General features: G+C 50.6%; 43 protein-coding genes and 1 tRNA gene. 30 read left to right on the top strand and 14 right to left on the bottom strand.

Going from position 1 to position 46,778, the window contains the following annotated elements; all coding sequences use genetic code 11:
• Positions 1–374: 374 nt before the first annotated feature.
• From Psfp_RS21265 to Psfp_RS04660, 3 genes are read left to right on the top strand one after another with little or no spacing between them, the layout of a single operon-like run.
• A complete protein-coding gene (locus tag Psfp_RS21265) occupies positions 375–566 on the top strand; it encodes a hypothetical protein (protein ID WP_153189497.1) in 192 nt (63 codons plus the stop codon).
• Between the two features lie 55 nt (positions 567–621).
• Positions 622–1,500 carry a DUF488 domain-containing protein gene (locus Psfp_RS04665; RefSeq protein ID WP_134217389.1) on the top strand — a complete coding sequence of 293 codons (879 nt, stop codon included), beginning with the start codon at positions 622–624 and terminating at the stop codon, positions 1,498–1,500.
• On the top strand, positions 1,497–2,336 hold the full coding sequence (locus Psfp_RS04660; protein WP_134217388.1) for a hypothetical protein: 840 nt from the start codon (positions 1,497–1,499) through the stop codon (positions 2,334–2,336). Before Psfp_RS04665 ends, Psfp_RS04660 begins: the two co-directional genes overlap by 4 nt.
• A gap of 382 nt (positions 2,337–2,718) precedes the next feature.
• Here the strand turns inward: Psfp_RS04660 and Psfp_RS04655 are convergent, their stop codons facing one another.
• The 3 genes from Psfp_RS04655 to Psfp_RS04645 all read right to left on the bottom strand — a co-directional run bounded on the left by Psfp_RS04655 (position 2,719) and on the right by Psfp_RS04645 (position 5,838).
• Positions 2,719–3,432 (bottom strand): PHP domain-containing protein, encoded by a 714-nt coding sequence (locus Psfp_RS04655; protein ID WP_134217387.1) that lies wholly within the window; start codon positions 3,430–3,432, stop codon positions 2,719–2,721.
• A 426-nt stretch (positions 3,433–3,858) separates the two neighbouring features.
• Positions 3,859–4,371, bottom strand: coding sequence for an NUDIX hydrolase (locus Psfp_RS04650; RefSeq protein WP_134217386.1), 513 nt, complete (start codon positions 4,369–4,371; stop codon positions 3,859–3,861).
• 36 nt (positions 4,372–4,407) lie between these two features.
• Complete coding sequence (locus tag Psfp_RS04645) at positions 4,408–5,838, bottom strand: NAD-dependent malic enzyme (RefSeq protein WP_134217385.1); 1,431 nt, start codon at positions 5,836–5,838, stop codon at positions 4,408–4,410.
• Between the two features lie 244 nt (positions 5,839–6,082).
• On the opposite strand from Psfp_RS04645, the gene Psfp_RS04640 reads away from it, so the two are divergent.
• From Psfp_RS04640 to Psfp_RS04615, 7 genes are all read left to right on the top strand, one after another.
• Positions 6,083–6,160, top strand: a tRNA-Pro gene (locus Psfp_RS04640).
• 141 nt (positions 6,161–6,301) lie between these two features.
• The gene (locus tag Psfp_RS04635) at positions 6,302–6,490 is read left to right on the top strand and encodes a ferredoxin (protein WP_134217384.1); all 189 of its coding nucleotides are present in this window, start codon (positions 6,302–6,304) and stop codon (positions 6,488–6,490) included.
• Between the two features lie 89 nt (positions 6,491–6,579).
• Positions 6,580–6,759 carry a hypothetical protein gene (locus tag Psfp_RS21495; RefSeq protein ID WP_192895268.1) on the top strand — a complete coding sequence of 60 codons (180 nt, stop codon included), beginning with the start codon at positions 6,580–6,582 and terminating at the stop codon, positions 6,757–6,759.
• Between the two features lie 219 nt (positions 6,760–6,978).
• Positions 6,979–7,359 (top strand): adenosylmethionine decarboxylase, encoded by a 381-nt coding sequence (gene speD / locus Psfp_RS04630; protein WP_134217383.1) that lies wholly within the window; start codon positions 6,979–6,981, stop codon positions 7,357–7,359.
• 182 nt (positions 7,360–7,541) lie between these two features.
• Positions 7,542–8,318, top strand: a complete 777-nt coding sequence (locus Psfp_RS04625) for a polyprenyl synthetase family protein (RefSeq protein ID WP_134217382.1) — start codon at positions 7,542–7,544, stop codon at positions 8,316–8,318.
• Between the two features lie 24 nt (positions 8,319–8,342).
• Positions 8,343–9,062 carry a demethylmenaquinone methyltransferase gene (locus tag Psfp_RS04620; protein ID WP_134217381.1) on the top strand — a complete coding sequence of 240 codons (720 nt, stop codon included), beginning with the start codon at positions 8,343–8,345 and terminating at the stop codon, positions 9,060–9,062.
• 72 nt (positions 9,063–9,134) lie between these two features.
• The gene (locus tag Psfp_RS04615) at positions 9,135–9,983 is read left to right on the top strand and encodes a menaquinone biosynthesis protein (protein WP_134217380.1); all 849 of its coding nucleotides are present in this window, start codon (positions 9,135–9,137) and stop codon (positions 9,981–9,983) included.
• Positions 9,984–10,098: 115 nt separating this feature from the next.
• Here the strand turns inward: Psfp_RS04615 and Psfp_RS21490 are convergent, their stop codons facing one another.
• From Psfp_RS21490 to purL, 4 genes are all read right to left on the bottom strand, one after another.
• Positions 10,099–10,242 (bottom strand): hypothetical protein, encoded by a 144-nt coding sequence (locus tag Psfp_RS21490; protein WP_192895267.1) that lies wholly within the window; start codon positions 10,240–10,242, stop codon positions 10,099–10,101.
• A gap of 31 nt (positions 10,243–10,273) precedes the next feature.
• On the bottom strand, positions 10,274–11,212 hold the full coding sequence (locus tag Psfp_RS04610; RefSeq protein WP_134217379.1) for a peptidoglycan-binding protein: 939 nt from the start codon (positions 11,210–11,212) through the stop codon (positions 10,274–10,276).
• A 415-nt stretch (positions 11,213–11,627) separates the two neighbouring features.
• Positions 11,628–12,410 (bottom strand): phosphoribosylformylglycinamidine synthase I, encoded by a 783-nt coding sequence (purQ, locus tag Psfp_RS04605; protein WP_134217378.1) that lies wholly within the window; start codon positions 12,408–12,410, stop codon positions 11,628–11,630.
• On the bottom strand, positions 12,410–15,244 hold the full coding sequence (gene purL, locus Psfp_RS04600) for a phosphoribosylformylglycinamidine synthase subunit PurL (RefSeq protein WP_134217377.1): 2,835 nt from the start codon (positions 15,242–15,244) through the stop codon (positions 12,410–12,412). The genes purQ and purL overlap by 1 nt, the downstream gene beginning before the upstream one ends.
• A 336-nt stretch (positions 15,245–15,580) precedes the next feature.
• On the opposite strand from purL, the gene selA reads away from it, so the two are divergent.
• The 3 genes from selA to Psfp_RS04585 all read left to right on the top strand — a co-directional run bounded on the left by selA (position 15,581) and on the right by Psfp_RS04585 (position 20,464).
• Complete coding sequence (gene selA / locus Psfp_RS04595; RefSeq protein WP_134217376.1) at positions 15,581–16,990, top strand: L-seryl-tRNA(Sec) selenium transferase; 1,410 nt, start codon at positions 15,581–15,583, stop codon at positions 16,988–16,990.
• A gap of 123 nt (positions 16,991–17,113) precedes the next feature.
• Positions 17,114–19,036, top strand: coding sequence for a selenocysteine-specific translation elongation factor (gene selB / locus Psfp_RS04590; protein WP_134217375.1), 1,923 nt, complete (start codon positions 17,114–17,116; stop codon positions 19,034–19,036).
• Between the two features lie 285 nt (positions 19,037–19,321).
• A complete protein-coding gene (locus Psfp_RS04585; protein WP_192895266.1) occupies positions 19,322–20,464 on the top strand; it encodes a geranylgeranyl reductase family protein in 1,143 nt (380 codons plus the stop codon).
• Positions 20,465–20,668: 204 nt separating this feature from the next.
• On the opposite strand, the gene Psfp_RS04580 is transcribed toward Psfp_RS04585, so the two are convergent.
• Genes Psfp_RS04580 through Psfp_RS04570 form a run of 3 tightly spaced genes read right to left on the bottom strand, consistent with a single transcriptional unit; the run spans position 20,669 to position 21,978 of the window.
• Positions 20,669–20,875: a hypothetical protein gene (locus tag Psfp_RS04580; protein WP_134217373.1), complete on the bottom strand. Its 207-nt coding sequence runs from the start codon at positions 20,873–20,875 to the stop codon at positions 20,669–20,671.
• Positions 20,850–21,635: an ImmA/IrrE family metallo-endopeptidase gene (locus tag Psfp_RS04575; protein WP_134217372.1), complete on the bottom strand. Its 786-nt coding sequence runs from the start codon at positions 21,633–21,635 to the stop codon at positions 20,850–20,852. The genes Psfp_RS04580 and Psfp_RS04575 overlap by 26 nt, the downstream gene beginning before the upstream one ends.
• Position 21,636: 1 nt before the next feature.
• Positions 21,637–21,978: a helix-turn-helix transcriptional regulator gene (locus tag Psfp_RS04570; protein WP_134217371.1), complete on the bottom strand. Its 342-nt coding sequence runs from the start codon at positions 21,976–21,978 to the stop codon at positions 21,637–21,639.
• A gap of 215 nt (positions 21,979–22,193) precedes the next feature.
• Here Psfp_RS04570 and Psfp_RS22145 point away from each other — a divergent pair, with 215 nt between their 5' ends.
• The 4 genes from Psfp_RS22145 (at position 22,194) to Psfp_RS04545 (ending at position 25,090) form a co-directional block, all read left to right on the top strand.
• The gene (locus tag Psfp_RS22145; protein ID WP_243120484.1) at positions 22,194–22,412 is read left to right on the top strand and encodes a DNA cytosine methyltransferase; all 219 of its coding nucleotides are present in this window, start codon (positions 22,194–22,196) and stop codon (positions 22,410–22,412) included.
• Positions 22,385–22,798 carry a DUF4928 family protein gene (locus Psfp_RS04555; protein WP_134217370.1) on the top strand — a complete coding sequence of 138 codons (414 nt, stop codon included), beginning with the start codon at positions 22,385–22,387 and terminating at the stop codon, positions 22,796–22,798. Before Psfp_RS22145 ends, Psfp_RS04555 begins: the two co-directional genes overlap by 28 nt.
• A gap of 34 nt (positions 22,799–22,832) precedes the next feature.
• The gene (locus Psfp_RS04550) at positions 22,833–24,086 is read left to right on the top strand and encodes a diaminopimelate decarboxylase (RefSeq protein ID WP_134217369.1); all 1,254 of its coding nucleotides are present in this window, start codon (positions 22,833–22,835) and stop codon (positions 24,084–24,086) included.
• A gap of 239 nt (positions 24,087–24,325) precedes the next feature.
• The gene (locus Psfp_RS04545; RefSeq protein ID WP_134217368.1) at positions 24,326–25,090 is read left to right on the top strand and encodes a glucose 1-dehydrogenase; all 765 of its coding nucleotides are present in this window, start codon (positions 24,326–24,328) and stop codon (positions 25,088–25,090) included.
• 244 nt (positions 25,091–25,334) lie between these two features.
• Here Psfp_RS04545 and Psfp_RS04540 read toward each other — a convergent pair whose 3' ends face one another.
• Together Psfp_RS04540 and Psfp_RS04535 are read right to left on the bottom strand one after the other, a co-directional pair.
• The gene (locus Psfp_RS04540; protein ID WP_153189496.1) at positions 25,335–26,258 is read right to left on the bottom strand and encodes a prenyltransferase; all 924 of its coding nucleotides are present in this window, start codon (positions 26,256–26,258) and stop codon (positions 25,335–25,337) included.
• Between the two features lie 41 nt (positions 26,259–26,299).
• Positions 26,300–27,316, bottom strand: a complete 1,017-nt coding sequence (locus Psfp_RS04535) for a polyprenyl synthetase family protein (protein ID WP_134217366.1) — start codon at positions 27,314–27,316, stop codon at positions 26,300–26,302.
• A gap of 114 nt (positions 27,317–27,430) precedes the next feature.
• Here Psfp_RS04535 and cwlD point away from each other — a divergent pair, with 114 nt between their 5' ends.
• Positions 27,431–28,192, top strand: coding sequence for an N-acetylmuramoyl-L-alanine amidase CwlD (cwlD, locus tag Psfp_RS04530; RefSeq protein WP_243120483.1), 762 nt, complete (start codon positions 27,431–27,433; stop codon positions 28,190–28,192).
• Here cwlD and Psfp_RS04525 read toward each other — a convergent pair.
• Positions 28,189–28,650 (bottom strand): arginine decarboxylase, pyruvoyl-dependent, encoded by a 462-nt coding sequence (locus Psfp_RS04525; RefSeq protein WP_134217365.1) that lies wholly within the window; start codon positions 28,648–28,650, stop codon positions 28,189–28,191. The two genes, cwlD and Psfp_RS04525, sit on opposite strands and share 4 nt — an antisense overlap.
• Positions 28,651–28,889: 239 nt before the next feature.
• On the opposite strand from Psfp_RS04525, the gene Psfp_RS04520 reads away from it, so the two are divergent.
• Positions 28,890–29,831, top strand: a complete 942-nt coding sequence (locus Psfp_RS04520) for a methyltransferase (RefSeq protein WP_134217364.1) — start codon at positions 28,890–28,892, stop codon at positions 29,829–29,831.
• Positions 29,832–29,913: 82 nt separating this feature from the next.
• Positions 29,914–30,111 (top strand): hypothetical protein, encoded by a 198-nt coding sequence (locus tag Psfp_RS04515; protein WP_134217363.1) that lies wholly within the window; start codon positions 29,914–29,916, stop codon positions 30,109–30,111.
• A 72-nt stretch (positions 30,112–30,183) separates the two neighbouring features.
• Here Psfp_RS04515 and Psfp_RS04510 read toward each other — a convergent pair whose 3' ends face one another.
• Positions 30,184–30,375 (bottom strand): hypothetical protein, encoded by a 192-nt coding sequence (locus Psfp_RS04510; RefSeq protein WP_134217362.1) that lies wholly within the window; start codon positions 30,373–30,375, stop codon positions 30,184–30,186.
• Positions 30,376–30,555: 180 nt separating this feature from the next.
• On the opposite strand from Psfp_RS04510, the gene Psfp_RS04505 reads away from it, so the two are divergent.
• From Psfp_RS04505 to Psfp_RS04460, 10 genes are all read left to right on the top strand, one after another.
• Positions 30,556–31,035: a DUF456 domain-containing protein gene (locus Psfp_RS04505; protein ID WP_134217361.1), complete on the top strand. Its 480-nt coding sequence runs from the start codon at positions 30,556–30,558 to the stop codon at positions 31,033–31,035.
• 585 nt (positions 31,036–31,620) lie between these two features.
• A complete protein-coding gene (locus Psfp_RS22005) occupies positions 31,621–32,859 on the top strand; it encodes an Ig-like domain-containing protein (protein WP_243120482.1) in 1,239 nt (412 codons plus the stop codon).
• A 6-nt stretch (positions 32,860–32,865) separates the two neighbouring features.
• Positions 32,866–33,537 carry a MotA/TolQ/ExbB proton channel family protein gene (locus Psfp_RS04495; RefSeq protein ID WP_243120481.1) on the top strand — a complete coding sequence of 224 codons (672 nt, stop codon included), beginning with the start codon at positions 32,866–32,868 and terminating at the stop codon, positions 33,535–33,537.
• On the top strand, positions 33,509–33,811 hold the full coding sequence (locus tag Psfp_RS04490; protein WP_243120480.1) for a DUF2149 domain-containing protein: 303 nt from the start codon (positions 33,509–33,511) through the stop codon (positions 33,809–33,811). The genes Psfp_RS04495 and Psfp_RS04490 overlap by 29 nt, the downstream gene beginning before the upstream one ends.
• Before the next feature lie 281 nt (positions 33,812–34,092).
• Entirely contained in the window at positions 34,093–36,093 is a 2,001-nt protein-coding gene (locus tag Psfp_RS04485) for an S-layer homology domain-containing protein (RefSeq protein ID WP_190239073.1), read from the top strand.
• Positions 36,094–36,225: 132 nt separating this feature from the next.
• Complete coding sequence (locus Psfp_RS04480; protein WP_134217358.1) at positions 36,226–36,759, top strand: molybdopterin-dependent oxidoreductase; 534 nt, start codon at positions 36,226–36,228, stop codon at positions 36,757–36,759.
• Between the two features lie 19 nt (positions 36,760–36,778).
• Positions 36,779–37,897: a molybdopterin-dependent oxidoreductase gene (locus tag Psfp_RS04475; protein ID WP_134217357.1), complete on the top strand. Its 1,119-nt coding sequence runs from the start codon at positions 36,779–36,781 to the stop codon at positions 37,895–37,897.
• 53 nt (positions 37,898–37,950) lie between these two features.
• Positions 37,951–39,429 (top strand): alkaline phosphatase family protein, encoded by a 1,479-nt coding sequence (locus tag Psfp_RS04470; RefSeq protein WP_134217356.1) that lies wholly within the window; start codon positions 37,951–37,953, stop codon positions 39,427–39,429.
• A gap of 404 nt (positions 39,430–39,833) precedes the next feature.
• A complete protein-coding gene (locus Psfp_RS04465) occupies positions 39,834–43,169 on the top strand; it encodes a hemoblobin-interacting domain-containing protein (RefSeq protein ID WP_134217355.1) in 3,336 nt (1,111 codons plus the stop codon).
• A 400-nt stretch (positions 43,170–43,569) separates the two neighbouring features.
• The gene (locus tag Psfp_RS04460) at positions 43,570–46,677 is read left to right on the top strand and encodes a hypothetical protein (RefSeq protein ID WP_134217354.1); all 3,108 of its coding nucleotides are present in this window, start codon (positions 43,570–43,572) and stop codon (positions 46,675–46,677) included.
• Positions 46,678–46,778 lie beyond the last annotated feature (101 nt).

Raw genomic sequence — 46,778 nt, 5'->3', positions numbered from 1 at the left:
GGCATTTTGCATCACTTTTGGGAGAAGTGACTGAGGTTTATCAGGAGCCGGATACGAGGCCCGTAAGTCCGGTTCTGTGAGAGGGATAACGCCGCAGAAAATTACTGCGGCGCTACCCTACTCGATTATAGAGGAGAGTGGGATTCGAACGGGCGGAAAAAGAAAACCCGACCGATGGGAGGGTTTTCCCGCCCCGGCGTGATAGCGAGCCGGAGGCGAAGCGGAGCGAATCCCACTCTCTCCGCCATCAATTTAGGTGAATATAGATGCCATGCGGTCAAAGCCGCATCGGGGGTTTTTACCCTCAATTTTTTGTCTCTCAGTTTCATAGATGACATTGGGCCTTTTTGGAGGTGCAGCATAGCTTAAAATTTTTGAGATTATGTCTTGACAACGGGGGGCACTACAATTGCCGTACGGTAAGCGGATGGAACAAAAAGAACGAAGGCAAACCATGGGAATATGCGATTGTGGCCGATAAAACCATTTATTTCAATTCAATCTTTAGATACTTGATTGACATGCGCTCACCGCTTGAGATTTTGATTGACGAGGCGGAACAATGACTAGTAGTATAAGAATAGAAGTTTGCTATATTTTAGAAGGAGGAGGTGTGACGGAATGAGCGCTATTAACAGCCAGCCAACGTACAAAAGGCAAAGATTCCTGTTGGCGTTTATCCGCCAGCTTAAAGGTGGTGTAACATCCACCGACCTGCAGAAGTTGGTATTCCTTCACACAATGTCGGGAAATTCTGATTTTTATGAGTTTATTCCATATAAGTACGGCTCGTATTCTTTCCAGCTTGCGGAGGATTTGGATATTCTTTGCAGAGACGGGTATTTGTCTATTGAATACACACCGGAGAGCACACGGATTAAAGCTGTCGGGGAGTATCCACAAGAAACTCATTTTCGAATAGCAACAGAGCGTGGCAACGCTCTTATACGCAAAGCATACCGTGAGTATCCGTACTACGCAATTAACAGCGAAATTATAGGAAGACTTTTCCGCAAAGAGGAATTAGAGCAATTTAATAACGTAAAACAAACCTATATCAAAACAGAACAAGTCTTGTTCACGATAGGCTATGAAGGTAAAAGTATTGAAGCATTTATTAATACTCTGATTCAAAATGACATTCGTCTGTTGTGCGATGTTCGCAAAAACCCACTAAGCCGCAAGTTCGGGTTTTCTAAAGGCAAGCTCGAACACATTACGGAAACAGTAGGTATTAAATATGTTCATATCCCAGACCTTGGGATTGAATCCGATAAACGCAGTTCGCTCGAAACGGTCGAGGACTATGAATGCCTGTTTAGCGATTATGCAGAGACGCTTCCGAACTTGGCACCGTTGCTTGAACGGGTCTATTCACTATTATGCACTAATGTACGCATAGCCCTGATGTGCTATGAACGTGAGCCGGAGATGTGTCATCGGCACGTTATTCGAGACTATATCGCAAATACACATACTATTAGGAGTGTGGATTTATGATGCCGGAGAGGAAGCGAATCTACATTGTTGTCAAGACATACCCAACAATCTCAAAAGAATACTCGGAGCTTGTCTGTACAGCAGGCGTCCTTGAGGATGGTTCGTGGATTCGCCTTTATCCAGTTCCGTTTAGAAAGCTTGATATTGACCATAAATACCCGAAATACACATGGATTGAGATTGAGGCAACGCGTAACACAAATGATTTTCGCCCAGAAACATACCGTCCTAACCTATCTACCATTTCGGTCGAGTCGAGACCTACTAAAGCCGATTGGGACGAAAGGCGCAGAATTATTTTCAAGAACAAAAAGGTTTACACGAATCTACAAGAGTTAATCGACAAAGCAAAATCAGATGGGACTTCGCTTGCTATATTTAAGCCAACGAAGGTGCTTGATTTTATTGCCGAGGAAGTCGAGCGCGACTGGGATCAAAATAAGCTGGCAATCTTGAAAGGGTTGTCACAACAGTTGAATCTGTTCCAAACCCCAGAGGAGATTGCGGAAGAATTCAAGGTTGTTCCCAAAGTCCCTTACAAGTTTTCCTACAAATTAGAAGACGATGCAGGTAAACAATCCACAATGATGATTGAAGACTGGGAGATAGGGATGCTGTACTTTAACTGTCTGAAAACGGCCAAGGGTGATGAAGGCGTGGCCATATCCAAGGTTAAGGAGAAATATTTTGACTACTTTATCACGCGCGATCTTCATTTCTTTCTCGGCACCACAAAGCAATTTCATAACGTTGCTCCCAACCCATTCATCATAGTTGGTGCATTTTACCCGCCGATGCCGTTGCCGAATCAGCAAATGAGTCTATTCGATATATAAAAAACATTTCCATAAGAAAAATAAAAATATTTTATTGACTTATTTCCACAAACTGATAAAAACTATGAAACGTCACTGACCTATTCCCACGTACGGGAAAGCCCATAAAAACTATCATTGACGTATTTCCTATGACGAATATATGTAAAATTATACCCAAGACATCAATCTGGCGGACTCGTTCCACGTTGAGTGCGTGGTCTTGATGATAAATGTAAAAAATAAATAAGCGCCTGAAAAACTTGATGAAAACAAAGTACAGGCATCTATATCCACCTAACTTGCCAGGATTTATTAGGGTTTTGGGATTTTCCCAAAACCCTGTTTTGTAAATCAAACTGCAACAAAATATGCATTCATGCCAGGATTAACCCTGGTTTTTTTATGATTTCTTTCCTATATATTCTTTGATTCTTAACGCTGAGGTATTTAGAATAGGTTCATCATTTATACCTGTCATGTTAATTAACTCCATTGCATACTGGCATTGTCCGACCGTATCACAAAAATGTGAATCGCTGTTTATTGATAATAAGGCATTGTGCTTTTTAATCTCTTTGGCAAAAATAGTGCAATTTGGCGCACTGCCACTGCGACTCAGGCAAAATGAATTGTTATTAATCTCCAGGGCCTTCTTCGCATGGCAGGCTGCAATAACGACCTTTTCAATGTCCACCGGGAAAACCGGATTGCCCGGATGGGTTATAATATGAACAAAAGGATTATGAATGGCTGCGATCATAGCAGCTGTGTTCTCTTCAACAGAACTTCCTGAATAACCGCACTCCTCATGAAATCCCGCCAGCACCAGATCGAGTTTGGCTAACAAACCTTCAGGCATATCCAGGTTCCCAGCAGTGTCAATAATGTTGGCCTCGACTCCGCGCAGGACCTCGACTCCTTCAATAACCCTGGGTAAACCAAGCAGTTGTCTGAAATAATACAAATGTGGCCCTCCCGGCATATTGAGACCGTGATCAGTAATTCCTATAATTTTTATCCCACGCTTGGCCGCCACTCCAGCTATCTCTTTAACAGTGCTGAAACCGTGTCCACTGGCAATAGTGTGTAAATGCAGGTCGCCTTCCAAGAACATTGATATTTTCCTCCACCTGTTGTGTTCTTTTTTGCTGGACATACATATCGCTGATACGGCGTCAGTATGGCGCCGGCGCCGGCGGTTTCAAATAACCTTTAAACTGCCGGCAGCAGAAAGGTTATTTCTGAAAAAAGCTCGTACCTGATTTATAATATTTCCTAAAATATTGTCTTTATTTTGAGTATATCTTTGAGATGTTAAATCGGATCAAGTTGTTTATTAAATTCCGGTTAAACAAGCCATCTGGAATTATTTCAATGCATCAAACAGAGGAATTGTTAACATATGGGGCAGGAGCCGTTTTATAATAGAAAGTATTGTATTCCTGGTCGTACTAATAAGGATAAAAAAGAAATAAGTTAGGTACCGGTACCTAACTTATTTGCGTATAGCATTTCTTTGGGGTCATGTGCGAATGAATGGTTATTTTTTATTTTTACTACAGACATCCTTTAGCTCTTCGATAACTTTAGCATCGGTAGGAAAGGCCAGCGGCGGCAAATCGTCCAAAGCAAAATAGCCTACCTGATCCAGGTCAGCTTGCGCCATCAATTCGCCTCCAGTAACTTCAGCCTTAAACCAGATCCCGACCGTGTGGGTTTCCGGGTTGTGAAAGTTTGACTGGACAGAGAATACCCCCTTGAGCCTGATGTCAAGATTGGTCTCTTCTTTATACTCCCGTACGATCGCTTCGCAGACGTCTTCGTCGTACTCTACATAACCGCAGGGAATGCACCAGAGTCCCCGGTAGCTTCCATTGCGCCGGCCCAGCAGGATTTGCCCGCGGTCGTTGGCAACCACTGCGGCGACACCTACCACCGGGTTTTCATACAAGATATATGAGCACACGGAGCAGGTGAGCCTCTGTCGCTCACCTTGCTCCTTATAGTTTAGCCGGCCCCCGCATTTGGGGCAGTAAAAGAAGCGTTGTTTCATGCTCGTCACCCGTAACACTTTTTAAGTTACATTATGCTATAGTAGGGAATCAAATTCCTTTTCTTTGCCGTTCAGAATACTCCTGGATACTCCGGTTTGTTCAGCCGCCTTTTCAACGGCCTTGGCTACGGTTGGCGCCACGACATCGTTAAAAATAGATGGTATGATGTTATCCGCGGTAAGTTGCTCGTCTTTGACGATGCCGGCCAGGGCATAGGCGGCGGCCAGGCACATTTCATCATTGATGGTTCTGGCGTGACAGTTCAGCGCTCCCCGGAAAAGCCCCGGAAAGGCGAGGGCGTTGTTGATCTGGTTGGGGTAATCGGACCTGCCCGTGGCAATGACACCAGCGATATCGAAGATTTCCTCCGGCTCAACTTCCGGATCGGGGTTAGCCAGGGCAAAAACAACCGGCCTTTCAGCCATCTTCATAATATCATCACGATTGAGTAACCGTGGCGCCGACACCCCCACAAAGACGTCTGCGCCCGTCAGCACTTCTTTTGGTGACCCGTGCCGGCATTCCTCGTTAGTGTTTTCAGCAATCCATTTCTTGGAATTTACGGTGGGCATGTTGTCCCTGGCGATAGCTCCTTTTCGATCACAGACTATAATATGTTTTACACCTGCTTTTTGCAACAATCTGGTAATGGCCACCCCGGCCGCGCCGGCTCCGCTGATCACCACTTGTACATCTTGTATGTTTTTATTCACAACCTTTAAAGCGTTTAGGAGGCCTGCCAGGGTAACGATGGCGGTGCCGTGCTGGTCGTCGTGGAACACAGGTATATCCAGCATGTTTGCCAGTTTTTCTTCGATTTCAAAACACTTGGGAGCTGCGATATCTTCCAGGTTGATGCCGCCGAAAGAAGGGGCGATGGCTGCAACAGCTTCAATAATTTGCTCGGGTTCATGTACGTCAAGGCATAAAGGGAAGGCGTTGATATTGGCAAAGCGCTTGAATAAAACAGCTTTACCTTCCATCACCGGGAGGGCGGCAGCCGGTCCGAGATTGCCCAGGCCAAGGATAGCCGAACCATCTGTGACAATAGCTACCGAATTGCCTTTCATGGTTAGTTTGTAAACCATGTCCGGGTCCTGCGCGATAGCTTCCGAAACACCGGCTACACCCGGTGTATAAACAAGCGCGAGGTCTTCCCAGTTTTGAATGGGTCTTGTAGAGGATACTTCAATTTTGCCCCCCAGGTGTTTCATAACGACCCGGTCTGCCACGTGGATAATTTCCACATCAGGGAGCGCGTCCAGGGCTCCGATAATGTCACCGAGGTGGCGCCTGTCACGCAGGCGGATCATAAGGTCCCTGATGATATACGATGGGGAAGCCGATACTAATTCTATTGCTCCCAAGCTGCCTTTTTCCTTGGCAACAATCGTTAGGACTCTGGCCAAAGTCCCCGGCTGGTTGTTGAGCCTTAACCGGATGTTGATATTGAGGGGCATTGACATGATTAAACCTCCATTAGATCAGTATAATGTATACAATATTCATATTTCATATTTTAGCACGGAAATGCATTCATGCAATACTTGTCGAATTTTGTTTATAAAAACCACGACATTAAAGTTTACACTTATACCGTCAATCCATTCATGCCGGATATGCATTTGTGGTAAGAGAAAAAATTTAGCACGGCTGTTTTCTTGACTTTCAGCAAACAAACAGGTACAATTGTTAATGCGAATAAGACATCGGGGCGTAGCTCAGTTTGGCTAGAGCGCTACCTTGGGGTGGTAGAGGCCGCACGTTCAAGTCGTGTCGCTCCGACCATTTTATAAAAACCCATGAGTCCTTGTTTTACGGGACGCATGGGTTTTTACTTATTGGGGACAAATATAAATAATCCTTTACATAATTTATACCTTTTGTGCCAAACTATATCTGCTCTAAATTTTACAGGAGGTGTTAACAATGCAAGTTGAGGTAGACCAGGAATTGTGCATAAGCTGTGGAGTTTGCGTTGATCTTTGTCCTGATGTCTTTGGCTGGAATGAAAATGAAAAAGCTCACAGCACTGTGGACGAGGTGCCGGCTGAATTTGAAGAAGTAGCGCAAGAGGCCATTGATAGCTGCCCGACCAGTGCTATTTCAGGAGATTGACGTTGGAAATAGATGAGTTTAGCGCTGCACCGGGTACAGTATAATAGCCCTGCCGGTAAACGGTTGAACGGTGGTACGCTATAAGGCCCTTGAAGGCCGGGTGGAATTCAGGGGCCTTTATCAATATGATATCCTTTGACACCTTTCTAACTCTGGATCCGTATATTGTTTATAACTGTACCCCGCTGACGTCGCTGTTTCATGATAACTCTTATGGTATTGTGATTTTGACGGGTACTACGGAAGGTGGTGAAGTCTTCGCCGTATAGGTGTCTAAAGGAATACGGCAAAAACGCAAATTTAGAGTTTTTATGAGCATTACCGGCTTGTTTTTACACAAATTGTGTTGTGGTTACAGATACTAAAATTTTATTGACAAGATAAGATAATATGCTAAAATTGAATTTGATTGGAATTGACCAATCCTTTGAGTTTAAACGGGGGGTTTGTTAATTCCAAAAATATTGTCCAAAAGGGGAGGCAGATAAATGAAACATTTGGGCCGCCATGTATTGGCTGAGATTTGTGGATGCGACTTCGACATCCTTAACGACATCAACAGGGTTGAAGAAATCATGGTTAACGCTGCGCTGGAAGCAGGCGCCGAAGTCAGAGAATGTGTATTTCACAAATTCAGTCCTCAAGGGGTTAGCGGTGTGGTAGTAATTTCAGAATCGCACCTGGCTATCCATACCTGGCCGGAACTGGGCTATGCGGCAGTAGACGTATTCACCTGCGGTGAAAAAGTAAATCCCTGGGACGCATGCAACTACCTTACCGACCACTTTAATGCCAAACAAACTACCGCCAAAGAAATGAAGCGGGGCATGATGCCGGAAGTTTACCTTGGGGAAGCCGTAAATCTATAGGAGGGATATTTATTAGTACCAACAGAAAATTGGGTTAGCGGGCCTTGCAGCTAAAAAAGATGCAGGGCTCGTTAATTTTTTTAAACAATATACCCCGGTAAACAGTAAAAATTACAGTTCAGGAGGAAATTGTGAGACAATAACGAATATATACATAGGTAGAAAAGGGGGAGCCATGCCAAATGTTAAGCCACATTATCGAGCAGATAGAGAGGGAGCTGACCTGGGTAAAAAGTCTGATTGAAGATCATCTGAAGATAAAAGCGGGATACCTGGGATCCTTCGCCAACCTGGAGCTGTCTCCTGTTAATCAGAATATAAGACCGGCACTGGTTATACTGTCTTCACGGATTTATGGAAATGTTACTGAGAAGACGGTGGTTCTCGCCAGTGTCTTTCAGTTTATATATATGGCTGCGAATGTCCAACGCGGTGTTTCCGAGTCCGACACGGAAACCTTTGGAATACCCGAAGACCCGAGTATCGGCTCGCAGTTCCCGGTACTGGTAGGTGATTACCTGTACGGAAAATTCTTTAGCCTTTTGTCTGAAGCGGGTATGCTGACTTTATTAAGCCCGATAGCGGAAATTATCTGCAATATGCACGAAGGCGGGATCATGAAGCAGAAGCTCAAGTCGCAGACTTCCCCCACCAGGGCTTTACGTGACGCAATTCAAAAGGAATCAGCCGAGCTGTTTGGCGGGTGCTGTTCTCTGAGCGCACAACTGGCCGGCGCGCCTGTAGTCGACCAGAAAACTATGAGGCGTTTTGGGAAAAGCCTTGGTATGGCTTATGGCCTCCTGGAGGAGGGTATGAAAGCGGAACATGCAGCGCCTTATCTTCTTGAGGCCAAAGAGGCGCTGCACCTTATTCCTTGCAAGCCGGAAAGGTTATGGCTTGAAAAACTGGTATGCAATTTATCCGGCCAGGGGTTGGCTGCCTGCCGGATGGTAATCTAGGTAACTGGTGAAGAAGGGTGTTAAATGCAGTTTGCGCATGACCGCGATAAAGAAAGATACGTCCACGAGGTTTTCTCGTCTATTGCCCACAGGTATGACCTGCTCAATACAACCTTGTCTTTCAACCGTGATAAATATTGGAGAAAGTTCACGGTCCGTCATTCCGGGCTCCAGCCAGGCAGCGCGGGGCTGGATGTCTGTTGCGGCACCGGTATGCTGGCGCTCGAACAGGCCAGGGTGGTAGGCATGAACGGGCGAGTGGTGGGCCTTGACTTCTGTGAGAATATGCTGCAGAAGGCAGTTGACAACATCAAGCGCACCCCTTACCAGGGGGTGATTGAGTTGGTGAAAGGGAACGCCATGCAGCTGCCGTTTGAGGACAATACTTTTGACTGTGCCACTATTGGCTTTGCCCTGCGCAATGTGCCGGATATCCTTAAAACGATTAAGGAGATGCGCAGGGTGGTCAAACCAGGCGGGAAAGTCCTCTCCCTGGAACTGGCTAAACCAGGCGCGCCCGTTTTCAAACAGCTATATTATTTATATTTCAATCACCTGGTGCCCCTGCTGGGAAGGATGGGGGTAGGCCAGAATGGTCCGTATAGCTGGCTTCCCACCTCACTGAAAAATTTCCCCCACCAGTCGGAAGTCTGCGAGCTTTTCCAAAAAGCCGGCCTGGCTGACGTTTACTATCACGAACTTACCGGTGGAATTGTTGCTGTACATATTGGTATTAAACGATAAATGCATAACTATATTACATAAAGACATCCTTGATCGGGACGCCATTAATAATGTTGTTGAGGGGGGTTTATAGTGTCCAGACTTCGCATAGGGCAGGTGGATTACCTGAACTGTCTGCCGGTCTACCATGCCCTGGAAGAGGGTCTCCTGTCCCTGGATGCCGAATTGGTCAAAGGAGCGCCGACCTGTTTAAACAAGCTTTTTTTGCAGGGGGATCTGGATGTGACCCCGATATCCTCAATAGAATACGCTCGCAACATGGACTACTGCCTTATTCTGCCAGGCCTGTCTATCAGCGCCAAGGGCCGGGTATCCAACACCCTTTTTTTTAGTAAACTTCCGGTTACGGAACTTGAAGGCCGGAATGTCAGCCTCGCTGAAACATCCGCCGCCTCAGTAGTTCTGTTAAAAGTATTGTTCGACCACTACTACCATGTGGACGTACAGTTTGAGACATTGTCCCCTGAACTTGACCATATGATGGCATGGTCGGACGGGGCGCTGCTGACCGGGGATGACGCTATGCTGGCCTACCAGCGGGTGAAAGAAGAACACCTGCCCTATCATGTGACCGATCTTGGCGAGGTTTGGCAGGAATTCACCGGGGAAAAAATGGTATACGCTTTATGGGTGGTCCGGAGCTCAGACTCCAATGACCGTTCTGACAAAATAGCTAAGATCAGCAATATTCTTCTGGAATCAAAGATCATGGGACTCAATCGGATGCCTGCTATAATTGCCCAAGCCAGAAAACAAACCGGCCTGCCGCTGCCCGTTATTGAGGATTATTTTGCAACAATCAGCTACGATTTTGACGAAAGCTGCCGCCGGGCACTGCTTGTTTATTACGATTACGCTTACAAGAGCGGTTTGATTGATGAAAGGGCCAAGCTGCACGTATGGGGAGAATCCGTTGAATAAATGATCACCCGGTCAAGCCTGCCGGGCTATTGTCGCAACCTTGCGTGCCAGGCGCAGCGCGCTATCTTTAAGGTCGGCGTAGCTTGTTTCACCGGTAAGGGTTCGGCACATCAGTTCAGCGATAGCGGGGTGTTTTTCCATCAGGCTGTAACAGATCCGGTGTTTTATTAAGATTGGTCTTATGATCCACGAGGTAAGCCAGGGTTGAACCGGCCGGGCCGGCGCCGGCGATAATTATATCGTATTTGATCCCTAGCACCCCCTAAGAGCATGCAGCAAGGCGCTGGTTATTAAAGCCCCAGCAAATTATAAACTTCGTCATCCACTACGTTCATCCCTTTCAGGCCGTTGTCCTGCCTTAATTTTTTCACTGCCTTTTCAGTGCCTTCTCCCCAAAAGCCGTCGGGGTTCCATTTCAGGTAACCCAGCCTTTTTAAAGAGCGCTGGACCTCCAGGACATCCGGCCCTCTACTGCCAAGCCCGAGGACGGAGGGCGGGGCGCCGGGCGCTCCGAAAGGTGTCCCGACGATGGTTACTGCTGTACCTACGGTTACACTGGGGAATATTTCCTCCACATGTGCATTATGCATACGGATACAGCCGTGGCTGGCAAAGCTCCCGATGCTGCCGGGCACGTTGGTGCCGTGGATACCGTAGTTTCCGTAAGGGATATTAAGCCCAAGCCACCGTGTACCCATAGCGTCAGGCGGATTCATGGACTTTGAGACGATTTCCCAGTTGCCAACCGGGGTAGGGGTTTCATATTTGCCCATGGCAACCGGATACTGCCGGACCGGCTCCGTCCCGTCAAAAATGGTCAGGATGAGCCTGTCCATATCAATGATAACGCTGACTTTCTCGGGAACAGCAGGCATTTTTGACTTAAAAAGCTTCTGATCGGTAGCGGCAACCAGTGCCTGGAGGGTAACATGGTCAACCGTACCATTGGGGTGCAGATCGAGGTTCTCCTGGGCTGAGGCCACAGCCCGTGACGTTTCGTCGTTATAGACACTGTTAATAGCACCTTTGTAGTAGCCAAGCGCTTTAAGCCTTTCCTGAAGTTCGGCCACATCACGTCCTGAAATATTGGGCTCTTTTAAAAAAAGTACGCGACCTTGCTCGGGATTGAGCGGGCAGGCCAAGTTCTGCAAGGCCTCAGACGTTGAGGTCAGCGCAAAACAGAAAAAAACAAATGCAAACGTTGCGGCTCCCAGGCGAGAATAATTCAAGCTGCTTCAAACCTCCCAAGATAAGCTTCCCGGTCGTGTGCCGGGTGACATGTTTTTTTATATTGTTTTACGGCCGCCGGTATTTAATGCAGGGTAGTTCCACACGCCGCCGCGTATCATGAAAATATGTAGGCGCCATTTCAATCGCACAACGGCGCTTCAGCGCCGCACTTGGGCGTCTAATGCAATTTTTGGGCGAATGATTCGCACCTATAGGGGATACGCCTGTTTGTATTTTCAGGGTGGAAAAAAAAAGTGCAGTTGTCGGCACTTTTAAGATGTTAGTCAGTCAGTTACAAAAACGGGCTTTGGTTGGCAGTATTCATCATCATACAGGTTTAAAAAAACGGGATCTATAAGACTCGCCGCTTTGCAGCGAGTCTTATAGATCCCGGTGGCATGCGCTTGGTATTGATTACATCTGTTTAGAATAATCGACCGCGTTTTTAAAAATAGCCAGGCCGTGCGGGATGGTGTCCGACAGCATCCTGCGCCAGTTGGGGTGCTGGGTTTTTTCCACAAACCTTTCCGGGTGAGGCATCATCCCCATAATCCTCCCCGTGGTATCACAGACACCGGCAATTGCGTTCAGAGAGCCGTTGGGGTTATGCGGGTACAGCACCGTGGGCCTTCCGTCGGGACCGGCGTAGCGGAAGACAACCTGGCCCCGGTTTTCTATACCCTGGAGTGTGGCCGGGTCTGTATAAAACTTACCTTCGCCGTGGGCGACCTGTACGCTGATGATGGAACCTTCCAGGCTGCGGGTGAAGACACAATGACTGCGCTCTACCAGCAGGTTAACCCAGCGGCATTCAAAATGACTGTTTTCATTGGCCATCAGGGTAGCGTTTATTTCGCCAAGATGACGCTCCGGCAGGAGCCCGGTGCGCACCAGTACCTGGAAACCATTGCAAATCCCAAGGACCAGCTTGCCGGCCGCTACAAACTCCTCCAATTGTTCTTTCAAGAAGGAGGCCAGTTCCACCGCCAGGATTTTACCTGAGTGGACGTCGTCACCATAGGAAAAACCACCGGGCAATGCGAGAATCTGATAGGAAGCCAGCTTTTCTTCACCGCTTCTGATCTGATTGACATGGACCATGCGGCATTCGGCTCCTGCCTTGTTAAAGGCGTAAAAAGTTTCTTCGTCGCAGTTGATCCCGTCGGTCCTCAGTATGCAAACACGGGGTTTCAGCATTAATGGAATACCTCCTTCATCGGCCGCTGCCAGGCTTCCTTTAACTCATCCAGGTTGAGGGTGAACAGCGTTTTTCCATACTGCTCTGCGGTGAGCAGTCCTCCCGCGGTTGTCTTGCCGATGACGCTGCAAGGTACCCCGCTAAAGATATCCGCCAGGTCCGCATCTGCAGGCAGCTCGGCCAGGAAGCAGCCTGCCGTCTCATTGAAAAGGAATTGCTCAGGATTTTCGTCCGCAGGTATTGTGATTGAAGCGCCTGTAGCGCCACCGAAGCACATTTCGGCCAGAGCCGCGCCCAGACCTCCTTCACTGATATCATGACAGGCCAATAGTTTGCCGGAGTCTATGGCCGCGTAGACGGCTTCAAAGACCTTCATCAGGTTGTCAGGGTCGAGCTTCGGCAGGTTTTGCCCAATGGCGCCCTGCAGGTCGTAATAAACGGAGCCTGCCATTTCGGACGTGTTGCGGCAACCCACCAGTACGATTTGATTGCCTGCTCCTTTAAAATCTGCCGACACGGTTCGTGAAACATCAGGTATTCGTCCAAATACGGAAACACAGAGGACCGGCGGAATTTTAATGACTGTTCCGTCTTGGCCCCGGTAAGTGCTGGAAAGGCTGTCTTTTCCCGATATGAAAGGCATGCCCGTGGCGCGGACGAAGTCGACGCAGGCATCAACCGACATGTCAAGTGCGCCTAAAGCGTCCTCGTCCGGGAAAGGCCAGATAAAGTTATCGATCAAGACCATTTCTCTTGGGTTGGCGCCGGACGAAACGGCGTTGGAGACAGCTTCCGCAGCCGCCCAGAGACTGCCGTGGTAAGGGTCGATCATATTTAAAACAGGGTTTAAGCCATGTGAGATAACCATGCCGTAAGGTTTCCCCAGCAGAGGGGTGAGGATGGCGGCGTCATTTGGTCCGTCCCCATTCGCCCCGGCAAACGGCGGAAGTGCGCTGGTCCCCTGAACACCATGGTCGTACAGCCTGATAATTGGTTCTTTGGAACAAACATTCAAGTGCCCCATGACGCGGGCAAACAGCCTGGACCAGTTACGCGTTTCCCGCAGTGTGGGTTCGGGGTGTTCCGGCCGCTGCCAGGCAGCCGTCATAAACCGCTGGGGCAGCCCGTCGTGCAGAAACTCCATCTCCAGGTCCATTACGGTCAAGCCTTCATAAGTGGCGCAAAAGCGCTTGTCCCCTGTGAATTCACCCAGGACGGTGGCTTCAACGTTGTAACCCCGGCAGATTTCCAGCAGTTGCTCAAGGTGCGCTGGAGCAACTGCCAGCACCATCCTTTCCTGGCTCTCCGAAAGCAGGATTTCCCACGGCGCCAGACCAGGGTATTTCAACGGCGCCCGGTCCAGGGCTATGTTGACCCCGATTTCCGAGCCCATTTCTCCTACAGCCGAAGCAAATCCGCCGGCGCCGCAGTCGGTGATGGCCCGGAGCAGTCCTTTGTCCCTGGCGGCCAGGATGGCGTCAAACATTCGCTTTTCTTCAATCGGGTGGCCAATCTGGACAGCGCTGGCGTTGACGTCAATAGTCCGGTCGGTCATCTCGCCGCTGGAAAAAGTAGCTCCGTGGATGCCGTCACGCCCGGTGCGCCCGCCAAGAGTAAGGACCAGGTCGCCCGCTTCCGGCTGGCGTTTCCGGCTGGAACCTGCCGGAAGGATACCGTAAGCGCCCACGATTACGGTGGGTTTGGCCCGGAAATCAGGGTGAAAATGGACCGACCCGTTGTTGGTCGGGATACCCATCCGGTTGCCGTAGTCTTTGACTCCTGTAACAACCCGCCGCAACAGGTAGTGGGGGTGAAGGCAGCCGGGCGGTATATCTTCGCCGGGGGTTCCCGGCGGCGCGAAACAGAACATGTTGGTGGAGGCCAGCACTTTCGCTCCCAAACCGGTTCCGACAATATCCCGGAAGACGCCGCCGCTGCCGGTCATAGCGCCGCCGTAAGGCTCGATGGCAGAAGGGGAGTTGTGAGTCTCAACCTTGCCGCAAATTGCCGTACCCTCATAAAACTCCATGACCCCGGAGTTGTCAACAAAAGCTGAAAGTACCAATGGGTGTTTGCTCCGGGCTGTAGCGTCTTTTAATCGTTTCAGCAGAGGGGGTTTTTCTTGCCCGTCCATTGAGATTTTGGCCCTGAAGGTTTTATGCACGCAGTGCTCCGACCAGGTTTGGGCAATAATCTCTATTTCACAGTCGGTGGGGTCTCTTTGCAGACCGGCAAAATATTTTTGAACTACCTTCATTTCCTCGAGGTTTAAAAAGAGCTTGTCCCGGCTTAAGGTAAGCAGTTCCTCGTCGCTCATCCGGCGGATGGGGATAACCCCGGTCGGGCCGGGAACTCCTTTGATAACCAGGGTTTGAGGTTTTTCCCTGACCACGTACTCGATGGTGGCATTTACCAGCAGGCTGTTTAAGATGCGCTCAATATCCGCGCCGGATATGTCACGGCCGTAAAAGCCGTATTCCCAGCTTGAATCGGCGGCAATTAGTCCGGTTATGCCGAGGTCTGAGGCCGACTTGAGTATTGATGCCGCTTCCGGGTTCATAACTCCAGGTTTATAGGCAACCTCAAGCACGACCGCCGCATCTTCAATGACAGGGCCGTTAACCCGGTAAGTCTGAAACACATCCTCGGCCAGGAGTTTCCCGGCCAGGTAGGCGGCTTCTTTTTCAGAAATCCCTTCAAAACGGAATACCCGGGCAGTCCGGACCTTCTCAACGCTCTGGATACCCAGAGCCCGGTTTATCTCATACAGGCTTTCATCGCCCTTGCTGTCCGGAAGTCCCGGTTTAGCTATGACACGCACCTCTTGGATCATTGTTTTAACCTCCCATCAAATATGGCAGCAGACACGGTGCGGTTTGTCGGCTCAATCATGCATATGACAAATATATGACAACGGTCCTGTTTTTTCCTGCCACAGCGGAAAATAAATAAAACCGCTGTTACACGCGGTTCACTTGCTTCATGGTTCATACCATAATAATTATACAAATCCGTTGACCTATTTGCAAATGTTATTAATGCCCTCAAAAAACGGGGTTTATGGAGTCTTTATGCCCTAATACTTGCTTTTGCTCCCATACTGCCATATAATTTTAAAATAGTCTAAAAATAGTATTGAATAAATAACTGTACTATTTTAGGAGGACCTATGCGGAATCAATTACTCAGACTTTTGCCGTCAGTTGACGAGGTTCTGAGGTGTGACCAGATGAACGAAGCCTTGGCCTCATATCCCCGCAGCGTTGTAGTTGACGCTATCAGGGAAGCTCTTGCTGCAGAAAGGATGGCAATTCTCTCGGAGGACACATTGGTTGCCGGGGAAGGTGGAAAGCCCGCCTGTCTGGAGCGGGTTGTTTTAAAAACCATAGCCGCGGCAACACGTTCGGTTCGTCCCAACCTGCGCCGGGTCATTAACGCGACAGGTGTTGTCCTTCATACCAACCTGGGGAGGGCGCCCCTGGCTGAGCAAGCCAGGCATGCCGTCAGCGATGTGGTGGCCAATTACTCAAACCTGGAATTGGACCTGGAGACCGGGCGGAGAGGCTCCAGGTATGCCCCTCTGGAGAAATTGCTGACAACCCTTACCGGGGCCGAGGCGGCTTTGGTCGTTAACAATAACGCGGCCGCTGTGCTGTTGGCGCTGAGCACTATGGCGCGCGGGCAGGAGGTTATTGTGTCCAGAGGCCAGTTGGTGGAAATAGGCGGTTCTTTCCGGATACCGGAAGTAATGGCGCAAAGCGGCGCCCGCCTGATCGAGGTCGGCGCCACTAACAAGACCTATCCTGATGACTACCGCCGGGCAATCAGTCAAGACACCGCGCTGCTGCTGCACGTACATACCAGCAATTACCGTATAGTCGGCTTTACCAGGGAGACTACGGTCGGTGAACTGGTTGAGTTAGGCCGGGAGTTTAAGCTCCCGGTGGTATCCGATCTGGGCAGCGGATTTCTTATTGACTTGAGTCGCTATGGTTTGCCCTGGGAACCTACAGTGCAGGCGACGGTCGGCGCCGGGACAGACATTGTGACCTTCAGCGGGGACAAGCTTCTCGGTGGAGCTCAAGCCGGTATTATCATAGGAAAACGTGTCTATATCGATAAAATGAAGAAGAACCCTCTAACGAGGGCGATTCGTATCGACAAAATGACGGTTGCGGCGCTTGAAGCTACCTTAAGGCTTTACCTGGACGAAGAACAGGCTCTTGGCGGAATCCCTACTCTCAAGATGTTGACCGTACCTCTGGAGCAATTGCGGCAAAAAGCTTCGCAACTGGCAGTCTTCTTGCGTGAGGTTGCGGGAAGCCGGGCTCGGGTGGAACTGGAGGAGGGTTTGTCGGCGGTGGGTGGCGGGGCCATGCCCACAGCAGCCCTCCCAACCGCTGTTGTGGTGGTACAGCCGGGAAAAAGCTCAGCAGGTGAACTGCAGGAGGCGCTGCGGCGAGGTGAGCCGGCCGTGATGGGGCGGGTACAGGAAGATAAACTTCTCCTTGATGTCCGCACCATTGCAGACGGGGAGTTTCAACTGCTGGCCGGCGCGTTTGCCAAAGCGCTTCAATAGAAAAAGGTGAAAGATAGCACGATATGGTTCAGAATTATATTCACAGTTTTGCGGAGTCAATTATAAACCTCAGTTTGGATAATATGAACCCGGTCTTTTCAATTTAGCAAGGATGTGCTTATTTTGAAACACCTTATTATCGGTACCGCAGGCCATGTTGACCACGGTAAGACGGCCCTGGTCCGGGCTTTAACCGGGATCGACACCGACCGCCTGAAAGAAGAAAAAGAACGGGGCATCTCTATTGAACTTGGCTTTGCCTCCCTGCAATTGCCGGGAGGGCGCAGGGCCGGCATTGTCGATGTACCAGGTCATGAACGGTTCATTAAGAACATGCTGGCAGGAGCCGGAGGCTTCGACCTGGTCCTGCTGGTGATTGCCGCCGATGAGGGAGTAATGCCCCAAACGCGTGAGCACCTGGATATCCTTCAGCTGCTGCAGGTCCAAAAAGGAATTGTGGTACTGACCAAGACCGACCTGGTGGAAGATGATTGGCTGGAACTGGTGGAGGAGGAGGCGCGCGACTTTTTAAAAGGCACCGTTTTAGAGGACGCCCCCGTGTTGAAAGTTTCGGCGGTAACCGGGCAGGGCATCCGGGACTTGCTGGAAAAAATCGACCAGTTGGCCGGGCAGACTGTCTCCAGGGTAAGCAGCGGATCGCCCAGGTTGCCGGTGGACCGTGTTTTTACCATCACCGGCTTCGGCACGGTGGTAACCGGCACGCTGGTAGCAGGTGTGCTCCGCGTTGGCGACTCCGTTGAAATCCAGCCCCAGGGTCTCGTTTCAAGGGTCCGTTCCCTCCAGGTGCACGGGGAGAAGGTAGAAGTGGCGGAAGCCGGTCAAAGGGTGGCCGTCAACCTGGCCGGACTGGAGTTGGAGCAGGTTGAGCGGGGCAGCGTAGTGGCGGGGGTAAAAACCTTGACCCCCGCCAACCGTGTAGATATCCACCTGTTGTTATTGGACAGCGCGGCGCGGCCCCTGAAAAACAGGACGAGGGTGCGTTTTTACCTGGGTACCAGTGAAACCCTCGGCAGGGTGGTACTCCTGGACCGCGAAGAAATGGAACCGGGAACGCTTGCTTATGCGCAAGTGGAGTTGGAAGAACAGTTGGTCGCGGCCAAGGGTGACCGTTTTGTGATCCGCTCCTATTCCCCCATGGAAACCATCGGGGGAGGGACCGTGATAGACCCGCTCCCCAGGCGCAAGCATAAACGTTTCCGCAGTGAGGTGCTAAGCGCCCTGGCAACGCGTGAGCGGGGGACCCCGGCTGAACTGGTGGACCAGTTTCTAACTGCCGGCAGTGGGTTGCATATCCCCGGCGAAATTGCAACTGGTACGGGTTTAAAGGATGAAGAGATAGTCGAGGCAGCCAGCGAGCTGGTCAAAGAGGGCAGGGCCAAAATGATCAGTGGTGACGGTAAAACATACTATGTTTCATCAGTTATTTATCAGCGCTGGTCCGCTGCCCTAGCCCAGCTGCTTGAGACATACCACCGCGACTTTCCCCTCCGTGAGGGCTATCCAAGGGAAGACCTTCGTTCCCGAAAATTTCAGGTTTTAAACAGCAGGGTATTCCAGATGCTGTTGCTGGAAATGGAAAAGGACGGGTTGCTCCGTGTGACACCGCAAGCGGTAGCGCTGCAGGGTTTTGCAGCAGGTCCTTCCCCGCAGCAGGAAAAATTAATCAGCCGGATTAAACATGAACTGGAAGAGTTCGCCTTCCTCCCCCCCTCATGGAATGGCCTCAGCCGCAGCGCCGGCCTGGACGAAGTTTTTGCAGCCGAACTGCTGCAGTACATGTTAAGGACAGGGGACCTGGTTAAGATTGCCGAAGAACTCTATTTTTTAAAGGATGTTTTAGCCAGCGCCCGCCAGAAAGTGAGCCAGAGTCTCAGGGACAAGGGAGAAATAACGGTAGCGGAGGTACGGGACCTATTACAGACTTCCCGGAAGTTTGCTTTGCCGCTCCTGGAATATTTCGACCGTGAGAAATTAACCCGGCGCGTCGGAGACAAGCGCTTGCCGGGACGGGCCCTGGAAAATTAATGATGTTGCAGACAAAGGCTCATCATGCTTTTATCGCCGCGCCACGTATCATGAAAATACCAGCCGATGCAGGCGCGATTTTAATCGCACACGGCGCGCCAGCGCCGAACTTTTGTGGCTAGTGTGACATGGTGCGAATGAATTCGCACCTGCATTTTTTAGCGTTCTGTGTGTATTTTCAAAGGAGTTTGTTCTCACCGGCTCTGCAGCAAGAGAGCCGGTGGTTTTTTTATCCCTCTTTGTGGAATAATACCTTCGACAATTGGCTAAGGGGGTATGGCTGGCATGAGGTATGACGTAATTGTTGTCGGAGCGGGACCGGCCGGGGCTGTGGCGGCAAGGGACTGCGCCGGGGCGGGATTGGAAACCATGATCCTGGAAAAAGAATACCATCCTCGCCCGAAAACCTGTGCCGGGGGCATCACCGCAGCTGCCATGGGCCTCTTGGGCGCTGCGCTTCCTCCTGAAATAGTTGAGGCGAGGTGTTCTTCTTTCAGGGGGTTTTATGGTGACAGGGTGATGGAGATCGACCTGGAACAGGACTTTATGGTATTGGTGTCACGAGAGATATTTGACCAGTGGTTGATCAGCCTGGCACAGTCAGCTGGAGCTGAGTTAAAACAGGGTGAGCGCGTCACCGCTGTTGCTGCAGGTGAGCGAGAAGTGACAGTCAGCACTACCAAAGGCGTCTACAGCGGGCTTCTGGTAATAGGCGCGGACGGTGTTAACAGCACGGTGGCCAAAACGGTACGAAAACCTTTTAACAAAAAGGACCTGGCTTTTTGTGTTTGCGCCGATGTGGCCAGGGGTGAGGAAGAAGGCGGCTGGCGGGAGGCTATTGAAATTCATTACGGGCAGTTGCCCATGGGCTACAGTTGGGTTTTTCCCAAAAGGGGTCGCCTGTCTGCTGGAATGGGTTCCTGGTTGGCCAACGCGTCCGGTCTTAAAGAAGCTTTCTCGAATTTTCTGAAAGGCAGAGGAATTTTGGAAGAACAGAGGAGCAAGGGGGGCCTTATTCCCCTGGGTGGAATCGCCCGCCCCACCGTCAGTGACAGAGTGATCCTGGCGGGAGACGCTGCCGGCTATACCGATCCGTTTACCGGAGAGGGCATCCGTTATGCTGTTGCCTCAGGACGGCTGGCTGCCGCGACAGCGGCCTCACTTATTTCCAGGGGGGCGCCGTTGACCAGGCTGCATCTCGGAGTGTATGAGCGAAACTGCTATCAACAGTTTGGGTCGGACCTCAAGGCCGCCTTATTTATTGCCAGGATGTTTCAATACTTTCCCAAAGCGTTATTAGGCATGTACTTCAGCTGCCGGGAGCCCTTTGAACAATCACTCCAAATCTTGCTCGGACAAACCGGTTACCGGCAGTTTTACCGCTGGCTGCTCTGGCATACCCCGGGAATGCTGAGACGCTGCATATAAAGCTGAGAGTCCTATATAGGCGTTACATATTGAGAAATCAAGCTTTCTGGTGTCGGAGGGCTGACTTTACTTTATCCAACCAGCACTGGCATGAATAGGTTTTACATCAGAGATTTTAAAGGATATCCCTTTTAACTGAAAACCTCTAAAATTCTTTGTTCAGCTCTCTTCATTAATCTTTTAAATGGAACTCCAATAGGTCGGTCAACTACTTGATTGACTGCATTGTGTATTGTCTCCAATTGTTTGGGTGGTATAGCTTTCAACTTCACTGATAACCACGGCAGGTACGTAAAGATACTCAAACACATCACCCAATATATTGAGATACCCGGCTTTACAAAGCTTTATCAGAACATCGGCATCACTAATGGCGGCGGTTATTTTAGTCAATGCCGTAATTATACTCAATACCTATATCCTCAGGTCTTTTATCCCAAGGATTTAATAAGGATTCAATTTTTTTATAACTAACCAGACCGTTCGCATAGTTGTAGTTTGCCGCCTCGATAAAAGCTTTGGGTAACTCTTTCTGGGTTGGCTTTATTAATTCTGCAGAGCATATATAATTAAAATATTTTGTTAATAATTCCTCATTTTCAGGTTTGCTGAGTTTCTTCAGTTTGCCAAAAACAGGTCCGGTTATAAGTTTTAATTTTAGTAACCTGTAGAGCATAGCGGTAAAGCTTACCCTAAAAGTGCACGCCATAGTTATTACGTGTATGGGCAAAATACGTACAATTTTACCGAATCGGTTCCAGGTGGCCCGTACCGTTTCTTCCGGCATTAAAAACTCGCCGGCAAAAAAGTCAGCCATCAGTTCTGCCGGGTCGCTTGATTCCGACAGTGGGTTGCAGGCAATAACCTGAAGGTTATCTTTATCGTAGCGATAGTGGTGTAATTCATGGGCGGCGGAGAATATTTGATGCCCCAAAGACATCTTGGAATTGATAAATATTAAATATTCATTGGCTTCCCTGGCTATCATTGCAGAGAGTTTATCACTGGGGCTTGGGTATCGGACCAGAATGATACCCTGTCGCTCGATCAAATCAAAAATATCGGCTATGGGTTCATCTCCTAAGCCCAACTCACGTCTGTACTGACGCGCGTGTAATTTTGCATCCTGGAGAATCTTTTCCTTTTCCGCTGATGAAAATTTTCCAGCCATACTAGGACCTCCTGATTCTTAGTTGACCCAAAATATCACGGAATAGCCCTTCAACCAAGTTAACAGCCTCTAAGAATTCCGTATCGTTGTCACCTTTCGCCCTGAAGCGTGCTACCAGGCTTTCTTCCGTTGGTACTGACATAAATACATCTATTGAAGTGCCCAATGCATCTGCAATAATTTTCAGTTCTACTGCGTTGACCGCCTTGTTGCCGGACTCTATTTTTGTTATAACCGGCCTGGTGACTTGAAGGGCGTCTGCTAATTGTTTTTGGGTAATATTTTTACTCTCCCTGATTTCTCTGATTTTTGCACCAATTTGGGCAAAAGTGGGTGCGCCCATGATCTCCAAACTCCCTTCTCTCTGTGTAATATAATGTTACCATAATAAATAAACTATTGCAATATGGGTTCTAAAATGTTACCATGTGTATGGCCATAATTTCATTATCAACCAGTAAATGAAAATCAATTCAAAATATGTCCTGAGGATTTATCGGGAAAGCCTGACATCGTGTTGCCTTCAAAACGATTGGCAATCTTTGTTGACGGGGATTTTTGGCACGGCAACCAATGGCGGAAGAGAAATGTCAGCGTTGGAGGAACAATTCGCAGTTCAATGACGCCGGTGAACACTTCATGCTGGGCGACGTGCATGAAATCCCGGCTGATTCGGTGCCGTCGGTGACATTGGCGACAGCCTCATTCCCCTGCAAGGACCTTTCCCTGGCCGGTTCCCGTAGTGGTTTATGCGGGAAGCAATCGTCAGCCAGTTAGGCCGACCGGGGGATTTTCTGGTCGGCGACACTGCGTTTCACGTGACTGTGGCGCCTATGCCGGCCGTTTATGAGAAATGCAAGCGAAATATTGAAGATGGATTTAGGGTTTACCTTTTGGTGCCCGATCGGTCTCTTATAGGCGCAAAGCAAAACGCTGAAACGGTTGCGCCTGGTAAAATCACTGTAGAGTCCATTGAACCTTTTGTGGGACAAAATATTGAAGAGTTATCCGTTTTTTCGAAAACTTTATTGCCCTTTTGGGGTCAACGCTGCCAACCCCGGCGTCATAAACACTCCGTTTTTCTTAAATATATGACATATTTTATTTTACATGTTCTCCAGCTAAGGTATAATAAAAATCAATCCAAAGAGCTTAAAGGTTAGTATAATATGATCAAGCTATATCAGGAGGCATTAAATGACTAAATCACTACCGTTTACCAAAGCTGAGATTGAGCAGGTTATCCAAAAACACCCCACCCCTTTCCATCTTTATCATGAACAGGCCATACGGGAGAATGCCCGGGAGTTGTTAGCCGCATTTTCCTGGGCGCCAGGCTTTAAAGAATACTTTGCCGTGAAGGCTACCCCTAATCCATACATCTTAAAAATCCTTAAGGAAGAAGGGTTGGGGGCGGACTGCAGTTCGCTGGCTGAGTTAATACTGGCAGAGAAAGCCGGTATTACCGGTGAAAATATTATGTTTTCCTCAAATAACACTCCCGCTCATGAGTTCCGCAAGGCTAAAGAATTGGGCGCTATAATCAACCTCGACGATATCAGCCACATCGAATACCTTGAGCAGCATGCAGGTTTGCCTGAATTGATTTCTTTCCGTTATAATCCGGGCCCTTTGCGTGGCGGCAACGCAATCATCGGTTTGCCTCAAGAAGCCAAATACGGGTTCACCCGCAAACAGATCCTGGAAGGTTATCAAATCGTACGGGATAAAGGGGTCAAGAGGTTCGGCCTTCATACCATGGTGGTTTCCAACGAGTTGGACCCATATAGTTTCATAGGCACAGCAGAAATGCTCTTTGATCTAGTGGTGGAAATTTACCAAAGTACCGGTATAAGAATTGAATTTGTCAATTTTGGCGGGGGTATCGGTATCCCCTACCGGCCGGAGGAAAAGCGCGTTGATTTAAACCTTATTTCCAGGGAAATCAAAAGAGCTTATGACGAAAAAATAAAAGGGGCCGGTCTGGATCCAGTCCGCGTTACCATGGAATTGGGCCGCGCTATTACCGGACCCTTTGGCTATTTAGTCAGTACGGTACTTCATAAAAAGGAAATCTATAAGAATTATGTTGGTTTGGATGCCTGTATGGCCAATCTAATGCGTCCTGGTATATATGGGGCATACCACCACATCACTGTATTAGGGAAAGAAAACTGGCCTTATGATCATGTTTATGATGTGACCGGTTCATTGTGTGAGAACAATGACAAGTTCGCCATCGACCGCAAGCTGCCGGAAATTAAGCAGGGAGATATTGTTGTCATCCATGATACAGGCGCCCATGGACATGCTATGGGATTTAATTATAACGGGAAGTTAAGGTCAGCAGAGCTCTTGTTAAGGCCAAACGGGGATGTGCAACTCATTCGCAGAGCGGAGACACTAGATGATTATTTTATAACACTCGATTTCAATGGGTTAGATGAGTGACTCTGTTAGGGTAGTTCCACAGTCGCTATCGCGGCGCCTCGTATCATGAAAACTTACTAAGCGATGTGGGCGCCATTTCAATCGCACACGGCGCGCTGGCGCCGGGCTTGTGGGATAACGCTCTGATAACGCTCTAATTTGTGCCGAATGAATTTGCGCCCAAATTTTTAGGGTATCGCCCCGTTGAGCAAACATATGTTTTCATGATGGATTATGGTTATGACAGGAGCAGGTGCAGTATGGTAAAAAGCCTATTTGATTTAACCGGCAAGGTAGCCCTTGTAACCGGCGCGGGGCAGGGTCTGGGCAGGGGTTATGCCAGGGCCCTGGCAGGCGCCGGCGCGAGCGTGGTTTGCCTGGACAAAGACCTGGTGACAGCCCGGCAGACCATGGATATTATAAAGCAGGAAAGCGCCCTGGCCGATGCGGTCCAGTGCGATATAACCGATCTGGCTAGTATCAAGGAAGTATTGAAAAGGATCACGGACCGTTATGGCCGACTCGACATCCTTGTCAACAACGCCGGTGTGGAAATTGCAGAGGAGATTCTGGATGTCACACCGGAACACTACGACAGGATTATGGCCGTAAATCTTAAAGGCTTGTTCTTTGTTGCCCAGGAAGCAGTCAGGTATATGATTGCACAAAAAAGCGGGAAGATTATCAACCAGGGTTCTCTCGGCAGTTTTATCGGCCTGTCCGGCTCTAGCGTGTATTGTGCAACTAAAGGCGGCGTACTGCAGTTCACCAAAACGTTATCCATCGAACTGGCCAAACACAATATCCAGGTAAACGCCATAGCCCCCGGTTATTTTCGTACCAGCATGACCGAGCCCTTTTTCCAGGATCCCGCCCACCGCAAATGGATTGAAGAGCGGATCCCTGCGGGAAGAATTGGCACAGTGGACGATCTGGCAGGCGCCGTAGTATTTCTGGCCAGCAGAGCTTCCGATTATATTACCGGCCAGACCATTGTTGTTGATGGCGGGTGGCTGGCCAGTTAAGATCCTTATGCTTTTCAATGTCAGTATGCTGAGGGTAATTCCCTTTTTTGAAAAATGCCGTCTATATCTTGTATTGCTTCAAAAAACTCCTCAACTTTTGAGACTCTGCAGGGCAAATACCTTAAGTATTTCTGCCGGGAGCAGAGCAAGCAACATTTAGTCAAAAATAAAGCCCGCTTACCTGGCATGTGCAGCTTGCGCCTAAGGCTTAGCGGGCTTTATTTCGTTTATGAAAAGATGCGACTCACCACCCGAGTCCCAGCAGAACGGCAAGTATTGCCGCGTGGCCGGAGGTCAGCAAAACCATCGTTTTTTCGCGTACAGTTATTGAAGCTACGTTTAGAGGATCGGTAGCAGCAGACAGGTAAATGCAGAAGGTGGCGAAGGGGAGAACTATGAAAAATACAGGGTCGATAAATATGCCAGCCCAAAGGCCGGTCAGGGCTGCCAGAGTACAATAACTGGCCGGCGCCAGACGGGCGCTGCCGGGACCCCACCTGCGGCTAAAAAAGGCCGGGGTCGTCACCTTGGGGGGAGACGCGCCCAGGTCGGCGGTCATGTCCGGCAGGTGGTGCTGCATGAGCCACCCCAGAGAAAAGAAACCGTGGATGACGCCTGCTGTTGCAACCTCAATGGTCACCTGGCCGGTCAGGATATAAAAGGAGCCGATTGTGCAGCAAAGAATGGTGGGAAAAGCAGACAGCCATTCCCCCAGCAGCGGGCGGTAGGACAACCTGAACGGGGGCAGGGTGTAAGACAACCCGGACCAGGCGCCTACCAGGAGAAATACAAAAACCAGCGGGCCCCGCTGGCTGCTTAAATACAGGCTGGCGGCAATGGGCAGCAGCAAGCCGGCCAGACAGATAAACATAAGCTGGCGTTCACTTAAAAGCCCATTTTTGATGACACCGCTGCCTCCTGATAAGATACCCGGGCTCACGCGGTCGGTACCTGAACGCCAGTCTACAAGGTCATTGCAAGCGTGTGCGGTGATCCCATGCAGGACTAAACCTGAGAATACTACCAGGGTGACATAACACCAGTTGATTTGGGCGGACGTGTTCAAACTAACGGCCGGCCCGATACCCAGGGCAAAAGAAGTGGCGCTCCAGGACAAGACCGGAACCAGCCTGAACATTTTCCAAAGACCGAAAGCTTTTGGCAGCATTGGTTTGATTAGGCGCCTGGTGAATTCAGTCATAGGATGACTCACAGTTCCCTTGTTATAACAAAATCCAATAAAGCCTCAAGGCTGTTCCGTGCTTGATTTTCCGGCAGAGGCGCCAGAGCGCGTCCGGCCAGGCGGGCGTAACGCTTAAGTATTCTTGCCGAGTATGACAGCGAACCGCAATTCTCAAGTTCCCTGATAATGAATTGCAAGGTGGTGGCGGACAATTCCTTCTTTTCGATCAGGGTGCGGATCTGATGCCTCTCGGGGCTGTTGTTGAGGGCGTGAATCACCGGGAGGGTTAGCACTCCCTGCCTCAGATCCTGTGCGACCGGCTTGCCGAGGCTGGTCTCATCACCCAGGAAATCCAGAATATCATCCTTGATTTGAAATGCTATGCCCATAAACCAGCCGTATCTTTCCAGGGCGCGCCGCACTTTTTCAGGCGCGCCGGCAAGCTCAGCCCCCAGCCGGCTGCAACAGGACAGGAAAGAGCCTGCTTTGAGATAAGTACGGGCCACATAATCCCTTTCACTTATGTCACAATTATAAAGAAGCTGCAGCTGAAGTATCTCCGCTTTCACCATATTTCGCAGGGAAACAGCTATAGAGGAAAAAATGGGCTTGCCAAGACCGGCCGCATGTTCCAAAAAAAGCGCATACAGGTAATCTCCGGCCAGGATTGCGGCATTGCGGCCCCAGATCTTGTTTACAGTTGGCGCTCCACGCCGGCTGTCGGAGTAATCGATCAGATCATCATGGACGAGGGTGGCCAGGTGTAGTATTTCAACTGACGCGGCAAGCCTGATTACTTCAGGGGCGGGATCGTTTCCGTACAGGGAAGATAGGAGGACCAGGGCCGCTCGGATGCGTTTGCCCCCCGCCCGCAGTAAATAGGAGCCGCTTCCTGCCGGACCTATAGCCGAACAGGCGCCGGCAATTTCCTCCTCAACCTGCGACAGCTCGCTCTTGATAGGCAGGTAAATTGATTTCAGCCGGGTTTCAGCAATGCTTTCCGGCAGGGTATTACTGGGTTTGCATTCTGCTTTTAAGGTCATGATGTTATTTTACCGGAATTTTACTTATGTATTCGCGGCAATATAAATAAAGGCCGGACATATTCTCATACAGCCTGGCATACCCTTCTAAAAAAGAAGGGTGGTGGGGCCGGGTTGCCTTCTCCGGTTCGAATTTTTATATTTCGAGGAAAAACTTTGCTGGCCCTGGCGGCTTTGGCAGTGTTTATGCTCATCGGCTGCCGGGCCGCAATTGATCGTTTTGAAAAGCATCATATCGCCGCCCTGACCTGGGCGGTTTCCAATAAGGTAATTATTATTGACCCTGGGCATGGGGGAGACGACCCGGGGGCAATCGGGGGGGGCGGCGCCTTGGAGAAAGAGATTGTCCTCGAAGTCTCCAAAAAACTGGCCGGCATCCTTAGCCAGGCCGGGGCACAGGTTTTTCTCACCAGAGAAAGCGACCGGGACTTGAGTGACCCGGAACAAAAAAATTCATATAAGGCCAAAATGCAGGACCTGACCAGAAGGGTTGAACTGGCAAACCAAAAGCAGGCCGACCTTTTTATCAGCATCCATGTCAACAGCTTTCCAGACCGCCGTGAGGGAGGGGCACAGACCTTTTCCCAACCTGGTGAAGTGGAAAGCAAGAAACTGGCCGAAGCTATACAGCAAGAAATGAACCGTTACACTGTAAATCCCGGGCGGCAGGCCAAACAGGTAGATTATTTTGCCAACCGTATGGCTGAAATGCCCAGCGCAATTGTAGAAATAGGATTTATCAGCAATCCCCAGGAAGAAAAACTACTGACCGATCATATCTACCAGGACAAAGTTGCCTGGTCAATTTACGCCGGTATTACCCGTTACTTATCTCAACCTAAAACAGCTATGGCCCTTCCGAAGCTCGCTGGTTAATACCAGAGCGCAACAGCGGCAAAAGCGCAGCCGGTGTTTTCTACCTTGTGCTCAACCGCCCGTACCAATATTTGAGACAATGCAAGCCCGCGCTTGGCAAAAGCTTCTTCCACCATCCTTTTAATTTGTACTTCGGCTTCATCCTTACTGGCGCGTCCTGAATATTCCATGATTACACCGTAGCTCTCCGGGTCCCCAATGCCCACACCAACTGCGGCTGCTATTAATTCGCCCGGACTGTCAAGGCAGAGCGAGCCATAGGCGATTGGCACCAGCGACCCGGCGGGAATATTCAGGTCGGCAACCAGTTTTGCTCCTGGTGGTAAAATGCTGCTCACTTTCAACAGGTTGCAGTTTCCCACCCCGGCATTGAGCAAAGCGTGGTCAAAAGCGTTCAGCTTGGAAGAACCTTCAGATGTACCTGAAACCAGAGCAAATTTGGTGGGAGTTGGAAGCATTGAATCAACCTCCTGTAAGATCAAGAATTTTTTCCGTTATCAATTTATACATGATGGCATGAAATGTTACTGTTAAATTCAACCTCGCCACTTGGGCGGCAAATCGTCTGTACAGCTGCCCTAGAGCAAAAAAAATAACGGGTATTCTGTCCACATGTAGGAGTTTGGCTGCTATTGCCAGAATTTTTTATCTCATTGGTAGTATGTGATTTAAATTGCATTTAAAAGGAGCGTTACGAATGCCCGATGAATCTTTATTTGCCGTGCCGCAGGAGTTGCTGATTTTAGGAGCGGCGGTGAAAACCGGTATTGTTGAAGCCCTGCACGGTAAGCCGATGACTGTGGAAGACCTGGCGCGAGAACTAAACTGTAATGCGCGGGCCGTTTGGATGGTTACTGAAGCCCTGGCGGAATTGGGCTACCTGGTACGGGAAAACGGCAGGTTGCGGTTGGACGATCAGTCCGCAAGCATGTTTTATGACGAGAATGCGCCAAATTATACGGGCTTTGCCTTTATGCACAGGTACAATATTATTAAGGCCTGGATTCATCTCCCTGATATCATTCGCACGGGTATCCCATACCCCAAGGAGAAGGAAACTCCGGATTTGCCTTTCTTCCTGGCTTCTATGGCTCGCAGCGCCCTCCAGGGTTCGGCTGAAATAGCCGGGTTCTGCCTTGCAGGGTACAAAAAGGGAGCGAGGGTTCTGGATATCGGCGGCGGCCCCCTTACCTACGCCCGGGCTTTTGCCGCGCTGGGCGCACAGGTGACTATTCTGGACCTGCCCCCGGTAGTTGATTACATGTCGAGTTTCTTGAAGGAGAACGAGAACATTGAAATGCTGCCCGGGGATTTTAACCTGGGCCTGCCCCAGGGTCCCTATGATCTGGTCTTCATGGGCAATATCTGCCATATTGTAGGAGAGAGCGGCAACAAGGGACTCTTTAAGAAAGCGGCAAATGTACTGCCTATAGGCGGGAAGGCGGCCATTATTGATTTTATCCGCGGGACCGGGCCCCAAGCCGCCGTCTTTGGTGTGAATATGCTGGCCAACACTCCCGAAGGCGGCGTCTGGAGCTTTGAACAATACTCCACCTGGCTTGCTGAGGCCGGTTTCGGTGAAGTGGTCCTGCATGAACTGGCGGGCAGACAGCTGTTGCTTGCCGTAAAGGTAAAATAAGAATTTAAAATGTTTTTTTCGTATTATACAGCGGCGCTCCGGTAACAATACTATTACTGTTATTATAAAGGGGGCGGGGTTTGTGTTCTCTTACCGTACGATTGCCGGTTTTGGAGCTGCCGCGCTGGCATTTCTGGCTTTGACCAAGATTAGCAAGCACTGTCAGGGCCAGCAAGTTAATTGCCCGGGAGATTATGTTAAGAAGGCTGCGGGAAGAGTGGAAGGCGTTATTCGCAGGCGAAACAGCATGCGTATTGATCCGACAAACGATGTAATCTGATTCAAAGATCGGGGGACCCGCGGCAGCATCAAGCCGCAGGTCTTATTTTTTGAAATAAATATGAGTATTCAATTAAGTCTTATCTTTAAACTCTTCTCCCAGCGGCCCGCCGGCGGCATTCAACTGAAAGTTTATTCCGGCTTGCTCCCGTTTAATGGTTTTGGCCTTGGGTTCATCCCCCGGTAGATCATGGGTGGTACGGTAGTGTACCTGGCTGAAACCAAAACTTTTTGCCTCTGGCGAAGGTCTTTTTACCCGATGCATAACACCCTCCGTTTTGTTTAATATCTGTGCAGATATTATGGCCGATAACAAGCAAAACATTACTATCGTTAAGGTGACATATTATTCCGCCAAGAATTATAATATGCTAAAAAGACTGTTATGAGGTCTCACTATATTGTCGTATAATATAAGTAAAAACAATAATGGGAGGTTGTTTCAGTGTCTGTTGCAGGCATGATTTTGGCGGTAGTTTTCTTTACCATTGGGGTACTGGGAACAATTCTCCCGGCGCTGCCCGGGGCGCCCTTGATCTGGCTGGGTATGCTAATTTATGGTTTCTTTGTAAAATTCCAGAATCTCCCCCTGGTATTTTTTATTGGTCAGGGACTGGCGGTACTACTGATATTTTTCATTGACTACCTGGCAAGTATCTGGGGGGTGAGGCGCTATGGCGGCTCAAGAGAAGCGGTTTGGGGCAGTATTTTGGGGGGGATCCTGGGAATCCTCGTGCTGGGACCCTTTGGACTTATCTTTGGACCATTTATTGGCGCGGTAGCGGGTGAATTATACCGGAGAAGTCCTCTTGATAAAGCCTTGGAAGTGGGGTTTGGTACCCTGATTGGGTTCCTGGGAGGCGCCGTTCTAAAACTGGCAATTGAAGCAGTTATGATTATATGGTTCTTTATGGCGGTTATCTAAACTAAGGCTGCTTTTCCCAACGCAACACTTTTGAATACATTAAAATACAACACCCTCCGGTGAGCACCGGAGGGTGTTGTATTTTATACAATAATTGGAATATTCCAGTTTGGTTTTATACAAATGCATAGGTTATTAAACCAAATAGGAAATAAATTAAATAATGTTAATATATGTAATCCTATGCGGAAAGTAATACCATCCAGCTTATTGACTTATCTTTAAGTTGGGATTATTATTTATGTGTTGTTATGTTTATTTATGATCAGTTCTGTTGTTTTTTAGGTCACGATAGTTAATGTGGCGTTTCTTTATGTTTGTTTTTTATGAATATAATTGTTTTCGTTTCATTGCGTTAAGTTGCGCTATTAAAGCCGATAGCTGACCAATTGACTGAATTATACATTCCTAAAACCTGATGGAACAAAGCGAACTGCTATGTTGTCGGGCTGGGAATGGCCCTGTAGTTAAGGACTGCGCATTAAGATTACCTCCTCGGAATATGGAGCTTCCCTTGCTGCTGAGGCAATGGCAGTGCGACTGCTGCTATCCGGCGCCTATCTGAAAACGATGGAGTGAAGAGTTGTGCGGTTGAAAGGGTTGAAGTTCAAATACGTGTCACAAAAAGCTGTTGTCCTTGTGGTGATGTCGACCCTGTTGTTGAGTCTGCTGTGGATGGCTAAGCCGGGTACGGCAAGCGCCGACTCCGGTAGTATAGGAGTGCCGGCTGACACGCTGACGATTAAGGTTGGGTATTTCGGAGGGCCCTACTACACAAAAAAGGTCTACACGGCCAGCGATTTGGACGCAATGCCGCAGGTACAGCAAGCCTATACTTTCATCGACAACATGCCGGCGGTGGTTATAGATTCGGCCAAGGGGATCAAACTGACCGATCTGCTGGCGGATGCCGGTATCGATGTCAATTCAGTAGAGGCCTTCTATTTTTACGCGACAGATACTAAAGTGGGATGGTATCAATGTTTACCCAAATCTTACCTGTTGGACACAGCCCGTTACTATTATCCGAATTTGCCGACACATTGGGATAGTGATACGCATTCGTCTATACCCGGAGCAGTATATGGGGCAATCCGGGTAGCGCCAATCATTGCCACCCGGGACAACTGGCAACGGTTTGCCACCGCTCCGGATTTTAGTGTTAATGACACTTCAACCAGGTTTAGATTGCTGTTTGGCCAGGATGATACCAATACACGTACTGCCTTCCGTTCTGTCAAATGGGTGCATGCCATCGAAGTGATGTTGGGCGGGACACCACCCAGTGGGGTTACCCTCGATCAGGGCATGGTCAATCTCAAAGTTGGCAGCACAGTCCAGTTGACAGCGACCGTGGGTCCGGACGACGCCACGGACAAGAGCGTGACCTGGAGTTCCAGCGACACCAGTGTGGCTACGGTTGATAACAATGGGCTGGTAACGGTTGTCGGCCAGGGCACGGCCACTATCACTGTAAGCACTGTAGTCGGAAATATGACAGCTACCTGCATAGTAAATGATCCAAACCAGGATGCCGGTGCTCAGACTATTGTACCCACCAGCGCCGGGCCTGAAAAGGACGGGTCACAGGGGGCTTTGTCCCGGCAGCAATATCTTACAGAAAAGACAGAATCAGTCGCCGGCGTCAACTCCAGCCGGGCAGGCAGCCAGCCCTGGAGAGTATACGAGATGTCGGCCGATGCCGTGCCCCTGCAGAAGCAGAAGGAGCAAAATAATCTGGACATTTATGCGGCAATGATCTTCCTGTGCCTTTTCCTTTTAGGCGCCGGCAGGAGATACGCAGAATATGCAAAGGAGATATAAAAAAAGGTGCTAGAATCAATTTTTATTTCGCTGAGAGATACCATGCATATGATTTCGTCAGGTTTACTGACGCCTACTATTGTTGTCCTGCTGCTGTTGCTGGCTTTGACGGTGGTCGAGTTGGGCGGCCTGCTGGCAGAAGCCATCACAGAACAACGCAGGGGGAAGGTCAATGTACCGGAATTGGTTGACTCTTTGCAGAGGAAAGACAGCGAAGAGATCATGGAAGAGATTGTTAATAGCCGGTTGTTGCGTCGTCAAAAAGCGGCTCTCGGTGAGCTGATCAGACACAGCAGTTTGCCCGCCGCCTCCCTGCAGGCCGTAGCCCGCAGGTTGCTTGCCGGAGAGGAGCTGCATTATGCCAGGATCACTGCCAGGACTGACCTGGTGGCGCGACTGGGGCCCATGTTGGGTTTGATGGCCACCCTGATTCCACTGGGGCCGGGCATGATTGCCATGGGCCAGGGCGACACCAAGACACTGGCGGATTCTCTGCTCACGGCCTTTGACGCTACGGTAACCGGACTGGCGGCTGCCGGCATCGCCTTTGCTGTCTCACGACTGCGTAAAAGGTGGTATGAGGATTATTTGAGTTCACTCGAGTCATTGATGGAAAGCTTGTTGGAGGTGTTTGCACGTGGACGGGGGATTGAGAAGAAGTCGGCTCAGGACGCCTGAAGAAGTCAGTCCTCTTGAGGGCGCCATCAACATCGTGGATGCCATGCTGGTGTTTGCCTGTGGGCTGATGCTCGCTCTGGTTATTCACTGGAATGTCGATCTGGAACAACTAGGAGAGCGTGTCGACCTGAATCGTGGACAGGAGGTGACACAAGACCAAGAAGTAAGAAGCAATCTAATCGAAACACAGGAGCAGGGCAAGCTTTACGAAAAGATGGGCACAGTCTACAAAGATCCCAATACGGGGCAGCTGTTTATGCTAACCAACCAGTAATAAAGCATGCGGTTGCAGCATGTATTGGAGATATGCGCCGGGTATCGTTTTGTACACCATTGGGCAAGCGCTGCAGTGGTATCTGTCAACACTCGTATCATTATCGGAGCACAATCGTTGGATAACGTTGCACGGCACTGCCGGGAGACTCCGTTTTTTCAGACTCTGCTATTTTAAGGCGGCTGCTCGACCGGGCAAGGCATACTGGAATACATAAGAGAAGCAGATGCAGCAGTGCAACTATGATGTGTCATTCTGATCACACAGAAGGGAGAAAAGAAATGCATTTGAGAAAATTTTTTAAAAGCAAAGCACGGAAGATCGTTTCGTGTTTGATGTCGTTTACGCTGTTCAGCCTGTTATGGGTCGCGCAAGCCGGTACGGCCCTCGCCGATCCCTTTCATGACAGCGATGCGGCGACTTCGCTCACGTTCAGGGTAGGCTATTCCGGCGGGACTTTTACTCCGGTGAAAGTCTTCACGGACAGTGACTTTGCGAACGCAAAAAAAGTGAGTTACTCCTATATGGACAGCCTGCCGTCGCCGGTTATGGATGCGGCAACGGGAGTACCGCTGACCGATCTCCTTTCGAAAGCCGGTATTGATTCCAACAAGGTAAAAACATTTGCGTTTTATGCAACTGATGTTCCAAGTGGGCCTTATAAAACTTTTACTAAGGATTTCTTGTTTGCGCCCCGCTACTATTATCCGAACATCATGCAGGCCTGGAACCCGGAAACTCAAAATTTTAGCGATGCAAGCGGCAACGACACAACTGCCCGGGCCGTCTATAACGCTGTGCGGGTCTACCCGATGATCTCCATATCAGATAATTGGGTACGAGGGGCCATGAGCCCGGACTTCGGCAAGCAGGACAAATCCACCAAGTACAGACTGATGCTTGGCCAGCTTGCTGACGATCCGGCAACAATAACCGCTCCAAATGCAGCCAAATGGGTGTACCAGATTGATGTAACCCTAAATGGTACACCGGTTACCGGTGTTTCCATCGACAAGACCACTGATACGATCAGCGTCGGCTCCACCAGCCAACTGACGGCAACTGTTACGCCCAGCTCCGCCACAGAAAAAGGCGTAACATGGAGCTCCAGTAATACCGCAGTAGCCACAGTCAGCGACAAAGGCCTGGTGAAGGCCGTTTCCTCCGGCACTGCCACCATCACCGCCACCACTGTGGACGGAGGGTTTACCGCCACCTGTGAGGTAACGGTGGGCTCCGGCAGCGGAGCTAATATTTCTCCGCAGGTTAACAGTACAACTGGAAAAAGTGACATCAGTCCGGCCACCGGCGGCACGGTCAGTCTGGGTAGCGATGTTTCGGTCAGCATACCTGCCGGAGCATTAAAAGGTACAACCAAATTAAGTGTCGCCATCCAAAAGATTAGCAGTCCGCCGGACCCGCCGGATGGCTTCTCGCTGCAAGGCTCTGTTTTTGAATTTACCGTGGGGGACAATAAAAATTACAGCTTTGCAAAACCGGTTACGCTTACTTTTGCCATTAATTCTACTTCGTTAAAAACAGGAGAGACCCCCTCGGTTTTTTATTACGATGAGACGTCCTCCAAATGGGTTAATCTGGGTGGCAGCCTCTCAGGCAACACCATCAAGGTAACTGTCGACCATTTTACCAAATACGCAGTGTTTACCGCCAATAAAGGTACGGTTGTCCAAAACCCGGTTGTCCAGAACCCGGCTGCTGTCCAAAACCCGGCTGTCCAGGACCCACAGTCGGCTTTTAGCGACGTCAGCGGCCACTGGGCGGAAAAGACCATCGAGAAGATGGTAGCCCTTGGAGCAGTCAACGGCTATAACGACGGGTCCTTCAAACCTGACAGCACCATTACCAGAGCAGAGTTTGCCACGATCCTGATGAAAGCCCTCATCAAATCACAAGGGATGACGCTCCAGAGTGGTAAGAATTTTGCCGATACAAAGGAACATTGGGCACAGGAGTACATCACTAGCGCCGCCTCATATGGAATTGTCAGCGGGTACGACGACGATACCTTTAGGCCTGATGAACTGATTACACGCGAGCAGATGGCAGTGATGCTCGTCAGGGCAATTAATCTTGAGACAGGAAAGGAAGAAGTACAGTTTAAGGACGGCGACAGCATTTCCGACTGGGCCAGGGACGCGGTGGCAACTTTGACCAATAGCGGCGTAATGACAGGATACTCGGACAATACCTTCCAACCCCAAGTTCACGCAACCAGAGCGGAGGCTGTTACGGCAATATCGAATGCGTTGGAGTACGTCTGAAAATATGTTCCTGCTTCTGTTGAGACGGCCGATGCAGGTGCGAATCCATTCGCGCAACAGTCCGTTGTTAATGCGACGGGTTGCATGAATTCAAACCTGCTCCCGCCTAATTGATAATCCAGGAGGCCATAGATGGTTGAAGCAAGTGTGGGAAAAGGCGGTTTCTTTAGTTTTAAAAAAATACTCATTACGGTAATTGCATTACTGGCTTTGATTATTGCTGTATTCTCGTTTTTAAACCGCGATCAGACCGGTCTCGAGGAAGGGACAGTAATAATTAAAGCCGGCGATACCATATTAGGACGCTTTACAATCGCCGATCTCCAGAAATTGCCGGCAGTAGAAAAGAAAATGACGGTTAATTCTTCTCAGGGCAACTCCGAGAACGAATTTACCTGCGTACCGGTGTTGGCTGTTTTGAACAGCATAGATCCGGGGCTAACCCAAAAATACAAAAAAATCATTACCAAAGGCGTGGACAATTACACATCGGGAGTAGATATGTCTGAAGTCCTGCAGCCGGATAACGTTTATATCGCCTATGCCGATCATGGTAAACCGTTGAAGACAAAGATAGGTGAGGACGGCAGCATGCGTATCATTATTTGCAATGACGATTATGGACAGCGCTTTACCAGATGGCTTGTGGGCATGGAGTTGCAGTAAGCGATAGGGAGAATTGTAAATGAAAAATATTTGCAAAGTTCTGTTATTGTTTCTGGCGTTGCTGTTGCTTTTGGCGACTGCCGCCGCATGCGGCAGCAAGGCGCAGCGTAGCGCGGCAGAGCCCGGCCCGTTTGACGAAGAGAAGATTGTTGTGCACGGTCTGCAGGAGCAGGACTTTGAAATAACCCTGGGAGATTTGAAAAAACTGTCGACGGTGACCAGGCATGCTGAAGCCGCACGCTCCAACGGGGAAAAAGTTAGTGTCGATGCCACCGGCCCGTTGCTTGATACTTTTCTGCAGCAATACGGAAAATCCCAAAAGGATTTCAGCCGTATCCGCTTTACGGCCAAAGACCAGTATTCCATTGCCGTGCCGTCCGATGTCCTGGCCAACCGTCAGATTATCCTTTCCTACATAAGTGACGGCAAACCGCTTGAAGATGACATGCAGCCTGTACGCGTCGTCATTCCTGGCGAGCGGGCCATGTACTGGGTCAGAAACATGATCCGCATGGACTTTGAAACAGGCGGTGACCAGGAGCCGCCCAATAAAGTGGTGTTCCTGGAGACGGCAGTCCAAAACTTACCCCAGCAGGACTATGAGTATTTCGACAGTGTGGACAAGGCCATTAAAACCATCGACCTTGTTACAAAATATGCAGATATCAACGACAGCAGCGTGGCCAATGTTTTCCTGAAAGCCAGCGACGGGCTGCAGAAAAACGAGACCAAAGCCAATTTCCTGTCGGCTTTTATTAAAATAACCGGCAAGGAAGCCCCCAAATTTTTAGCGCCGCAGTTTCCCCAAGGTATGCATATCCGGGGCCTGCTCTATGTCATCTACGGTCAGACAGCTATCTTTGACTATACGGAAGGCGCCGCTTGTATTCCTAAACAGACAGAAGAAGGCACGGAGGGCATCGCTTTCTCACAAATTTTCAAACAAACAGGCCTGACCGGAGGCAGCAAATATCAATTTACCAGCGCCGACGGCAAGAGCATTGTGTTGACGATCACCGATCTGGGCAGCGGCGGTCTGATCTACCAGAACGCCCGGGGCGCCCTGGCTTTCACCTGCACGGGGCCGTCCGGCAAGAAAAATGTGGATGACTTGCTCTCTATAGAAGTCCTGCCGTAACCACCTGCGGTCAGAGAGTGCCGGGCAAAAGGCGAGAAAGGGGTTACGCGCTTGTGCATAATAAAAGCTGGTTTTTAAGTGTCTGCTTGGGTTTGCTGGGGCTGCTGGTGGGAGGAGCGGTTATGGGGGTTGCTTTCCGGAACCCTGCACATATCCCGCCCCTGAAGGTGACCGGCGATGTTGCCAATGTTTTAAACCTGCAAGACCCGGAAAGGCTGGGGAAGCTGGAAAAGGTAACCTGTCAGGGGACCAGGTATCAAGCTGTTAAACTGGCCGACATTATCACCAAAGCCAGTCCGCTGGCTAATGCCGGGCAATTGTATTTAGTCGGCCTTGATGGTTTTACCTCGGCCATCAAGGCTGCCGACATTGATGACTGCTATATCGCCTTCACCGCTAAGAACGGCTGGGAGGCGGTCAATCTCGCTCACCCCAACAGCAGCAATGTCAAGTTTCTCACCGAGATTGTGGTGGTGTCGGACGGCGGCAGCAAGTATTTCGCCTTCAATGTGATTAACCCGGATACCGATCTCGTTCAGATTACCCCGGGGCAGCTGTTAGCCGGGCCGTTAACCTTGTACCCCTACGCTGAGGGAAAAGCTGTCGTGCAAAACGGCGGCAAAGATTATGAAGCGCAGGTCTTTACCAGACGCCGGGTTTTTAGAATAAGCGACCTGACGCCGCTGCAAGACGGCGACACGCTCCTGGTCATGGATGAAAAAGGAGAATACCGCCTGGTGGATGACGGCGGGTATTTTGAAGTAAGGGATAATTATATCAATTACCTGCAGCCCGATACCCGCACCAAGCTGGAAAAAGTGAAGGGAGTCATCGTTCATCCCCCCGCAACCAGCATCACTGACGCCTACTATGATGCCCAGCATTATCTGGAAAGCGGTGATAAGCTGCTGATGGTAGTGCTGGACGGACTCACTTACCAGCAATATAGCTATGCCTTCGCAAACGGTTATGCGCCTTTCCTCAAGAATGCCGGTAAAGCCGTGCAGGCATGGGGTGTCTATCCGGTGGAAAACAATGTCGGCCTGGCCGCCCTGCTGACCGGTAAGGCGCCGCAAGAAAACGGCGTTATTACAGACCAGGACAGGGAACTGAAGGCGCCTTCGATTTATGCGGAGGTGAATATGTTAAACAAAAAAGCAGTTTTCCTGGATGCTGCTGAAAATGGGTTGGATACCGAAATACAGCCGGTTTCCATTCATGACAAAAACGCTGACGGCAGCGCTGATGATGAACTGTTTGAGGCGACCCTCGACACCCTGGAGCAGGGTTATGATTTACTGACGGTTCGCTTTCATGGTATTGACGACGCCGGGCAGCGTTATGGCCCGTTGGCCCGGGAAACGATGCAGTCAATCAGCGCCACGGACAAGTATTTATCGGAAATTGTCAGCCGGTGGCCGGGTAAGGTTATTATAACCGGCACGCAGGGCTCCGGGGCCGGCGAATCAGCCGGGTCTCAAGAAGTCTTTAAGAATGAGGTGATGTTTGTTCCGTATTTGCGTCTCAGGTAGACATTTCAAAACCACCTGCCTCTAATCGCTCCAGCCAAACGCAGTAATGATAATTATCGATATGCCTTGATTGGCTTCTTCCCTTTGTAAGGTATACGATACTTTTCACTGTGGTATAAGCCATGTCATTCGTTGATTTCGTTTAGGCATCATCCTGATTATGCAGCGCCAGTTGATGCTGAACACTAGCAAGCGGGTGAGGTTTTAATCGCACGCTGCTTTCCACAACGGTAAATATGCAAGGAGGCATGGTTAATGACAATAGGAATGTCACTACCGTAGCCACCTTGTCCCTCAGTGATTTGCAAAACCTGATCATTCGGAAAAAAAACGGAAGCCATTCTTTCCATATTAAGATGACCTATTAATTACATCTCCCATAGCCTAAAAAAGGAGTGAGATAAGTGTTTTGCCTGAAATGTGGTTTTAATACCGCAGCCAGACATATTTTCAGCGGCATAGTGTTGGTGGCCATGTTGGTAAGCGTATTGGCTGCTTTCAATCCAAGCCCCGCGTTTGCGGTAAGCGCCTGGAACGGCGCCAGTTCCAGCGCCGACTGGACCGGCGGCGGCACATCGGGCGACCCTTATGTCATCAGCACCGCCGCCCAGTTAAAAGGATTGGCTGACAACGTCAACAGCGGAACATCATATGGCGGGTCCTTCTTTAAATTGGGTGACGACATCAACCTTGCCGGCTATGCCTGGACCCCGATTGGCGGCCACTGCCCCCTCACTGCCAGCGAGGGGGGCGTTCCTACCGGCCTCTACTTTGGCGGTGTTTTTGACGGCTGCAACCACACCATCAGCGGCATCAACATTTCCAATCCTGCCGCCGGAACCGGCGCTTACGGCTTATTCGGCTATGTCAACGGCGGAACCATTGCCAACCTGAACGTAGCCGGGTCGCTGGACATGGGCGACAACTACACCAGTGCGATTGGATCTGTGGTCGGCTACACGACCGGCAGTCTCTACAACCTGCACAGCTCCATGACCGTGTCTGTCGCTGACCCCACCGCCTGCACCGCTTCCCAGGCCGGCGGCATCGCGGGTGTAGTGGCGAATACCAACAGCAGCCCTGCTTTGTATGTCCGGTACTGCTCCAACACCGGAGACGTCACCGCCCGGGGCAGAATAGGCGGCATTGCAGGCGCTGTGTACTGCTTGAGTGACGGCGGTGTGGTCGTTGACCAGTGCTTCAATACAGGCTGCATCAAATCCGTGTATAGCACGAAAAAGATTTTTACTGGAGGCATCGTGGGCTATTGCGCAGGCTACATCACCAACTGCTATAACCAGGGTAACCTGGAAACCAACAACGGGCACTACCTGGCCGGCATCACCGGCATTCTCACCGGTACGCCCCCTATCTATCCCGTCGCCTCCATGTCCAACTGCTACAGCACCGCTTGCTTTACCGGCTATGCCGTCGGCTACGACCGGTGGCTGTGGGCTTCTGCTGATTACAACCAGGCGGTGCATATCACGAATTGCTTTTATGTTGAGACCAACAGTGACATGACCCAGCCCAATCTAGACGATACCTGGGGTACCCAAACCAATGTTTCTTCGATCACCATACCGGAGCTGCAGGGAAAGACGGAAATGACGGGGAGCAACAGATCAGGTACCTTTAGCGGCTATATCGTCCCAAATTACCTTGGCAGTGCGGATTTGGATAATCCCAACGGATCATACGGCTTCGGCTACGCATTGCCGGACAGCTATCCCATTCTTGGGTGGCAGCAAATCCCGAATTTCATTGTCGACTTGAACAACCTGCCGTCGCCGGTAGCATATTACACTGTCTCAGCCTCGGTGAGCGGCGGCAACGGGACTGTGACCGCAGACCCGGCGACAGTTAGTAATAATGGGTCCTCCACCATTACCATCAGCCCGGCCGGCGGTTATCACCTGGCCTCCATTACGGATAATGGTATTGATGTGTTAAGCTCAGTCAGCAACAATACTTATACGATCAATAATATAAATGCCAATCATACGGTAGTAGTGAGCTTTTCCAATGATACTTACATCCTGACCTACACTGCCGGCGCCCATGGTTCCATCAGCGGTAATTCATCGCAAACAGTAGCTTCCGGCGCCAGCGGATCAGAGGTAACTGCCGTGCCGGACAGCGGTTTTCACTTCGCAAATTGGAGTGATGGCTCGGCTGATAATCCCAGAACCGACATTAACGTGACTGCCAATATTTCGGTCAAGGCCATTTTCATCAAGGATAACGGCGGTTCTCAGACCTGGGATCACTTCACTATCGCCGTGCTGCCGGATACGCAATTTTATGCGGAAAGTTATCCGGAAATATTTGATCAGCAAACTCAATGGATAGCCGATAACGCCCAGTCCGAAAATATCGTTTTTGTGGCTCACCTGGGGGACATGGTTAATGATTATAACAACAGCACGCAATGGCAAAATGCCCGGGATTCAATGGCAATCATCCGGGCCGCAGGTATTCCTTATTCGGTAGTCCCCGGTAACCATGATATGTTTTTTGCGACCAGTGACCTAACTAATTATAATACCTATTTCCCCTACACCGACTTTAACGAATATTCCTGGTACGGCGGAAATTATCCTTCCACCAGCAATTCCAGCAATTATGAGCTTTTCTCCGCCATGGGACAGGACTTTATAGTTTTAAACCTGGTTTGCGCGCCTTCGCTGCTAGCCGATGCAACAGACTGGGCCAATTCGGTCCTGACCCAATATAGCAATCGTAAAGCCGTTGTCGTCACTCATGGATACATCGATACCAGCGGAAATTATCAAAATACCCAAAGCGTAGCCGGTCTTGATGTCTGGAACAATGTCGTTAAACTCCACAGTAATGTAATAGCAGTGTTATGCGGTCATTATTCCGGCCAATATAACAACACCGCAACCGGATTAAATGGCAATACAGTCTATAATCTCCTATCGGATTACCAGGATCAACCCAACGGCGGCAACGGCTGGCTGAGGCTCTATCAGTTCTATCCGCTTCAGAATAAAATCCAGGCTGTGACCTACTCGCCTTACCTGAACCAGTACGATACCGGCGCTGACGGGCAATTCGAGCTGCCCCTCCAGTTTAGCAACCCGCCGGAGGAGCAAACGCCTCCGGTGTTGAGCGCCGATACCACGGACAACAGCGTGGGCCGGGCGGTGGAGATCACTTTCACCGACGACGCGGCCTGGCGTAGCGCCGTCAGCGGGATCACGGTCAACGGAAGCGCGCTGACCGGCGGGCAGTACACGGTAAACGCGGGCGCCATCAGTATTGACGCCGCTGTGTTTGCCTCGGCCGGCGACTACACCGTCACAGTCACCGCCGGCGGCTACGCCGACGCCACGGTAACCCAGACGATAAATAATGAGGCGACCACCCCCGGAGACAACCCCAAGTACACGGTTGACCCCGTGGTGGACGAGTCGGTTTACGAAGCGGGCGAGACAGGCGGGATCAGTACCATGACCGTCAAGACCGGCGTCAGCGGCCTGAAATATTTCGGCGCCCAGCTCACTCCGGTCATAGCCCACGCAGGGAAGGAAGCCGTGGTCTTTACCCATCTGCGCAACGGCGTCCAGCTTAGCCTTAACGTCACCAGGGCGGATTTTGACCTTGTCGGACAGGCCCAATCCGGCTTCAACGTACAGGCCGGGGATATGGTCAAAGTATTCATTGTGGACGACTTAACCAACGACGTGGACCATAACCCGACCTTGCTGCAGTAGGAAATAGGAGGTGCGAGCTGCTACAATCCTGCGCCTTTTTCCCGCCCCTCTTTGGTCGGCTTTCAGTTAACTTTGGAAGGCGGTGGGGACGGTTTAACCAGCGTTTTGATAAAGAGCGATATGAGGTGAGGCGGGTAATGGCAACTATGGCGCCAGCTTTATAAAAACTCCGCGCAAGAAGGAACAAAAACCGTAATTGGCAATCATGCTTCCGCCAATTACAATACCCATGTCCTGGGGGCGACAAAAGGCGCCCCCGGGACATGACCGGCTGGAAACGCCATTCTTCTTATGATTGGCAGGGAGGTCCATAGCGGAGCATGCACCGGGAGGAGATAAAAGGGAAAAATAGCCCCAAAATGAAGCAAAAACAGGAAAACGAGAGGAAAGGAGCAAGGATATGATCAGAAAAAGACGCAGCCGTTTGCTGGCCTGCCTGATGATTTTAGCCATGCTTTGCACCATGCTTCCCACCGCCGCTTTGGCGGCGGAAGGTCCATCGGGCGGCGCCGCGGGTGCAGAGGTTTCGGTCACGGACGCGACCTACAGCGTGACCGTGGACAGCGCCATAACCGGCGGGAGCATTGCGGTGAATCCGGCCAGCGGTAGCGCGGGTGATACCATCACCGTGTTTGTGACACCGGACAGCGGCAAGCAGCTGGTGGCGGGCAGCCTCAAATACACGGCGGACGGCGGCGAGACCCACACCGAAATAACCGCCACAGACGGCGTGTACAGCTTCGTTCTCCCGGCGGCTGATGTAACCGTAACCGCTACTTTCGAGGCTCTTCCGTCGTCTCTTACCATCAACACCAGGGAAGAACTTCTCGCCTTTGCGGCGGCTGTGAACGGAGGCGATACCTTTGAAGGCAGGACCGTCATTCTCGGCGGCGACATCGCGCTGGACGGTGACGGCCTCTATACCACGGCGGATGAGTATTTCCAGGACGGCCTCCCGGATTATTCCGGCACTTTCACCGTGCCTACCGTTTCTGCGGAGGCCGAGATCTGGACGCCCATCGGCACCAGCACAAACCAGTTCAGGGGCGCCTTTGACGGCAAGGGCCATACCGTCAGCGGCCTTTATACCGATATGACCGCTTCCTATCAGGGACTCTTCGGATACGTTGGGCAGGGCGGCGACGTCAAAAACATCACGGTTTCCGGCGTAGTCGCCGGCGTGCAGTATGTGGGCGGCATCGCGGGCTTTGTAAACGGCGGCACCATTGAAAACGCTGTGAACCGCGCGGTCATTTACGCCTCCGGCGGCGCCAGCCCGGGCGGCAGCGGAACCAACAGGATTGGCCATGCGGGCGGTGTAGTCGGCATGGGAACCGGCACGGCGAGCGCTCCCGTAACCATTGCAGGCTGCGCCAACTACGGCACGGTCACGGCGCCCAATTGCAATCAGGGTGGCCGGGTCGGCGGCATCGTGGGCATCTTTGATCTAACGGGAGACTACGCGACCATTTCCAATTGCTTCAACGCCGCTGAAATCAAGGCGTATCAGTATGCCGGCGGCATCGTGGGCGGCCAGTTCGCCTCTTATGTTACCATCAGCGCCTGCTGCAACACCGGAACCGTCACCGGCACTTCTTCCGGCAAGACCTATGCGGGCGGCATCGCGGGCAAGAGCTGCGGCCCCGTTGTGGATTGCTACAACACGGGCAACATTGTCTCCACGGCGACTTCCGGCAACGTACCCACCCGTTTTGCCGGCATTGCAGGCGAAACACAGAACAGCACCGCCACAATCACAAACTGCTACAGTATCGGGCGGGTGTCCGGCGCGTCTACCATCGGCACCAGCGGCAATATTGTCGGCAGCCAGTCGGTCAGCCCTGTCAACTGCTATTACCTCAACGCCACCGCGCTTTCCGGAGCGGGAGACAGCGGCACCACGACGGTCAAGACCGAAGAGGAACTGAAAGCGCCGGCCATGCCCGCCGCTCTGGGCGCTGCCTTCGCCTATGACAGCAACGGCTGCAACGGCGGATATCCGGTGCTGGCCTGGCAGAACGGGTCGAGCCCCGGGCCGGCCGCTCACGCCATTACGCTCAACTTCGACAGCGCGGCGGCAACCGTATCCGCATCTGCAGCCGAAGCGGAGCCGGGCGAGACTGTAACCATCACCATCTCAGATCTAGAAACCGGCAAGCGGGTGCAGAGCGTTACCGCCATTGACGCCAACAGCATCGTTTATCCCGTGACCACGGTAACAGAAAACGCGTCCTACACCTTCACCATGGGCTCCAGCGCGGTCAGCGTCACGGTGCTCTTTGAAAACGTCGTTGCAGGCGGCGATCCCTATGTTTTCACCGTCGCTCCCGGTATCGATCCCATCTGGACCGTCGATGTGGCCTCCTCCGGCTTGAACGAGAATGAGATTATCGCCGGTTCGACCGTGACCGTGACGGTAACCCGCATGGCAGACGCCATAACGGCCAGCCTTGAAGGCATCACCGTCAGGGATGCCGGAAACGGGACGGTTCCCTCATCAACCTTTTCCACCACCTCGGGCGGATACAATACGATTAGCGGCGGCGTTTACACCTTTATTATGCCGGAGAGCGCCGTGACCATCGGTCTTGATGTTTCTTACATGCCGCTTTCCATTTATACCAAGACCGGTGAGGATGGGACCCCCGCTCTGGTCAAAACTTACACCCGGGAAGAAATGATTGCCCTTGCCGGTACCGAACCCATTTATTACACCGGTTATGACAGGTATCCCACCGCAGTAATCGGCAAGGCGGTACAGGCCGTCAGGCTGACAGACCTGCTGGATAATGCCGGTGTGAGCTTTGGAGAGGGCAATACCCTTAAGCTGAACGCGCTGGATGAGTCCTCCCGCACTTACGCTTACGAGGATCTTTACGAGGAGAACCGCTGCTACTATCCTAACATCGCCGCGGCGGGAAACAAGGAAGCGGGCAAGACGCCGATCGACGCCATGCTCGTGATCAAGGGATATCAGAAGCGGTTTATCGAGTTTGAGCAGGGTCAGGATATCGATGATATGGCGTGCGATACCCTGAATGCTTACCGCTTTGTGTACGGTCAGACCGAGGCGCAGTTCAACGGAGGGACGCCCCTGATTGAAAATGCGACCGTCGGCGACTTCCTGAAGTACACCTGTGCCATCACCATCATTACGCCTGAGGCGGGTAACCCCAAATACACGGTTGACCCCGTGGCGGACGGGTCGGTTTACGAAGTGGGCGAGACAGGCGGGATCAAAACCATGACTGTCAAAACCGGCGTCAGCGGCCTGAAATATTTCGGGACGCAGATAGCGCCGGTTATCAAGCATGCAGGGCAGGAGGCCGTGGTCTTCACCCATCTGCGCGACGGTGTCCAGTTAAGCCTCAACATTACCAAAGCGGATTTCGACCTGGTTGCCGAAGCCCAGTCCGGCTTCAACGTCCAGGCCGGTGATATGGTTAAGGTATTCATAGTGGACGACTTAACCAACGATGTGGACCATAACCCGACCTTGTTGCAGTAGAGGCTTCATATCGCGGTCTTTCCCCTTCTGTCAGGTTCTGTCAGGTGTAATGTTGTCCATCTCAGGGGCATCGTTGATGGTAGCACAATAAAAAGGAATAA

It is taken from the genome of Pelotomaculum sp. FP (assembly GCF_004369245.1).
GTDB lineage: Bacteria > Bacillota > Desulfotomaculia > Desulfotomaculales > Pelotomaculaceae > Pelotomaculum_C > Pelotomaculum_C schinkii.
This window is presented reverse-complemented; position numbering and strand designations above follow the sequence as displayed.

What these genes read in the sequence shown, in the direction of transcription:
- Psfp_RS04540 (WP_153189496.1), bottom strand. Translation starts at nt 26,258, where the DNA reads ATGCTGCCAAAAGCTTTCGGTCTTTGGAAAATGTTCAGGCTGGTTCCG.
- Psfp_RS04620 (WP_134217381.1), top strand. Translation starts at nt 8,343, where the DNA reads ATGCAGTTTGCGCATGACCGCGATAAAGAAAGATACGTCCACGAGGTT.
- Psfp_RS04525 (WP_134217365.1), bottom strand. Translation starts at nt 28,650, where the DNA reads ATGCTTCCAACTCCCACCAAATTTGCTCTGGTTTCAGGTACATCTGAA.
- Psfp_RS04655 (WP_134217387.1), bottom strand. Translation starts at nt 3,432, where the DNA reads ATGTTCTTGGAAGGCGACCTGCATTTACACACTATTGCCAGTGGACAC.
- Psfp_RS04665 (WP_134217389.1), top strand. Translation starts at nt 622, where the DNA reads ATGAGCGCTATTAACAGCCAGCCAACGTACAAAAGGCAAAGATTCCTG.
- Psfp_RS04460 (WP_134217354.1), top strand. Translation starts at nt 43,570, where the DNA reads ATGATCAGAAAAAGACGCAGCCGTTTGCTGGCCTGCCTGATGATTTTA.
- Psfp_RS04550 (WP_134217369.1), top strand. Translation starts at nt 22,833, where the DNA reads ATGACTAAATCACTACCGTTTACCAAAGCTGAGATTGAGCAGGTTATC.
- Psfp_RS04485 (WP_190239073.1), top strand. Translation starts at nt 34,093, where the DNA reads ATGCATTTGAGAAAATTTTTTAAAAGCAAAGCACGGAAGATCGTTTCG.
- selA (WP_134217376.1), top strand. Translation starts at nt 15,581, where the DNA reads ATGCGGAATCAATTACTCAGACTTTTGCCGTCAGTTGACGAGGTTCTG.
- Psfp_RS04585 (WP_192895266.1), top strand. Translation starts at nt 19,322, where the DNA reads ATGAGGTATGACGTAATTGTTGTCGGAGCGGGACCGGCCGGGGCTGTG.
- Psfp_RS04660 (WP_134217388.1), top strand. Translation starts at nt 1,497, where the DNA reads ATGATGCCGGAGAGGAAGCGAATCTACATTGTTGTCAAGACATACCCA.
- Psfp_RS04555 (WP_134217370.1), top strand. Translation starts at nt 22,385, where the DNA reads ATGCGGGAAGCAATCGTCAGCCAGTTAGGCCGACCGGGGGATTTTCTG.
- Psfp_RS04635 (WP_134217384.1), top strand. Translation starts at nt 6,302, where the DNA reads ATGCAAGTTGAGGTAGACCAGGAATTGTGCATAAGCTGTGGAGTTTGC.
- purL (WP_134217377.1), bottom strand. Translation starts at nt 15,244, where the DNA reads ATGATCCAAGAGGTGCGTGTCATAGCTAAACCGGGACTTCCGGACAGC.
- Psfp_RS04570 (WP_134217371.1), bottom strand. Translation starts at nt 21,978, where the DNA reads ATGGGCGCACCCACTTTTGCCCAAATTGGTGCAAAAATCAGAGAAATC.
- Psfp_RS04645 (WP_134217385.1), bottom strand. Translation starts at nt 5,838, where the DNA reads ATGTCAATGCCCCTCAATATCAACATCCGGTTAAGGCTCAACAACCAG.
- Psfp_RS04520 (WP_134217364.1), top strand. Translation starts at nt 28,890, where the DNA reads ATGCCCGATGAATCTTTATTTGCCGTGCCGCAGGAGTTGCTGATTTTA.
- Psfp_RS04535 (WP_134217366.1), bottom strand. Translation starts at nt 27,316, where the DNA reads ATGACCTTAAAAGCAGAATGCAAACCCAGTAATACCCTGCCGGAAAGC.
- speD (WP_134217383.1), top strand. Translation starts at nt 6,979, where the DNA reads ATGAAACATTTGGGCCGCCATGTATTGGCTGAGATTTGTGGATGCGAC.
- purQ (WP_134217378.1), bottom strand. Translation starts at nt 12,410, where the DNA reads ATGCTGAAACCCCGTGTTTGCATACTGAGGACCGACGGGATCAACTGC.
- Psfp_RS04545 (WP_134217368.1), top strand. Translation starts at nt 24,326, where the DNA reads ATGGTAAAAAGCCTATTTGATTTAACCGGCAAGGTAGCCCTTGTAACC.
- Psfp_RS04510 (WP_134217362.1), bottom strand. Translation starts at nt 30,375, where the DNA reads ATGCATCGGGTAAAAAGACCTTCGCCAGAGGCAAAAAGTTTTGGTTTC.
- Psfp_RS04480 (WP_134217358.1), top strand. Translation starts at nt 36,226, where the DNA reads ATGGTTGAAGCAAGTGTGGGAAAAGGCGGTTTCTTTAGTTTTAAAAAA.
- Psfp_RS04475 (WP_134217357.1), top strand. Translation starts at nt 36,779, where the DNA reads ATGAAAAATATTTGCAAAGTTCTGTTATTGTTTCTGGCGTTGCTGTTG.
- Psfp_RS04625 (WP_134217382.1), top strand. Translation starts at nt 7,542, where the DNA reads ATGTTAAGCCACATTATCGAGCAGATAGAGAGGGAGCTGACCTGGGTA.
- Psfp_RS04575 (WP_134217372.1), bottom strand. Translation starts at nt 21,635, where the DNA reads ATGGCTGGAAAATTTTCATCAGCGGAAAAGGAAAAGATTCTCCAGGAT.
- Psfp_RS04650 (WP_134217386.1), bottom strand. Translation starts at nt 4,371, where the DNA reads ATGAAACAACGCTTCTTTTACTGCCCCAAATGCGGGGGCCGGCTAAAC.